Annotated in this window: 49 protein-coding genes and 1 pseudogene (1 of these 50 only partly in view); 30 read left to right on the forward strand and 20 right to left on the reverse strand. The window is 72.3% G+C overall.

Annotation, left to right across the window (positions count from 1 at the left end):
* Positions 1–272: 272 nt before the first annotated feature.
* The 10 genes from DT019_RS29640 (at position 273) to DT019_RS29685 (ending at position 10506) form a co-directional block, all read left to right on the forward strand.
* Positions 273–1127 (forward strand): amino acid ABC transporter permease, encoded by an 855-nt coding sequence (locus DT019_RS29640; protein ID WP_114040027.1) that lies wholly within the window; start codon positions 273–275, stop codon positions 1125–1127.
* Positions 1124–2896 carry an FAD/NAD(P)-binding protein gene (locus tag DT019_RS29645; protein ID WP_114040028.1) on the forward strand — a complete coding sequence of 591 codons (1773 nt, stop codon included), beginning with the start codon at positions 1124–1126 and terminating at the stop codon, positions 2894–2896. The genes DT019_RS29640 and DT019_RS29645 overlap by 4 nt, the downstream gene beginning before the upstream one ends.
* 33 nt (positions 2897–2929) lie before the next feature.
* Entirely contained in the window at positions 2930–3814 is an 885-nt protein-coding gene (locus DT019_RS29650) for an amino acid ABC transporter permease (RefSeq protein ID WP_114040029.1), read from the forward strand.
* Positions 3811–4575 (forward strand): amino acid ABC transporter ATP-binding protein, encoded by a 765-nt coding sequence (locus DT019_RS29655; protein WP_114040030.1) that lies wholly within the window; start codon positions 3811–3813, stop codon positions 4573–4575. Before DT019_RS29650 ends, DT019_RS29655 begins: the two co-directional genes overlap by 4 nt.
* A 26-nt stretch (positions 4576–4601) precedes the next feature.
* Positions 4602–5573: an ABC transporter substrate-binding protein gene (locus DT019_RS29660; RefSeq protein WP_114040031.1), complete on the forward strand. Its 972-nt coding sequence runs from the start codon at positions 4602–4604 to the stop codon at positions 5571–5573.
* A gap of 66 nt (positions 5574–5639) precedes the next feature.
* Positions 5640–6662, forward strand: a complete 1023-nt coding sequence (locus tag DT019_RS29665) for an LLM class flavin-dependent oxidoreductase (protein WP_114040032.1) — start codon at positions 5640–5642, stop codon at positions 6660–6662.
* Positions 6649–7968: an NtaA/DmoA family FMN-dependent monooxygenase gene (locus tag DT019_RS29670; RefSeq protein ID WP_114040033.1), complete on the forward strand. Its 1320-nt coding sequence runs from the start codon at positions 6649–6651 to the stop codon at positions 7966–7968. The genes DT019_RS29665 and DT019_RS29670 overlap by 14 nt, the downstream gene beginning before the upstream one ends.
* On the forward strand, positions 7965–8762 hold the full coding sequence (locus tag DT019_RS29675; RefSeq protein ID WP_114040034.1) for a DUF1684 domain-containing protein: 798 nt from the start codon (positions 7965–7967) through the stop codon (positions 8760–8762). The genes DT019_RS29670 and DT019_RS29675 overlap by 4 nt, the downstream gene beginning before the upstream one ends.
* 193 nt (positions 8763–8955) lie before the next feature.
* Entirely contained in the window at positions 8956–9861 is a 906-nt protein-coding gene (locus tag DT019_RS29680; RefSeq protein WP_114040035.1) for a S1 family peptidase, read from the forward strand.
* 165 nt (positions 9862–10026) lie between these two features.
* Positions 10027–10506: a hypothetical protein gene (locus tag DT019_RS29685; protein ID WP_114040036.1), complete on the forward strand. Its 480-nt coding sequence runs from the start codon at positions 10027–10029 to the stop codon at positions 10504–10506.
* Positions 10507–10515: 9 nt separating this feature from the next.
* On the opposite strand, the gene DT019_RS29690 is transcribed toward DT019_RS29685, so the two are convergent.
* Positions 10516–11412 (reverse strand): DUF4231 domain-containing protein, encoded by an 897-nt coding sequence (locus tag DT019_RS29690; RefSeq protein ID WP_114040116.1) that lies wholly within the window; start codon positions 11410–11412, stop codon positions 10516–10518.
* Positions 11413–11679: 267 nt separating this feature from the next.
* Between DT019_RS29690 and DT019_RS40800 the strand changes: the two genes are divergently transcribed.
* The 4 genes from DT019_RS40800 to adhE all read left to right on the forward strand — a co-directional run bounded on the left by DT019_RS40800 (position 11680) and on the right by adhE (position 18006).
* Positions 11680–11805, forward strand: coding sequence for a hypothetical protein (locus DT019_RS40800; RefSeq protein WP_262985346.1), 126 nt, complete (start codon positions 11680–11682; stop codon positions 11803–11805).
* 139 nt (positions 11806–11944) lie between these two features.
* Positions 11945–14134 (forward strand): radical SAM/SPASM protein FxsBH, inactivated beta-hydroxylase extension form, encoded by a 2190-nt coding sequence (gene fxsBH, locus DT019_RS29695; protein ID WP_189390046.1) that lies wholly within the window; start codon positions 11945–11947, stop codon positions 14132–14134.
* 153 nt (positions 14135–14287) lie between these two features.
* Positions 14288–15166, forward strand: a complete 879-nt coding sequence (locus DT019_RS29700) for a slipin family protein (RefSeq protein WP_223279832.1) — start codon at positions 14288–14290, stop codon at positions 15164–15166.
* Positions 15167–15387: 221 nt separating this feature from the next.
* Positions 15388–18006 (forward strand): bifunctional acetaldehyde-CoA/alcohol dehydrogenase, encoded by a 2619-nt coding sequence (adhE, locus tag DT019_RS29705; RefSeq protein WP_114040037.1) that lies wholly within the window; start codon positions 15388–15390, stop codon positions 18004–18006.
* 69 nt (positions 18007–18075) lie between these two features.
* Here the strand turns inward: adhE and DT019_RS29710 are convergent, their stop codons facing one another.
* Positions 18076–18729, reverse strand: coding sequence for an acetate uptake transporter (locus tag DT019_RS29710; RefSeq protein WP_114040038.1), 654 nt, complete (start codon positions 18727–18729; stop codon positions 18076–18078).
* Complete coding sequence (locus tag DT019_RS29715; protein ID WP_114040039.1) at positions 18726–19742, reverse strand: ABC transporter permease; 1017 nt, start codon at positions 19740–19742, stop codon at positions 18726–18728. Before DT019_RS29715 ends, DT019_RS29710 begins: the two co-directional genes overlap by 4 nt.
* A 163-nt stretch (positions 19743–19905) precedes the next feature.
* Between DT019_RS29715 and DT019_RS29720 the strand changes: the two genes are divergently transcribed.
* The 3 genes from DT019_RS29720 (at position 19906) to DT019_RS29730 (ending at position 25240) form a co-directional block, all read left to right on the forward strand.
* On the forward strand, positions 19906–20694 hold the full coding sequence (locus tag DT019_RS29720; protein WP_114040040.1) for a VOC family protein: 789 nt from the start codon (positions 19906–19908) through the stop codon (positions 20692–20694).
* Positions 20695–20816: 122 nt separating this feature from the next.
* Complete coding sequence (locus tag DT019_RS29725) at positions 20817–24272, forward strand: DNA polymerase III subunit alpha (RefSeq protein WP_114040041.1); 3456 nt, start codon at positions 20817–20819, stop codon at positions 24270–24272.
* Entirely contained in the window at positions 24269–25240 is a 972-nt protein-coding gene (locus tag DT019_RS29730) for a hypothetical protein (protein ID WP_114040042.1), read from the forward strand. Before DT019_RS29725 ends, DT019_RS29730 begins: the two co-directional genes overlap by 4 nt.
* A 74-nt stretch (positions 25241–25314) precedes the next feature.
* Here DT019_RS29730 and DT019_RS40805 read toward each other — a convergent pair whose 3' ends face one another.
* Together DT019_RS40805 and DT019_RS29740 are read right to left on the reverse strand one after the other, a co-directional pair.
* Positions 25315–25995, reverse strand: a complete 681-nt coding sequence (locus tag DT019_RS40805; protein WP_114040043.1) for a hypothetical protein — start codon at positions 25993–25995, stop codon at positions 25315–25317.
* Positions 25996–26169: 174 nt separating this feature from the next.
* A complete protein-coding gene (locus DT019_RS29740; protein ID WP_114040044.1) occupies positions 26170–26907 on the reverse strand; it encodes an SDR family oxidoreductase in 738 nt (245 codons plus the stop codon).
* A 102-nt stretch (positions 26908–27009) separates the two neighbouring features.
* On the opposite strand from DT019_RS29740, the gene DT019_RS29745 reads away from it, so the two are divergent.
* On the forward strand, positions 27010–27657 hold the full coding sequence (locus tag DT019_RS29745; protein ID WP_114040045.1) for a TetR/AcrR family transcriptional regulator: 648 nt from the start codon (positions 27010–27012) through the stop codon (positions 27655–27657).
* A 282-nt stretch (positions 27658–27939) separates the two neighbouring features.
* Positions 27940–28800, forward strand: coding sequence for an esterase/lipase family protein (locus DT019_RS29750; protein ID WP_114040046.1), 861 nt, complete (start codon positions 27940–27942; stop codon positions 28798–28800).
* A gap of 73 nt (positions 28801–28873) precedes the next feature.
* Here the strand turns inward: DT019_RS29750 and DT019_RS29755 are convergent, their stop codons facing one another.
* Entirely contained in the window at positions 28874–29911 is a 1038-nt protein-coding gene (locus tag DT019_RS29755; RefSeq protein ID WP_114040047.1) for a lytic polysaccharide monooxygenase, read from the reverse strand.
* 195 nt (positions 29912–30106) lie between these two features.
* Between DT019_RS29755 and DT019_RS29760 the strand changes: the two genes are divergently transcribed.
* Positions 30107–30568: a GNAT family N-acetyltransferase gene (locus DT019_RS29760; protein ID WP_114040048.1), complete on the forward strand. Its 462-nt coding sequence runs from the start codon at positions 30107–30109 to the stop codon at positions 30566–30568.
* A 151-nt stretch (positions 30569–30719) separates the two neighbouring features.
* On the opposite strand, the gene DT019_RS29765 is transcribed toward DT019_RS29760, so the two are convergent.
* Positions 30720–31220 (reverse strand): DUF402 domain-containing protein, encoded by a 501-nt coding sequence (locus tag DT019_RS29765; RefSeq protein ID WP_114040049.1) that lies wholly within the window; start codon positions 31218–31220, stop codon positions 30720–30722.
* A gap of 267 nt (positions 31221–31487) precedes the next feature.
* Here DT019_RS29765 and DT019_RS29770 point away from each other — a divergent pair, with 267 nt between their 5' ends.
* A complete protein-coding gene (locus DT019_RS29770; RefSeq protein ID WP_189390048.1) occupies positions 31488–31862 on the forward strand; it encodes a GntR family transcriptional regulator in 375 nt (124 codons plus the stop codon).
* Between the two features lie 214 nt (positions 31863–32076).
* Here DT019_RS29770 and DT019_RS29775 read toward each other — a convergent pair whose 3' ends face one another.
* The gene (locus DT019_RS29775) at positions 32077–33177 is read right to left on the reverse strand and encodes a DUF5925 domain-containing protein (RefSeq protein ID WP_411292749.1); all 1101 of its coding nucleotides are present in this window, start codon (positions 33175–33177) and stop codon (positions 32077–32079) included.
* Between the two features lie 119 nt (positions 33178–33296).
* On the opposite strand from DT019_RS29775, the gene DT019_RS29780 reads away from it, so the two are divergent.
* Entirely contained in the window at positions 33297–34697 is a 1401-nt protein-coding gene (locus DT019_RS29780) for a xylan 1,4-beta-xylosidase (RefSeq protein ID WP_114040051.1), read from the forward strand.
* 5 nt (positions 34698–34702) lie between these two features.
* Here the strand turns inward: DT019_RS29780 and DT019_RS29785 are convergent.
* From DT019_RS29785 to DT019_RS29805, 5 genes and pseudogenes are all read right to left on the reverse strand, one after another.
* Positions 34703–35983 (reverse strand): annotated as a pseudogene (locus tag DT019_RS29785) (lipopolysaccharide biosynthesis protein); the annotation flags it as partial.
* A 36-nt stretch (positions 35984–36019) separates the two neighbouring features.
* Entirely contained in the window at positions 36020–36829 is an 810-nt protein-coding gene (locus DT019_RS29790; protein ID WP_114040052.1) for a polysaccharide deacetylase family protein, read from the reverse strand.
* A complete protein-coding gene (locus DT019_RS29795) occupies positions 36826–37887 on the reverse strand; it encodes a glycosyltransferase family 2 protein (protein ID WP_114040053.1) in 1062 nt (353 codons plus the stop codon). Before DT019_RS29795 ends, DT019_RS29790 begins: the two co-directional genes overlap by 4 nt.
* Positions 37884–38747 carry a glycosyltransferase family 2 protein gene (locus DT019_RS29800; RefSeq protein WP_114040054.1) on the reverse strand — a complete coding sequence of 288 codons (864 nt, stop codon included), beginning with the start codon at positions 38745–38747 and terminating at the stop codon, positions 37884–37886. Before DT019_RS29800 ends, DT019_RS29795 begins: the two co-directional genes overlap by 4 nt.
* A gap of 329 nt (positions 38748–39076) precedes the next feature.
* Positions 39077–39490, reverse strand: a complete 414-nt coding sequence (locus tag DT019_RS29805) for a hypothetical protein (protein ID WP_189390050.1) — start codon at positions 39488–39490, stop codon at positions 39077–39079.
* Between the two features lie 269 nt (positions 39491–39759).
* Here DT019_RS29805 and DT019_RS29810 point away from each other — a divergent pair, with 269 nt between their 5' ends.
* Complete coding sequence (locus DT019_RS29810; RefSeq protein WP_114040055.1) at positions 39760–40569, forward strand: SGNH/GDSL hydrolase family protein; 810 nt, start codon at positions 39760–39762, stop codon at positions 40567–40569.
* On the opposite strand, the gene DT019_RS29815 is transcribed toward DT019_RS29810, so the two are convergent.
* Positions 40539–42218: a serine/threonine-protein kinase gene (locus DT019_RS29815; protein WP_114040056.1), complete on the reverse strand. Its 1680-nt coding sequence runs from the start codon at positions 42216–42218 to the stop codon at positions 40539–40541. The genes DT019_RS29810 and DT019_RS29815 overlap by 31 nt on opposite strands.
* Positions 42219–42494: 276 nt before the next feature.
* On the opposite strand from DT019_RS29815, the gene DT019_RS29820 reads away from it, so the two are divergent.
* Positions 42495–42758 (forward strand): hypothetical protein, encoded by a 264-nt coding sequence (locus DT019_RS29820; RefSeq protein ID WP_189390052.1) that lies wholly within the window; start codon positions 42495–42497, stop codon positions 42756–42758.
* Positions 42759–42787: 29 nt separating this feature from the next.
* Here the strand turns inward: DT019_RS29820 and DT019_RS29825 are convergent, their stop codons facing one another.
* From DT019_RS29825 to DT019_RS29835, 3 genes are read right to left on the reverse strand one after another with little or no spacing between them, the layout of a single operon-like run.
* On the reverse strand, positions 42788–43984 hold the full coding sequence (locus tag DT019_RS29825) for a CaiB/BaiF CoA transferase family protein (RefSeq protein WP_114040058.1): 1197 nt from the start codon (positions 43982–43984) through the stop codon (positions 42788–42790).
* A gap of 48 nt (positions 43985–44032) precedes the next feature.
* The gene (locus tag DT019_RS29830) at positions 44033–44815 is read right to left on the reverse strand and encodes an ABC transporter permease (protein ID WP_114040059.1); all 783 of its coding nucleotides are present in this window, start codon (positions 44813–44815) and stop codon (positions 44033–44035) included.
* The gene (locus tag DT019_RS29835) at positions 44812–45774 is read right to left on the reverse strand and encodes an ATP-binding cassette domain-containing protein (protein ID WP_114040060.1); all 963 of its coding nucleotides are present in this window, start codon (positions 45772–45774) and stop codon (positions 44812–44814) included. Before DT019_RS29835 ends, DT019_RS29830 begins: the two co-directional genes overlap by 4 nt.
* 64 nt (positions 45775–45838) lie before the next feature.
* On the opposite strand from DT019_RS29835, the gene DT019_RS29840 reads away from it, so the two are divergent.
* Together DT019_RS29840 and DT019_RS29845 are read left to right on the forward strand one after the other, a co-directional pair.
* Positions 45839–46546, forward strand: coding sequence for a TetR/AcrR family transcriptional regulator (locus tag DT019_RS29840; RefSeq protein ID WP_114040061.1), 708 nt, complete (start codon positions 45839–45841; stop codon positions 46544–46546).
* A 55-nt stretch (positions 46547–46601) separates the two neighbouring features.
* Positions 46602–47135, forward strand: a complete 534-nt coding sequence (locus tag DT019_RS29845; RefSeq protein ID WP_114040062.1) for a GNAT family N-acetyltransferase — start codon at positions 46602–46604, stop codon at positions 47133–47135.
* Positions 47136–47148: 13 nt separating this feature from the next.
* Here the strand turns inward: DT019_RS29845 and DT019_RS29850 are convergent, their stop codons facing one another.
* Genes DT019_RS29850 through hmgA form a run of 3 tightly spaced genes read right to left on the reverse strand, consistent with a single transcriptional unit; the run spans position 47149 to position 50518 of the window.
* Positions 47149–48393: a type ISP restriction/modification enzyme gene (locus tag DT019_RS29850; RefSeq protein ID WP_114040063.1), complete on the reverse strand. Its 1245-nt coding sequence runs from the start codon at positions 48391–48393 to the stop codon at positions 47149–47151.
* A 14-nt stretch (positions 48394–48407) separates the two neighbouring features.
* On the reverse strand, positions 48408–49160 hold the full coding sequence (locus DT019_RS29855; RefSeq protein ID WP_114040064.1) for a GntR family transcriptional regulator: 753 nt from the start codon (positions 49158–49160) through the stop codon (positions 48408–48410).
* A 23-nt stretch (positions 49161–49183) separates the two neighbouring features.
* The gene (gene hmgA, locus DT019_RS29860; protein WP_114040065.1) at positions 49184–50518 is read right to left on the reverse strand and encodes a homogentisate 1,2-dioxygenase; all 1335 of its coding nucleotides are present in this window, start codon (positions 50516–50518) and stop codon (positions 49184–49186) included.
* Between the two features lie 147 nt (positions 50519–50665).
* Between hmgA and DT019_RS29865 the strand changes: the two genes are divergently transcribed.
* From DT019_RS29865 to DT019_RS29880, 4 genes are all read left to right on the forward strand, one after another.
* Complete coding sequence (locus tag DT019_RS29865) at positions 50666–51241, forward strand: TetR family transcriptional regulator (protein ID WP_411292750.1); 576 nt, start codon at positions 50666–50668, stop codon at positions 51239–51241.
* 78 nt (positions 51242–51319) lie between these two features.
* Positions 51320–53545 (forward strand): molybdopterin oxidoreductase family protein, encoded by a 2226-nt coding sequence (locus tag DT019_RS29870; protein ID WP_114040067.1) that lies wholly within the window; start codon positions 51320–51322, stop codon positions 53543–53545.
* A 122-nt stretch (positions 53546–53667) separates the two neighbouring features.
* Positions 53668–55059 (forward strand): CitMHS family transporter, encoded by a 1392-nt coding sequence (locus tag DT019_RS29875; protein WP_114040068.1) that lies wholly within the window; start codon positions 53668–53670, stop codon positions 55057–55059.
* A gap of 204 nt (positions 55060–55263) precedes the next feature.
* On the forward strand, positions 55264–56565 hold the 5' portion of the coding sequence (locus DT019_RS29880) for an aldehyde dehydrogenase family protein (protein ID WP_114040069.1). Its footprint extends 93 nt past the window's final position; the window shows 1302 of its 1395 coding nt (coding positions 1–1302); its start codon is at positions 55264–55266; its stop codon lies beyond the right edge, outside the window.

Here is a 56565-nt window from a genome sequence, read left to right on the forward strand (position 1 = left end):
CAGGAAGAGGACCACACTCGACCGAAGTCGATGTGGGAGCGCGTGACCAGCCACTGCTGCGGATGCATGGCCCAAGTGGAACAGGCATCCGTTTCCGCGTCAACCGTGCTGAGACGTAACGCCCACAGTGCGGACAAGCTTGACAACCTCCAGCATGCAGCGCATAGCCTCGGCGGCGGAACCCGTGCTGAGGGGCTCGGTTCCGCACCGCCGCGCCACGTGTTCGTGAAGGCCTTTCCCGTGTTCGATCTCTGCATCCACGGAGCCTTCGCATGTCCCTCACCCTGTCCAAACGCCCGTCCGCAGCAACCGAGGACGGCTCTCCAGGAACCCTGCGCGTCGTTCCCCTGCGCCGAACGGGCCAGCGGGCCACGGCAATTGTCGTCCTCGTGCTGCTCGGCCTCGCGCTCGCCTCCGTGGTGCGCAACCCGGCCTTCCAGTGGGGCGTGGTCGCCGACTACTTCGCCACCGCCGCCGTACTGCGCGGGCTCTGGCTCACCGTCTGGCTCACCGCCGTCGTGATGGCGCTCGGCTTCGCGCTGGGCACCCTGCTCGCCGTCATGCGGCTGTCCGCCAACCCCGTTCTGAAAACGGTGAGTTGGGGCTATGTGTGGCTGTTCAGGTCGACGCCGATCCTGGTGCAGCTGCTGTTCTGGTTCAACATCGGGGCGCTGTACCCGAAGATCCTCGGGGTACGCACGGTCGACCTGATGGGCCCGGTCACCGTGGCGGTCGTCGGGCTCACCCTGCACGAGGCCGCCTACGCCGCCGAGGTCGTGCGCGGCGGCATCCTCTCCGTGGAGCGGGGCCAGGTGGAGGCCGCCCAGTCGCTGGGCCTCGGCCGGTGGCGCAGGCTCCGCCGGATCGTCCTGCCGCAGGCCATGCGCTCCATCGTGCCGCCCGCCGGGAACATGCTGATCGGCACCCTCAAGGGCACCTCGATCGTCTCCGTCATCGCCGTCAACGACCTGCTGTACTCAACCCAGTTGATCTACCACCGCACCTACCAGGTGGTCCCGCTGCTCCTCGTCGCCACCCTCTGGTACGCCGTGGTGACCTCGCTCCTGTCGGTGGGCCAGCACTACGTCGAGCGGTACTACGCACGCGGCTCGGCGGGTGCCCGGTGAACGCGTCCGTCGTCGTGGTCGGGGCCGGTCCGCGGGGAACCGGTCTCCTGGAACGGCTCGCCGCCAACCTCCCCCTCCTGTACGGCGACCGGCCCCTGGACATCCATCTGGTGGACCCGCACCCCGCGGGCGGCGGGCGGATCTGGCGGGCCGACCAGTCGCCGCTGCTGTGGATGAACTCCATGGCCGAGGACGTCACCATGTTCACCGACGACACCGTCCCGCAGGACGGCCCGGTGCGCCCCGGCCCCACCCTCGCCGAGTGGTCCGGCCTCGACGGCCGCGTCTTCCCCAGCCGGCGGGCGCAGGGCGCGTATCTGCGCTGGGTGTACGAGGGCGCGGTGGCCGCGCTGCCGCCCACCGTCACCGTGCACGAGCACCGCGCCCGCGCCACCCGGCTCAGCGGGCCGCGCGAGGGACGCCAGCGGGTGTGGCTGGAAGGCCGCACCGAACCGCTCGTCGCCGACCTGGTCGTCCTCGCCCTCGGCCACCTGGACGCCGAACCCGACGCGGAACAGAGGGAGTTGGCGGACTTCGCCGACCGGCACGGCCTGGTGCACCTGCCGCCCGCCTTCACCGCCGACAGCGACCTGACCCCCCTGCGCCCGGGCGCGCCCGTCATCGTCCGGGGCTTCGGACTCGCCTTCGTCGACCTCATGGCCCTGCTCACCGAGGGCCGCGGCGGACGCTACGACGCGGACGGCACCTACCACCCCTCCGGCCGGGAACCCGTGCTGTACGTCGGGTCCCGGCGCGGCGTGCCCTACCACTCCAAGATCGGCTACACCTGGACCGGCGAACGCCCGCCCCTGCCGCGGTTCTTCGGCCCGGCCGAGGTGGACGCCCTCCTGAGCCGCCCGGCCCGGCCCGACTTCCGGCGCGACCTGTGGCCCTTGATCGACAAGGAGCTGGGCTTCGCCCACTACCACCGCCTGTTCACCGCCCACCCCGAGCGCACCCGGGGCGCCTGGGCCGACTTCGAGGAGAAGTACGCCGCCGCCGACCCCGGCAGCCCGGCGCTCGGGGCCCTGATCGCCGCCGCCGTCCCCGATCCCGCCGACCGCCTCGACCTCGAAGCCCTCGACCACCCGCTCGACGGCCTCCGCTTCACCTCGTACGAGAGCCTCCAGGACGGCCTGCGCGCCCACATCCGGTCCGACCTGACGCGCCGTCATGACCCCGGCCACAGCGCGGACCTGGCGGTGTTCCTCGGCCTGCTCTCCGTCTACGGGCAACTGCTGCGGGTGGGCGACGTGGGCGGCTGGTGGCACGGCTTCTTCAGCTTCCTCGCCTCCGGTCCGCCCGGGCCCCGGCTGCGTCAGCTGCTCGCGCTGTCCGACGCGGGCGTCGTGCGCTTCCTCGGCGCGGGCGTCACCGTGGAGGCCGACGAGGCGCGGGGCGTCTTCAGGGCGGGCAGCGCCAGTGTGCCCGGCCGGTGGATCGAGGCGACGGCCCTGGTGGAGGCCCGGCTGCCCGAGCCCAGCGCGGAGCGCCCCGGCAGCCCACTGCTCCGCTCGCTGTACGAGGAGGGGGCGGGCGCGGCCGACACCGGCCTGCTCCAGGTCGACCCCGCCGACGGCCGGATCCTCGGCAGGGACGGCCGGGCGCACCCGCGCCGGTTCGCGCTCGGCCCCTTCACCGTCGCGCGTGCGGCGGGGGCCTTCACCAGGCCGCGCACCGGGGGCGCCGCGTTCCGGCAGAACGACGCCACGGCCCGCGCCGCGCTGAGCTTCCTGCGCGACCTCGCGTGTCGCCGCCTCAGCGCCTGACCGCCGCCCCCGCCCCCTCCCCGAAGGACACCCATGTCGCTCACCAGCGATCCGCCCCTCGACACGGCCGCCCCCGGACTGCGGCCCGACCCCGCCTCGCTCAAGGTGGTGCCCGTGCGCAGGCCCTGGCGCTGGGCCGCGGTCGCCGTCACCGCGGTGCTCGTCGCCCAGTTCGGCCACGGGCTCCTCACCAACCCGGCCTGGGAGTGGGGCGTCTTCGCCCGCTTCTTCACCACCCAGACCATCCTCAAGGCCGTCGGGGTCACCCTCCAACTCACCGTCTACGGAACGGCACTCGGCTTCGCGCTCGGCGTCGTCCTCGCCTTCATGCGCCTGTCGGGCAGCCCGTTCCTGAAGGCCGTGGCCTTCGGCTACATCTGGGCCTTCCGCTCGATCCCGCTCATCGTGCAACTGCTCTTCTGGTTCAACCTGGCCTACCTGTACAAGCGGCTGACGTTCGGCATCCCCTTCGGGCCCGGCTTCTTCGCCTTCGACACGGTGGGGCTCGTCGGCGCGATGAGCGCGGCCGTCCTCGGCCTCGCCCTGCACCAGGCGGCGTACGCGGCCGAGATCGTCCGCGGCGGCGTACTGGCCGTCGACGCCGGCCAGTCGGAGGCGGCGGCCGCCCTCGGTATCCCCCGGCTCCGGCAGATCCGGCGGATCGTGCTGCCCCAGGCGATGCGCTCCATCCTGCCCAACGCCGCCAACGAGATCATCTCGCTCTTCAAGGGCACCTCGATCGTCTCCGTCATGGCGATCGGCGAGCTCTTCTACCAGGTGCAGGTCGTCTACGGCCGCAACGGCAGGGTCGTGCCGCTGCTCATGGTCGCCACCGTCTGGTACGTGCTGCTCACCACCGTGCTCTCCGTCCTCCAGCACTACGTCGAACGCCACTACGCGAAGGGGGCCGTGCGATGAGCACCGCCATGGTCGAAGTCCGGTCCGTGCACAAGAGCTTCGGCTCCCTCGACGTCCTGCGGGGCATCGACCTCGACGTCCGGGCCGGTGAGGTCACCGTCGTCCTCGGCCCGTCGGGCTCCGGCAAGTCGACGCTGCTGCGCACCATCAACCACCTGGAGAAGGTGGACAGCGGCTGGATCACCGTCGACGGCACGCTCGTCGGCTACCGGCGCTCCGGCGACAAGCTGTACGAGCTGCGCGAACGCGACGTCCTCAAGCAGCGGACCCGGATCGGCTTCGTCTTCCAGAACTTCAACCTCTTCCCGCATCTCACCGTCCTGGACAACATCGTCGAGGCGCCGGTCTCGGCGCTGAAGCGGCCACGCAAGGACGCGGTGGCCGCCGCGCGGAAGCTGCTCGCCCGGGTCGGTCTGGCCGACAAGGCGGACGCGTATCCGCGGCAGCTCTCCGGCGGACAGCAGCAGCGCGTCGCCATCGCCCGCGCGCTCGCCCTCGAACCGAGGCTGCTGCTCTTCGACGAGCCGACGTCGGCGCTCGACCCGGAGCTGGTGGGCGAGGTCCTCGACGTCATCAAGGACCTGGCGGCGGCCGGCACCACGATGATCGTCGTCACGCACGAGATCGGCTTCGCCCGCGAGGTGGCCGACACCGTCGTCTTCATGGACGGCGGAGTGATCGTCGAGCAGGGCCCGCCCGCCGCCGTGCTCGACGCCCCCCAGCACGAGCGCACCCGCGCCTTCCTCTCCAAGGTCCTGTGATGCCCCGATCCTCCCGGAGTACGTCCATGTCCGCGCGCCGCACTCTCGCCGCCGTCCTCGCCACCCTCGCCGCGTCCGGTCTCCTCACCGCCTGCGGCACCGGCGACGCCGCCACCGAAGCGGTCGCGCCCGGCGCCAGGTCCACCGGCATCAACCTCGGCCCGGACCAGAACCGGATCAGGGAGCGGAAGGTCGACGCGATTGCCGCGCAACTCCCGGCGGCGGTGCGCGCCCGGGGCACCCTCGCCGTGGGCGTCGCCACCGGCTCGGTGCCGCCGCTCAGCTTCTACGCCACCGACGACAAGACCCCCATCGGCGTGGAGCTCGACATCGCCACGCTCGTCGCGGACACCCTCGGTGTGCGGCCGAGCTTCCAGCCCGTCTCCTGGGAGAACCTCTTCGTAGGGCTCGACAGCGGCAAGTTCGACGCGGTGTTCTCCAACGTCACCGTCACCGAGGAGCGCAAGGAGAAGTACGACTTCGCGACCTACCGCAAGGACCAGCTCGCCTTCGAGGCGAAGAAGGGCGCCGGCTGGAAGGTGCGGGGGCCGCGCGACGTGGCGGGCCGGACCATCGCGGTCTCCTCCGGGACCAACCAGGAGAAGATCCTGCTCGACTGGAGCGAGCAGGACGTGAAGGCCGGGCTGAGGCCCGTGTCCGTCAAGTACTTCCAGAAGGCGACCGACTACTACCTCGCCCTCCAGTCCGGCCGCATCGACGCCTACCTCGGACCCAACCCGTCCGCCGCCTACCATGCGGCCACGGCGGGACAGACCGAGATCGTCGGCACGTACTCCGGTGGCGGCGCCGGACTCCAGGGCGAGATCGCCGCCACGACGAAGAAGGGGAGCGGGCTGGTCGCGGCCTACGCGGCGGCCCTCGACCACGTGATCCAGGACGGCTCCTACGCGAAGGTGCTCGCGCGGTGGGGGCTGTCCGGCGAAGCGGTGACGCACTCCGAGATCAACCCGCCGGGACTGCCCAGGCCCAGGCCGTGACCGGGCCGAGCCGCTCGGGCCCACCCGGCCGCCCGACCACGACAGACCACGACAGAAAGGCCCACCATGTCCGCACCACCCGTGCGCGGCCCCCTGCATCTCGCCGCCTCCCTCGACGGGGCCGGGCACTACGACGCCGCGCACTTCGTCTCGCTCGCGCGCCTCGCCGAGCAGGGCACCCTCGACTTCGTCACGCTCGGGGACTCCTTCGCGCGGCCGGGGCTCGACGCGCTCGCCGTGCTCGCCCGGGTCGCGCCCGCCACCGAACACGTCGGCCTCGTCCCGGTCGTGAACACCACCCACACCGAGCCCTTCCACGTCTCCTCGGCCGTGGCCACCCTGGACTGGGTGAGCCGGGGCCGGGCCGGGTGGAGCCCGGAGGTGTCCACCACCGAGGCCGAGGCCCGGCTCTTCGGGCGACGGCCCGCCGTCCGCACGGCCGAGGCGTGGCACGAGGCACGCGAAGTCGCCGACGTGGCGGCCAGGTTGTGGGACTCCTGGGAGGACGACGCCGAGATACGCGACGAGTCCACCGGCCGCTTCATCGACCGGGACAAGCTCCACTACGTCGACTTCGAGGGCCGCTCCTTCTCCGTACGCGGACCCGCCATCGTGCCCCGGCCGCCGCAGGGCCATCCGGTCACCGTCATCGACGCGACCGCCGCCGAGCCGAGGGCCGCCGCCGTGCGCCACGGCGATGTCGCCCTCGTACGCACCCAGGATCCGCTCGCGGCGCGCACGGCCCGCGAGGAGCTGCGCGACCGGGCCCGCGCGCACGGCCGGGACCCCGAACGGCTGCGGGTGCTCGGCTCGGTCCCGGTGGCGCTGCACACCACCGCGGACGCCGTGGAACTGGCCGGGCTGATCGGGGCCTGGCACGAGGAGGGCGCCGTCGACGGCTTCCATCTGCGCCTGGCGGACGCCGGGCGCGACCTCGCGCTCGTCGTGCGGGCCACCGTGCCGGTCCTCCAGCACCGCGGCCTGCTGCGCCACTTCTATCCGGGCGCCACCCTGCGCGAACACCTGGGCCTGGCACGGCCCGTCAACCAGTACGCCACCGCCGGCGGAGGCCGCCATGACCACGGGTAAGAAGCAGATCCATCTCGCCGCCCACTTCCCCGGCGTCAACAACACCACCGTCTGGGCCGACCCGCGCTCCAAGTCGCAGATCGAGTTCTCGTCCTTCGAGCACCTCGCGCGGACCGCCGAACGCGGCCTGTTCGACTTCTTCTTCCTCGCCGAAGGCCTGCGGCTTCGCGAGCACAAGGGCCGCGTCCACGACCTCGACGTGGTGGGGCGCCCCGAGTCGATCACCCTGCTCAACGCGCTCGCGGCCGTCACCGAGCGGCTGGGCCTCGCCGCCACGGTGAACGCGACCTTCAACGAGCCGTACGAGATCGCCCGCCGGTTCGCCTCGCTCGACCACCTCAGCGGCGGCCGGGCCGCCTGGAACGTGGTCACCTCTCCCGACGCCTTCACCGGCGAGAACTTCCGCCGCGGCGGCTTCCTCGACCGCGCCGACCGCTACACCCGGGCCGCCGAATTCGTCGCCACGGCGCGGGAGTTGTGGGACTCCTGGGAGCCGGGGGGAGCGTCGGGTCCGGCGGGTTCCTTCGCGCACCACGGACGGCACTTCCGTGTCGAGGGGAAGTTCGGCGTGCCGCGCTCCCCGCAGGGCCACCCCGTCGTGATCCAGGCCGGCGACTCCGGCGAGGGCCGCGAGTTCGCCGCCTCGGCCGCCGACGTCATCTTCACCCGGCACGGCACCCTGGAGGCGGGCCGCGCCTTCTACGCCGACGTCAAGGGCCGCCTCGCCCAGTACGGCCGCGAGCCCGACGACCTCAAGATCATGCCCGGGGTCACCTTCGTGCTCGGCGACACCGCGGCCGAGGCCCAGGAGAAGGCCGCCGAGATCCGCCACCAGCAGGTCTCGCCGCAGAACGCGATCCTGGCCCTCGAACAGATCTGGGGCCGCGACCTGTCCGGCTACGACCCGGACGGCCCGCTGCCCGAGATCGACCCCGACCCGGACTCCGGGCTCGTACAGGGCCGGGTGAAGATCACCAACGCCTTCGAGATCGCCGCCAAGTGGCGCGCCCTGTCCGAGGCCAAGGGGCTCTCCATCCGGCAGACGGTGATCGAGACCACCGGCCGCCAGTCCTTCATCGGCACCCCCGACACGGTCGCCGCCGAACTCGACGCGTTCGTGCAGGGCGACGCCGCCGACGGCTTCATCCTCGTCCCCCACCTCACCCCCGGCGGCCTGGACGACTTCGTCGACCAGGTGGTGCCCCGGCTCCAGGAGCGCGGCGCGTTCCGCACGGAATACACCGGCTCCACGCTGCGCTCACACCTCGGGCTGCGTACCCCCGGTGTGGAAAGGTTGACCGCATGAGCACGCAAGCACAGCGCGATCCCCGGCCCGACCCGGCGCTCGACTGGAAGAAGTGGCACGAGCACCGCGTCGAGTCGGTCTCCGCGCCGTACGGACCGCTCGCCCTGACCGGCACCCACTGGCTCGCGGACGGCGTGCCCGAGGAACTCGGCCGGTGGCGCGAGGACGGCGACGAGCTGGTGCTCGCCGCCGCCCCGGAGCACCAACTCACCCTGGACGGTGCTCCATTGGACGGCGAGGTGCGCCTCGGCGCCGACGACGGACCGGCCGCGAAGGCCCGGCTCGCCCAGGGGGACCGCAGGCTCGTGGTGCTGCGCCGGGAGGGCCTGTGGGGGGTCCGGGTGTGGGACCCGGCCTCCGCGGCGCGCCAGGCCTTCGCGGGCATCGACGCCACCCCGTACGAGGAACGGTTCCGGCTGCCCGGCACCTTCCGCCCGTACGGGCCGACGCGGGTGCGGGTGGCGAACGCCGACGGGGTCGAGCGGGGGCTCGAACTCGCCGGGGAGATCGCCTTCACGCTCGGCGGCCAGGAGCACACCCTCCAGGTCTCGGTCGAGGCCGACGGTTCGCTGTGGGCGGTGTTCGCCGACGGGACCAGCGGCAGGTCCACCTTCCGGTTCCGCTTCCTGCGGCCCGAGGCCCCGGCCGCCGACGGATCGGTGACCGTCGACTTCAACCGCGCGGTGCTGCCGCCCTGTGCCTTCGCCGACCACTTCATCTGCCCCTTCCCGCCCCCGGGCAACACCCTTCCCCTCGACATCCCGGCGGGGGAGCGGAACATCCGCACCCGCTGACCCCCGGCGCGCGCCTCCTCGCGGGGTCCGGCCAAAAGGCGCCCTTGCGCGCCCCGGCCGGGCCCCCGAATACTCCTCCGCAGCGCTTGTCAGGAGCACGGCTTGCGCCTTGTTGTGCTGCCGTCATCCTTGGCTGCGCCTCACGGGGTCCCCCCAGCCACGGGCCCCTCGATTCCCCTCGGGAGGAACAGAAGTGAGGATCAAGCGCACCACCCCCACACCCCCCTCCGGTCTCGCGAGACGCACCAAGTTCGCGGCCGTCGCCACCGGACTGCTCGCCGCCGTGGCGATAGCCGTCCCGCACGCGAGCGCCACCCCCACCCACACCTTCGGGGCCGCTGCCCTGACCGCCGCGAGCGACGCCGTGCGCGGCGCGGACGTGGCCGGCACCGCATGGAGCGTGGACAGCGCCACCGGCAAGGTCGTCGTCACGGCCGACTCCACCGTCTCGGCGGCCGACCTGGCGAAGATCAAGCGCGAGGCCGGCGCCAACGCGGGCGCCCTGCGCATCGAGCGGACGCCGGGGAAGTTCACCAAGCTGCTCTCCGGCGGCGACGCGATCTACACCAGCAGCTGGCGCTGCTCGCTGGGCTTCAACGTCAAGCGGGGCTCCACGTACTACTTCCTGACGGCCGGTCACTGCACCCAGGGCTACCCGAACTACTACACCAGCACGTCGCACGCGACGAGCATCGGCCCGACCGTGGGCACCAGCTTCCCGGGCCACGACTACGGCCTCGTGCAGTACACCAACACCTCGCTCGCGCACCCGAGCGCCGTCGGCAGCCAGCGCATCACCAGTGCGGCCAATCCGACGGTCGGCCAGACGGTCACCCGGCGCGGCTCGACCACCGGCATCCACAGCGGGCGGGTCACCGCGCTCAACCAGACGGTCAACTACGGCAACGGCGACATCGTGTCCGGTCTCATCAGGACCACCGTGTGCGCCGAGCCGGGTGACTCCGGCGGCCCGCTCTACGCCGGCTCCACCGCACTCGGACTCACCTCCGGCGGCAGCGGCAACTGCACCTCCGGCGGAACGACGTTCTTCCAGCCGGTGGTCCAGGCCATGAACGCCTATGGCGTGACCCTCTTCTGACGGTACGTCACTGAACGCCGGCCGGACCGGCGGCCGAGCCCCCGCCCGGGAGAACCGGACGGGGGCTTCCGGCTGGACGCGATGCGCTGATTTGAGAGGATGTGGAGGGGCAGCAGCAGAACGGGTCCGAGAGTGACCGGCGCCGGACACACGGGGTGAGACGCATTGAAGCGCATCGGAGTGACCGGCCACCGGGACATCCCGTCCGACGCCTTCGAGGAGATCCGCGACCGCCTGCGCGCCCTGCTCTGCGGCCACGACGGCTCTCTTGAGGCGCTCTCCAGCCTGGCCACCGGCGCCGACCAGCTCTTCGCCGACATCGCCCTGGACTGCGGCGCCGCCCTGATCGTGGTGATCCCGAGCGGCGACTACGAGACGGGCTTCGCGGACGCCGCCGAACTGGCCCGCTACCGGGGCCTCAAGCGGCGCGCCAGCCAGGAGGTCGCGCTCGGCTTCCCGCACTCCACGGACGAGGCCTACTACGCGGCCGGGGCCTACATCGCGGACAACTGCGACCGGCTCGTGGCCGTGTGGGACGGTCTGCCGGCCCGCGGCCTCGGCGGCACCGGCGACATCGTGCAGTACGCCCGCAGCCTCGGCCGGCCGGTCACGGTCGTCTGGTGCGACGGCGTCAGCAGGATCTGACCGGGCGGGTCAACTCCGCAGCCGCGCGAGCCAGTCCGTGTGCTGGGGCGAGACCACGCGCTCGGTCTCGTACACGGCCTGCGGCCACTGCCGTTCGGTGACCATGTTCTCCATCGCCACGTGCATCTCCATCAGGTCCTGCTCCACCAGCGCGTGGGCCGAGATCAGCGGCTGGTGGCGGCGGATCTCGCTCCAGGCGAGACAGGCCGCGGCCGAGGACGACAGCACGCCCGCCGCGTTCACCCCCTGCGCCACCGAGAAGGTCTGGAGCGTGGCGAAGAGGAGGGCGAGGAGCGTCAGCAGGGTGATCGCGGTCGACCACAGCCGGGTGGCGCGCCGCGAGGTCTCCTGGCGGCGCCGGTACCAGTTGCGCTGCTCGATGAGCCGGTCCCGTACGTAGGTCTCCTTGCGCACGTTGAACGACTTGCCCCGTAACTCCCGCATGCTCGGCGTGACGAGACCCCCGGAGGGGAGTTCGCCGTCCTCGCGCGGGTCGCGCCAGCCGACCTTCCGCAGCTCCCGCAGGCCCTCCTCGACGCGGGCGACGAACAGGCCCTCCGGATCGGGGGCGTTGAGGTCGAAGGGAGCGCCGTGCACGGCGTAGCGCCAGCACATCGACTTGATGAACTCGGCGGCGGAGCGGTTGAGCTGCCAGTGCGAGGCGGCGTGCCTGCGGGCCGCCCCGAAACTCGCGAGCAGTACCCCGGCGTAGGCCAGCGCACTCAGCGCGCTGAGCAGCTGGAAGTCCGCGCCGACCCGTACCCGCGGCAGCGCCGTGGCGAGCGCGCCGACGACGAGGAGCGAGAGCTGGGTGCGGGTCAGCTTGACCGCCGACTGCTGCCGGCCGATCGCCAGCGCGTCCGCGTGGTGGAAGAGGCCCGGCAGATCCGCGTTCCGGAAGACCATGCTCTGCAGTGGGCCGGGAATCGCCGTCACATGCACCCCCGTCTGCGGTTTTTTCTTCATTCTTTCGCAGGGGCGGCTCTTGTGCGCCCCGTTTGCGTACTCCATCCGCTGGTGGGGATGAGAGTAAAGTCGTCCCGCCGACACTGCAACGGTGCATGTGCCGGTGCCACTGTCCACGTGCGGTTGTCACTCACCCCAGGGACGAACGTGAAACCCTTCGTAGATTCAGTAAATTCAGCCTCATTCGCCGCAGCGAAGAAGGACCGGGTGCCCTTGGCCGAACTGGCCGAGAAGGGCACGGACCGGGCCGTCGACAAGATGCTCAGCAGGATCCTGGACGCCCCGGACGGCCACCGCTCCACAGACGTGTCCTCCTTCAACTCCGCCCTGTGATCCGGTAGTTGGAGTCCGGTCTCCGCCGGGTCGGCCCGGCGGGGACCGGTGGGACGGGCGAGCCGGGCGGGGCCCCGGAGAATTCCCGGTGAACTCCCGGCCGGTGCAGTCGAATTCCCGATCTCGCTAAACTGGCACAATGACAGGACCGCTGGTCCCATTCCGCGAGATCGTCCTGAAGGTGCACAGCAGGTGCGATCTGGCCTGCGACCATTGTTATGTGTACGAAGCCGCAGACCAGAGCTGGCGCGGCCGGCCCCGGGCGGTATCCGACGACGTCATTCGCCGCACCGCGGGGCGGCTGGCCGAGCACGCCGAAAAGCACCGGCTGACTTCCGTTTCGGTGATTCTGCACGGCGGCGAACCCCTGCTCGCCGGACCGGAGCGGCTGCGCCGGGTCTGCGCAGAGCTGACCGCCGCCGTCACGCCGGTCGCGGGGCTCGACCTGCGCATCCACACCAACGGCGTGCTGCTGAGCCCGCGCCACCTCGATCTGTTCGCCGAGTTCGGCGTGAAGGTCGGCCTCTCCCTCGACGGCGACCGCGCCGCCAACGACCGCCACCGGCGCTTCGCCGACGGCCGCACCAGCCACCCGCAGGTCCTCGCCGCCGTCGCGCTGCTCCAACAGCCGCGCTACCGGAGGCTGTTCGCCGGATTGCTGTGCACCATCGACCTCGCCAACGACCCGGTCGCCGTGCACGACGCGCTCGTCGCGCTCGACCCGCCCCGCATCGACTACCTGCTGCCGCACGCCACCTGGGAGACCCCGCCCGCCCGGCCCGGCGCGTCGGCGGCCCCGTACGCCGACTGGCTGCTCGCCGTCTTCGACCGCTGGGACGCGCAGGGCAGGACCGTCCCGGTGCGGCTCTTCGACTCGGTGCTCTCCACCCTGCACGGCGGCCCCAGCCTCACCGAGTCCCTGGGCCTGGCCCCCGCCGACATCGTCGTGGTGGAGACCGACGGCTCCCTGGAACAGGTCGACTCGCTCAAGTCCGCCTACGAGGGCGCGGCCGCCACCGGATTCTCCGTGTTCCGGGACGACTTCGACGCGGTCGCCGCCCACCCCGGGGTGCGCGCCCGCAGGCGCGGCCTCGCCGGTGTGAGCGCCGAGTGCCGCCGCTGCCCGGTCGTGCGCTCCTGCGGAGGCGGCCACTACACCCACCGCTACCGCGCGGAGGCGGGCTTCGACAACCCGTCGGTGTACTGCCCGGACCTTCTGGCCCTGGTGCGCGGCATCGAGGACCGCACCCCGCCTCCGCGGTTCCCCGGCGGCCCGCAACTCGCCCTGTCCGCACTGGAGTTGAACCGCGCCCTGCTCGCCCGCCTGCACACCGGGCTCGGCGGCCGGGGTGGCACCGAGTGGGCCCGGATCTGGGAACTCACCACGGCCGTCGACGGGCCGGGGCTCGACACCGTCCTGGCCCACCCCTACGCGCGCGGCTGGCTCCTGGCCGCCCTGGAGGCACTCCGGGCCGGGCATCCCTCAGCCGTGGCGCGGGCATGCCGGCTTGCCGCGTACACGGCGGCCGCCGCGGTGCGCGACGGCGCCGAACTGACCATCCCCGTCCGCTGGTCCGACGGCCGGCTGCATCTGCCCACGCTCGGGGAACTGTGCCTGTCCGGCCCCGGAACCGGGGGCGTGGCCGAGGTCGCCGTCGCGCGGCACGGGTTCCGGGTGCGGTACGCGGACGGCGAGCGGCACATCGCCCGCCCGGCCGCACCGGCGCCCGGCTGGCGGGTGCCGGGCCGGGCCGGGGGACTGGTTCTGGACGATCTCGACCCGTACCGCGACTGCTTCGGCAGCCCCGTACTGCCCCCGCTCGGCGCGCGCGAGGCGGGTGCGTGGGGGCGCCGGGTGGCGCGGGCGCGCGCCCATCTCGCGCAGACCCTCGCGCCCCCCGCGGGCGCCGACGTGCTCACCACCCTCACCCCGCTCGCCGGGGGTACGGGCCCGGTGGTGGGGCGGCACGGCTGCGGTGCGCTCGGCCTGCCGGTCGGCCTGCGGGAGGACTCCCTCGCCCGGGCGCTGCTGCGAGGCGCCCGCCGCGCGGCCCTGCGCGCCCTGCTCGACGTCGAGGACCTGTACGACATGGACGGGCAGTGGCGGCATCCGACGCCCTGGGGGAGGCTCCCGGTCTCCCGGCTGCTGGCCGGGGCGTACGAAGGGGTGGCGGTCGCCGTGTACGACGGCGACGGGCGGGGTCTGGCCGCGGTCGGGTCCGCGCTGCACGTGCTGGAGGGGGCGCCCGAGCTCACCGTCGCCGGAAAGCAGCTGGTCCACACCGTGCGCGAGGAATGGCGGCAGGCGTCGCGCGGCCGTGCCCGCTGACCAGGTCGCCGGGGTCGCGGGACGCGGGGGAGGGTCCGGCGGGCGCGAAGCGTTCGGGCCCGTGACGGTCCGCGTCCGCCGCGGGCTCCCCTTCGGGGGAGATGCGGAGTTACCGTCGAAGTACACGTCCGGTTCGGACCCTTGGGGGCCGTGATGGTCGAAGCACTGGTGGCTGCCGGCATCGCCGTCGGATCCGCCGGCGCCGTCTATGTGCTGGCGGCGGCGCGGGTGGTCAAGCAGTACGAACGCGGGGTGGTCTTCCGGCTCGGCAGGCTGAAGGACTCGGTGCGCGGCCCCGGCTTCACGATGATCGTCCCCTTCGCCGACCGGCTGCGGAAGGTGAACATGCAGATCGTGACGATGCCGGTGCCCGCGCAGGACGGCATCACGCGCGACAACGTCACGGTCCGGGTGGACGCGGTGATCTACTTCAAGGTGATCGACCCGGCGGACGCGGTGATCCAGGTCGAGGACTACCAGTTCGCGGTCTCCCAGATGGCGCAGACCTCGCTGCGTTCGATCATCGGCAAGAGCGACCTCGACGACCTCCTGTCGAACCGGGAGAAGCTCAACCAGGGCCTGGAGTTGATGATCGACAGCCCGGCCATGGGGTGGGGCGTGCAGATCGACCGGGTCGAGATCAAGGACGTGTCGCTGCCCGAGACGATGAAGCGCTCGATGGCGCGGCAGGCGGAGGCCGACCGGGAGCGGCGGGCGCGGGTCATCAACGCGGACGCCGAGCTCCAGGCCTCCAAGAAGCTGGCCGAGGCGGCGGGCGTGATGTCGGAGCAGCCGGCCGCCCTCCAGTTGAGGCTGTTGCAGACCGTGGTGGCGGTGGCCGCCGAGAAGAACTCGACGCTGGTCCTGCCGTTCCCGGTGGAACTGCTCCGGTTCCTGGAGCGGGCCCAGCAGGCGACTCCCGCGACGTCCGACGCCGCCCCCACCGCCGGGCCACAGGTGCCTGCGGCGCAGGCGCATTCGGAGGTCTTGGGCGAGGGCCGGGGCACAGCCGAGAGCACACAAAACTTGTGAAAATTTTCACAAGCGCGCATGGGGCCAAAGTCTCTCTCCATTCATGCAGCTCAGGGCGGGTTTTCGGGTGACGTACGGTCAAGTGAAAGGGCTTTCGGCCTCCGGGTGAAGGGCTTTGTCGGGCCCGCGGGCGACGCGCACAGGTGTCGAATGGAGACATCGGAAAGGCATCGCGGAAACGCTCGCGAAGCCGTAGCGCCCGACCAGAAGGAGTCCTTGCCATGGAGGCCAAGAAGCCCGGGAACGACACCGCCGAGACCATGGTCGACACGCTGGTGCGCGGCGCCCTGGAGGCGCTCGGCCGGTTCGAGACGTTCACCCAGGAGCAGGTCGACCACATCGTCCAGAAGGCCTCGCTGGCCGCCCTGAGCGAGCACGGCGAGCTGGCCCGGCTGGCCGTCGAGGAGACCGGCCGCGGCCTCTTCGAGGACAAGGCCGTCAAGAACCTCTTCGCCTGCGAGCACGTCGTCAACTCGATGCGCGGCCTCAGGACCGCCGGGGTGATCAGCCGCGACGAGCTGAACGGCATCACCGAGATCGCCGAACCGGTCGGCGTCGTCTGCGCGATGACCCCGGTCACCAACCCCACCTCGACCACCGTCTTCAAGGCGCTGATCGCCCTGAAGACGCGCAACCCGATCGTCTTCGCCTTCCACCCCTCCGCGCAGAACTGCTCGGCGGCCGCGGCCCGCGTGGTGCGGGACGCCGCGGTCGCGGCCGGGGCGCCCGAGAACTGCGTGCAGTGGATCGAGGCCCCCTCGATGGAGGCCACCGCCCTGCTGATGAACCACCCGGGCGTCTCCACCATCCTCGCCACCGGCGGCAACGCCATGGTCAAGGCCGCCTACTCGTGCGGCAAGCCCGCCCTCGGCGTCGGCGCGGGCAACGTCCCCGCCTACGTCACCCGCAGCGCCAGGCTCGCCCGGGCCGTGCACGACATCGTGCTGTCGAAGTCCTTCGACCACGGCATGATCTGCGCCTCCGAGCAGGCCGTCATCCTCGACCAGGAGGTGTACGAGCGGGGCCTCGCCGAGTTCCAGCGGCTCGGCGCGTACGTCCTGAACGCGGCCGAGAAGACCAAGCTGGAGGAGTTCGTCTTCGGCACCACGGCCTTCGCCGCCAACTGCGGGGGCGCCAGGCTCAACGCCGCGGTCGTCGGCCGCTCCCCGCGGTGGATCGCCGAGCAGGCGGGCTTCGAGGTGCCCGCGACGACCTCGGTCCTGGTCGCCGAGTGCGCGGAGGTCGGGGAGGGCGAGCCGCTCACCCGCGAGAAGCTGTCCCCGATCCTGGCCGCCCTGAAGGCCGACTCCACCGAACACGGCCTCCAACTCGCCGCGCGGATGGTCGAGTTCAACGGCCTGGGGCACAGCGCCGCCATCCACACCGAGGACGACGGGCTCGCCGAGGAGTTCGGCCGGCGGGTCAAGGCGGTCCGCGTCATCGTCAACGCCCCGTCCACCTTCGGCGGCATCGGCGACGTCTACAACGCCTTCCTGCCCTCCCTCACCCTGGGCTGCGGCTCGTACGGGCACAACTCGGTGTCCAACAACGTCACGGCGGTCAACCTGGTCAACATCAAGCGGATCGGACGGCGCAACAACAACATGCAGTGGTTCAAGGTCCCGCCGAAGATCTACTTCGAGCGCAACTCCCTGCGCTACCTGGGCGAGATGGAGGGCCTGAAGCGGGTCACCATCGTGACCGACAAGACGATGGGCGAACTCGGCTTCGTCCAGAAGGTCACCGACATCCTCCAGGCCCGCGCGGACTCGGTCGTGCTCCAGGTCATCGACAACGTCGAGCCCAACCCGGAGCTGGCCACCGTCCGGACCGGCGCCCGGCTGATGCGCGACTTCCGGCCGGACACCATCGTCGCGCTCGGCGGCGGCTCGGCCATGGACGCCGCCAAGATCATGTGGCTGATGTACGAGCACCCGGAGGTCGAGTTCGCGGACACCAAGGAGAAGTTCTTCGACATCCGCAAGCGCGCCTACAAGTTCCCCGCGCTCGGCGAGAAGGCCCAGCTGGTCGCCGTCCCGACCACCTCGGGAACGGGCAGCGAGGTCACGCCGTTCGCGGTCATCTCCGACCCGGCGGCCGCCCAGAAGTACCCGCTGGCCGACTACGCGCTGACCCCGAACGTCGCGATCGTCGACCCGGTGCTCCCGATGGGACTGCCGGCCACCGTCACCGCCGACTCCGGCTTCGACGCGCTGACCCACGCCACCGAGGCGTACGTCTCGGTCTACTCCAACGACTACACCGACGGCCTCTGCCTCCAGGCCATCAAGCTGATCTTCGAGAACCTGGAGAGCTGCGTGGTGAACGGGGCCGGGGACCCCGAGGCGCGCGAGAAGATGCACAACGCCTCGACCGTGGCGGGCATGGCCTTCGCCAACGCCTTCCTGGGCCTGGTGCACGCCATGGCGCACACCCTCGGCAACACCTTCCACGTCGCCCACGGCCGCACCAACGCGCTGCTCCTGCCGCACGTCATCCGGCACAACGGCCAGGTCTGCGGCAAGGCGACCCCGTGGCCGAAGGCGGAGGTCTACCGGGCCCCCGAGCGCTTCCAGGAGATCGCGAAGATGCTCGGTCTGCCGGCCGCGACCCCCGAGGAGGGCGTCGAGTCCTACGCCCGCGCCGTCGAGGAACTGCGCACCAAGTGCGGCATTCCCGCCTCGTTCCAGGAGGAGGGTGTCGACGAGACCGCCTTCATCGAGGCCCTGCCGGCCCAGGCGATGAACGCCTACGCCGACCAGTGCGCCCCGGCCAACCCCCGGATGCCGATGATCGACGACATGATGGAGCTCATGACCCGGGCGTACTACGGCAAGTAGGCCCCCCGCACGCCCAGGGCCGCCCCGCGCCGTTCTCGCGCGGGGCGGCCCCGTCCACCGTCCTGCGTCTCACGTCTCCGGATGGTCTGGCGGCGCCAGGAAGCGGCCCATCGGCAGCACCGGACGGCCCCAGGTCGAGGCCAGGATCTGGCCCGCCAGCAGATAGGTGGCGCCCAGCGCCGCGCACAGCCCCGCCCAGCCCGCGATCCGGTTCCAGATCACGTCTCCGGTGAACCCGTTGCACACGAGCCCGACGAACACCACCAGGACGCAGGTGAAGGTGGACAGCAGCGCCAGATGGATCCGGAAGCTGCCCAGCCACAGGACGAACACCACGAACACCCAGGGCAGCGTGAACACTCCCATCGCGTCGCCGCGCAGCGACGGGTCGAGCCCCGGCAGCACCCACTGGAGCATCAGCGCCTTCGCCATCCAGAACACCCCGAATCCGCCGAAGACCGTGGCGTGCCAGGTGTCGCCGCGCTGGGCCTGGAAGAGCCCGGCGAGCAGCTGGGCCAGGCCACCGATGAAGAAGCCGACCAGCGGCACCACGGACGCCACGAGCTTCTCGGGGAAGACACCGGCGTCGATGCCGGTGGCGATGGTGGTGACCACGATGAACCCGGTCAGGCCGAGCGGACCGAGCTGCGCCTGCGCGCTCGGCTCCATCCGTCTTACGGAGAAGGCCTGTTCGGCCGGGCCCGAGCGGCGGGGGATGTTCATCCGCCCACCGGTCTCTCGGCGCGGTCCCGCCGCAGCCCGGCCAGGACCACGGTGACGACGGCGCCGAGCACGGCCCAGATCGAGAGCACCTGGAGCGGACCGCTGATCGACTCGCCCCGGAAGTACGCGATGGAGCGGGCCGCCCAGGTGCCCGCGCCCGGCGGCAGCCCCGGCCCGATCGTCCGCCAGAACGGCGGCAGCAGCGGATACGGATAGGCGCCGCCCGCACTCGGGTTGCCGAGCACGACGACGACCAGGATCGCCAGACCGATGCCGACCACCCCGGCGAGCCCCTGCAGGGCGAGGGTGGTGGCGCCCACCGCGAACACGACGAGCGCGCCCAGCCCGGCGAGCCCGAGGTAGCTGCCGGGCAGCGCGCCGAGCACCGGGCCGATGATGAGCGAGCCGAGCAGCCCGGCGGCGATCGAGTACACCGCGAGCACCGCGAGCCGGATCAGCGCCCGATGGGTGTTGGCGGGCCGGGCGCCCGCGCTGATCGCGAGGATCGCGGCGCACAGATAGCCGCCCACGCACCAGCCGACGACGAGGTAGAACGAGGACAGGGTGCGGGAGTCGCCCGCCGCGGCGGGGGCGATGTCCTCCACCTTCACGGTGCGCTGCTGCGCCTTCTCGGCGCCCGTCACGATCGCCTCCACCGCCTGTGCGAGCGACGCCCCGCCGCCGCTGGCCACCAGCGCCCTGTCGGTGGTGCCCCGGGGGTCGACGATCAGGGCCCCGTCGATCCGGCGGTCGCGCACCTGCCGGGCGGCGTCGGCCTCGTCCTTGGCCGTCCGTACGTCCAGCGGATCGCCGGGCAGCGCGCCCAGCTTCTGCGTGAGCTGCCCGCTGACCTGCGGGGGAGCGACCACGGCGAACGGGATGTCCTGGGGCTTCGGGCTGTGGAAGGCGCCCGCGTAGGACGCGATGAAGGCGACCATCAGCCCCAGTACGCCGATGACCAGAAGGGCGGCCCGCACGGTGACGGCGTTCTTCACCTCGTCGACGAAAGTCATGCCCCTACGCTCTGCCGCACGGTGCGTTCACGCAGTCGGTGCGGGGCCGAATGGCTGAGCCGGGGCGTCCGGCTGTCGGGGGCGGGTGCCCGCTGCCACGCTGGGTTCAAGGCTTCCGGGGCCCACGTCCCGGAGCGGCCGACCCACGCGACAGGAGCACCTCATGCTGACCTCCACGCAGGTACCGGGCGGGCTGAACTGGCTCGACCTGGGGACCCCCGACATCGACGCCGCCGTCTCCTTCTACACCAGCCTGTTCGGCTGGCGGTTCCAGTCCGCGGGGCCGGAGGCCGGGGGCTACGGCTTCCTGCAGCAGGGCGGCAGGACACTGGCCGCCATCGGCCCGCTGACCGACGAGGGTGCGAGGTCCGCCTGGACGGTGTACTTCCGCACGGTGGACGCCGACGCCACCGCCAAGGCGGTCGAGCAGGCGGGCGGCACCGTCCGCGTCCCGCCGTCGCAGGTCTTCACGGCCGGGCGGATGGCCGGCTTCACCGACCCGACGGGTGCCGAGTTCGCCGTGTGGGAGCCGGGGGACACCGATGGCCTGGAGCTGGTCAACGAGCCCGGCAGCGTCAGCTGGATCGAGCTGTACACCACCGACGCCGCGACGGCGAAGGCCTTCTATGGCAGCGTCCTGTCGTGGGAGAGCCGGGACATGCCCATGGGCGAGGACGTCGTCTACACCATCACCGGACCGGCCGGCGGCGGCGAGCAGACCATGCACGGCGGCCTCATGCAGCTGCCCCAGCAGAACCTGGACGCCGGGTCGACCTCCGAATGGCACCCGTACTTCGAGGTCGAGGACTGCGACGCCACGGTGGCCAGTGCCGCCGGGCTCGGCGCGACCGTCATCATCCCGGCCGTCGACATCGAGCGGGTGGGGCGGATCGCGATGCTGCTCGACCCGTTCGGCGCCCCGTTCGCGGTGATCACGAGCGCCACGGCCTGACCCCGCGACCGCCTGCCGGACCCGCCCGGCAGGCGGCTGCTCGCCTGTTATCGCACACGCGTTCGAAATTGGTCTATGGTGGAAGGAGGGGGAGGTGAGAACGGACTGGTCAGGAGGTGCGGGTGCCCGGCTTCACGCATCTGCACACCGCTTCGGGGTTCTCCCTGCGGTACGGGGCTTCCCACCCGGAGCGGCTGGCCGAACGTGCCGCCGAACGCGGCATGGACGCCCTCGCACTGACCGACCGGGACACCCTCGCGGGCGCGGTCCGCTTTGCCAAGGCCTGCGCCGAGGCGGGCATCAGGCCGCTGTTCGGGGCCGACCTGGCCGTGCCGGAACTCCTCGGGGAAACGGGGCCCGCCCGGGGGCGGACCCGACGGCGCACGCCCGTACGGGGCGGGGCGTTCGTCGACGAGTCCGCCCCCCGGGCCACCTTCCTCGCCCGTGACGGCGCGGACGGCTGGGCCGAGCTCTGCCGCCTGGTCAGCGCCGCGCACACCGCCGAGGGCCGCCCGCTCCTGCCCCGCTCCGAACTGCCCGCCCACGGGCTCACCGTGCTGCTCGGCCCGGCCTCCGAGATCGGCCGCGCGCTCGGCGCGGGCCGCCCCGACCGTGCCGCGACCCTGCTCGCCCCCTGGCGGGAGCTCTTCGGCGACGCGCTCCGCCTCGAAGCCGTCCACCACGGGCTCCGCGGCACGGGCCCCGGCTCGCTGCGGCTCGCCGCGCGGACCGTCGGCTTCGCCGCCGAACAGGGCGTACGCGCCGTGCTGACCAACGCCGTGCGGTACGCCGACCCCGGGCAGGGCCCGGTCGCCGACGTGCTCGACGCCGCGCGGCGGCTGGTGCCGGTGCGGGCGCCGTTCGACAGCGGCGAGCGCTGGCTCAAGGACCCGGGCGGCATGTTCAAGATCGCCGAGCGGGTCGCGGAGGCGGCCGGTTGGCGGCGCGACGTGGCCCACCGGCTGCTCGCCATGACCGAACAGACCGCCGCCGAGTGCCTCGTCGACCCCGAGGGCAACCTCGGCATGGGCACCGTCAGCTATCCCGAGCCCCACCTCGTCGGCGCTGCCCACCGCACCCCGCAGCGGGTCCTCGCCTCCCGGGCCGCCGCCGGGATGGTGCTGCGCGGCCATGCGGGCCGGCGCGCGTACTGGGAGCGGATGCATCACGAGCTGGACATCATCGCGCACTGGGGGTACGCCTCGTACTTCCTCACCGTGGCCCAAGTCGTCGACGACGTACGGGAGATGGGCATCCGGGTGGCCGCGCGCGGCTCCGGCGCGGGCTCGCTCGTCAACCACCTCCTCGGCATCGCGCACGCCGACCCCGTCGAGAACGGGCTCCTGATGGAGCGCTTCCTGTCCAAGCGGCGGCCGGTGCTGCCCGACATCGACATCGACGTGGAGTCCGCCCGCAGGCTCGACGTCTACCGCGCGATCATCGACCGCTTCGGCACCGAGCGGGTCGCCACGGTCGCCATGCCCGAGACCTACCGGGTGCGGCACGCCATCCGCGACGTGGGCGCCGCGCTGTCCATGGACCCGGCGGTGCTCGACAAGATCGCCAAGTCCTTCCCGCACATCCGGGCCCGCGACGCCCGCACCGCGCTGCGGGAACTTCCCGAACTCCGGTCCCTGGCCGGGGAGATGGACCAGTACGGCAGGCTCTGGGAGCTCGTCGAGGCCCTGGACGCCCTGCCGCGCGGCGTGGCCATGCACCCGTGCGGCGTGCTGCTCTCGGACGCCTCCCTGCTGCGCCGCACCCCCGTGGTGCCCACCAGCGGCGACGGGTTTCCGATGTCCCAGTTCGACAAGGAGGACGTGGAGGAGCTCGGGCTGCTCAAGCTGGACGTCCTGGGCGTGCGGATGCAGTCCGCGATGGCCCACGCGGTCGCCGAGATCGGCCGGGCGACGGGCGAGCGGCTGGACCTCGACGACCCGGCGCAGGTGCCGCCGGGCGATGCGGAGACGTACCGGCTCATCCGGTCCGCCGAGACGCTCGGCTGTTTCCAGATCGAGTCGCCGGGCCAGCGCGACCTGGTCGGGCGGCTCCAGCCGTCCACCTTCCACGACCTCGTGGTCGACATCTCGCTGTTCCGTCCCGGGCCGGTCGCGGCCGACATGGTGCGGCCCTTCATCGAGGCCCGGCACGGGCGGGCACCGGTCCGCCTCCCGCACCCCGACCTGGCGGACGCGCTGCGCGACACCTACGGCGTGGTCGTCTTCCACGAGCAGATCATCGAGATCGTGGACGTCATGACCGGCTGCGGCCGGGGCGAGGCCGACCGGGTGCGGCGCGGGCTGTCCGACCCCGGGTCCCAGGCGCGCGTCAAGGTCTGGTTCGCCCAACGCGCCCAGGAACGGGGCTACTCGCCCGAGGTGATCGCCCACACCTGGGAGATCGTCGAGGCGTTCGGCTCGTACGGCTTCTGCAAGGCGCACGCCGTGGCCTTCGCCGTACCCACCTACCAGTCGGCCTGGCTCAAGGCCCACCACCCGGCCGCCTTCTACGCCGGGCTGCTCACCCACGACCCCGGGATGTACCCGAAGCGCCTGCTGCTCGCGGACGCGCGCAGGCGCGGGGTGCCGATCCTGCCGGTGGACGTGAACCGGTCCTCCGTCACCCACAGAATCGAACTGGTGTCCAGTAAATGGGGGGTGCGGCTCGCCCTCCGCGACGTCCACGGAATCAGCGAGGCCGAGAGCGACCGGATCGAGGCGGGCCGGCCCTACGCCTCGCTGCCCGACTTCTGGCAGCGGGCCAGGCCCGGCCGGCCGGTCGCCGAACGGCTCGCCCGGATCGGCGCGCTCGACGCGTTCGGCGCCAACCGGCGCGACCTCCTGCTCCACCTGTCCGAACTCCACGGCGCCCCTCGCGCCGCAGGAGGCCAACTCCCGCTGGACGGCGGACTGTTGACGGCCGGTACGGGGCTGCCCGACCTGGACGGCGCGGAACGGCTCAGCGCCGAACTCGGCGTCCTCGGCATGGACGCCTCCCGCCACCTCATGGACGACCACCGGGCGTTCCTGAACGAACTCGGCGTCCTCTCCGCCAAGCAACTGCGCGCGGCCGAGGACGGCCAGACCGTCCTGGTCGCGGGCGCCAAGGCCGCCACCCAGACCCCGCCGGTCCGCTCCGGCAGGCGGGTCGTCTTCAGCACCCTGGACGACGGCACGGGCCTGGTGGACCTGGCCTTCTTCGACGACAGCCACGACGCCTGCGCCTACACCGTCTTCCACTCCTGGCTGCTCCTGGTGCGAGGCGTGGTGCAGCGACGCGGCCCGCGCAGCCTCGGCGTGGTGGGCGCCCGCGCCTGGAACCTCGCCGACCTCGTCGAACTGCGCCGCGCGGGCGGCCTGGACGCGGTCTCGGACCGCCTGGCGAGCCCGCCCGAGCCCACCACGGACACCGAGCCCGCCCCGGCGAGCGGGGCCGCCGCCGCACCGGCCGGCCACGACCGCCGCATCCACCTGTCCACCGGCTACGAACTGCATCCCTGGGCCGACCTGCGACCGGCCGGTGAACAGGCCGCCACGGGGCGCAAGTTGTGGCACTCCAGCCCCGGGAGCGCGGGATGATCCTCTGTGCACGGTTCCACCTCCTTCCGATGGACGAAACGGCGCTTCCCCCTCTGGTCGCGCTGGCCGAGGGCCTCACGCCGGTGGTCCAGGCGCTCCCGCCCGACGCACTGCTCGCCGACCTGGGCGGCGCCGAGAAGTACTTCGGCCGGGACTCCGGACAGCTGGCCGCGGTCCTGCGGGTCCGCGCGCTCGCCCACTTCGGCCTGGACTGCGCCATCGGGCTCGCGCCCAACCCGATGCTGGCCAGGATGGCGGCCAGGGGCACCCGACCCGGCACCACCCGGACCGTGCGCCCGGACGAGGTGGACCGCTACCTCGCCGCACAGCCGGTCCGCGCGCTGGACGGCATCGGACGCGCCACCGCCGGCACCCTCTGCGCGTACGGACTCGACACCGCGGGCCGCCTCGCCCAGGCACCGCCGGGCACCGTCCAGCGGATCCTCGGCGCCAGGGCCGGGCGCGAACTCCAGGAGCGTGCCCGCGGCATCGACCGCACCCCCGTGACGCCGCACGCCTCCGCGCCCTCGCTGGCCGCCGAACGCTCCTTCCCCCGCGACGAGGTGGACCCCGTACGCCACCGCCGCGCGCTGCTCTGCCTCGCGGAGGAACTCGGCGTCCGGCTGCGCGGCACCGGCCAGGTGTGTCGCTCCCTCAGCCTCACCGTGCGCTACGCCGACCGGTCCCGCACCACCCGGACCCGCAACCTGCGCGAGCCCTCGGCCCACTCGCCCGCGCTGGCCGAGCCGGCGTACGCCCTCCACGCGGCCCTCGGCCTGCAGCGTGCCAGGGTGCGCGGCATCTCACTACGGGCGGAGGGGCTGGTGGCGGCCGAACTCGCCGCGCATCAGCTCACGTTCGACCCCCAGGACGAGCGGTCGCGCCGCATCGAGGCGGTGGCCGACCGGGCCCGCGCCAAGTTCGGCCCCCGGGCCATCGTTCCCGGAACGCTCGCGGCCGCCGCCTGAACCTTGAGGGCCGGGCTAACCCGGACGCCCGTCATACCCCTCGGTCCGCGAGGGACGCACCGGTCGGCGCGCGTTCAGGAAGCCAGCCGCTTCTTGACGTCGGCCGCCTGCGGCCCGGAGTCGACCGCCGGGATCCTCCAGCGGTTCTCGGACCTGGTGGCGTCCGTGTAGACCAGCGTGCCGCCCGCCCTGGCCTGCTCCGGTGTCAGGTCGAACACCTCGGAGCGCAGCTGGGAGGTGCCCGGCTCGATCTTGCCGACCCCGTGGTACCCGGTCACGAGGACCTTGTACGCGGCGCCATTGCCCTCGGGTACGCTCTGCCCGTTGGCGGCCACCCAACGCCAGCCTCCCTTCGTCCCGTTGGCGCTCGCGGGCTCCTCGTCCGCGGCGTTCGCGGTCAGCGAGGCGTCCTTGGTCGTGATGACGGCGAAGGTGCCGAATCGTGAGGTCGTTCCATTCCCCTCCTTGGTGTAGACGACGGTCGTGGGTGTGATCTCCAGGATGCCGACGAGCTTGGTCCCCACAGTGCGGGACGGCTCGCCGAGCGGCAGAGCGGCCTGGCCGGAGCCGGGGTCCGGACTCGGTGTGGTGGAGTCGCCTCCAGGGGTGCCGCCGGGCGCGGGCGTCGAGGCGGACGGTGGCCCACCCGTGGGCTGGGAGGCGGACGGTTTGCCGGTCGAGCCGCCCCCTCCGGGACCGCACGCGGTCAGGGCGAGACAGGCGGTGGCAGCGGTCGCGAGCAGGATCTTGCGCATGGTTCCCCCCAAGGCAGTGGCACTCGCCGTGAACGTACCGCGAGGGGGCTGATACCCATCGTGAAGTCACCGGACCGGGACGCCCGGGGGCGCGTCGTTGCGAACTCCCGACAAATGAACCGGAGTTGAGAGGAACGGGCGCGGCGGACGGCGCCGCCCCACGGCCCCCCCGGTTCACGCCCCCGAGGCCAGGCGGGCACCTCCGTCCACCGTCAGAACGACGCCTGTCGTGAAGCTGTTGCCCACCAGGAAGGAGATCGCGTCCGCGATGTCCTCCGGGCGACCGGTGCGGCCGGCCGGGGTGGACTTGGCGTACGCCGCGAACGTCTCCGCCTTGGCTTCGGCGTCCATCCAGTCCCACCACGGGGTGTCCACGACCCCCGGGGACACCGCGTTGAAGCGGACCGGGGCCAGCTCCACCGCCAGCACCGGGACCATGGCCGCCACCGAGGCGTTGACCGCGGCCAGACCGGCCGTGCCGGGCATCGCCGCGCCCGCCGAGGCCGCCGTCACGAAGGTGATCGACCCGGTGGGGGACAGGACGTCGAGCGCGGACCGCGCGGTGAGACTGTGCGCGATCAGCTTGCCTTCGGCCGCCGCGCGCAGCGCGTCCGTCGACACCGAGCGGAACGGCCCGGCGGCCGTGGAGCCGGTCGCGGCCACGACCACATGGTCCACCCGGCCGAGCCCCGCGAAGAACTCCCTGGTGGCCGCCTCGTCCCGCGCGTCCACCACCGCACCGCTCGCCGTTCCCGAAGTGCCGTCGAGCGCGGTCAGTTCGTCCACGGCGGCCTGCAGCCGTTCGGGGTCGCGGCCGGTGACGACCACATCCCTGCCTTCGCCCAGGAGGCGGCGCGCGGTCGCCAGGCCGATGCCGGAGGTGCCGCCGACGATCACCACTCGCTCGTTCATGGTGCAGTCCTTCCAGGCCCTGTCGTACGGGCTGTTGTGCTTTTCGAGGCTCACTGTCTCGTAAAGAGTATTCCGAGGCAGCGTGTCTTGTAAACTGCTCGCATGAGGAAAATCGAGAACGGATCGGCGGACGGGCTCGCGGACGGCGCCCCACCTCGCGGGCGCCCCCGCAGCGAGGCGGCCAGGCGCTCCGTCCTCGACGCCGCGCTGGAGCTCTGCCGCCGGGACGGCTACCAAGAGTTGACGATCAAGGGCATCGCGGACGAGGCCCAGGTCGGCCGGCAGACCGTCTACCGCTGGTGGCCCACCAAGCAGGACGTCCTGCTCGAAGTGCTGACCGAGCTGCCGCACCGCAGTCCAGCCCAGCTCTTCCCGGACACCGGCGACGTGTACCGCGATGTCGAGGAACTGCTCGGCCACACCTTCCGGCTCACGCGCGGCGCCGTCGGCCGGGCGGTGGTCGGGCTGATGGCGGACGCGCAGGCGGACGCCTCGCTCGCCCGTCGCCTCCAGGAAGAGGTGATCGCACCGCGCCGTGCGGCCCTGCGCGACATCCTCGAACGGGGCGTGACGAGCGGCCAGTTGAGGCCGGGCGGCGCCGCGTCGCTCGACCTGGCCGTCGACTTCGCCTTCGGCGTGATGTGGTACCGCCTGCTCAGCGGCCACGCACCGGTGAACGAGTCCCTCGCCTCGGAGATCGCCACCGCTCTGGGCCCCCTGCTCGGGAGCGGGGCCGCGGACCGGGGCTGAGCCGGGGGCGGTGCGGGGCCATCCGGCAGTGGGCGGCGGGGCCCTGGGCGGCGCCCCGGGGTCGTACGGGCAAAGCGGCGTCAGGGCGCCCCGAGCCGCCGCGAGAGGGGTGAACCAGCGACGCGACAGTTTTTTACTGACGCGTAACTTCACTCCTGGGCTACCCGTACGTAATTTGGCGTGAGCACGCCCGTACGCACCCAGTACGGCACCTCACTTGTGGTCCGGGCCGCAGGGCACCCCCTCCGTCGCAACTCCCTTGAGCCGCAAGGAGATCACCCGATGCTGCCCTGGAAACGTGTGCTCAGACCGCTCTCGGCGCTGCTGCTGGCCGCCGCGGCCTCGCTCGCCCCCGCCACCGCCGCCCACGCCCAGTCCGCGCCGAGCAGTGGCTGGAACGACTACTCCTGCAAACCGTCCGCCGCCCACCCCCGGCCCGTCGTCCTCGTGCACGGCACCTTCGGCAACGGCACCGACAACTGGCTGGCCCTCGCCCCGTACCTGGTCGACCGCGGGTACTGCGTCTTCTCCCTCGACTACGGTCAGCTTCCCGGTGTGCCGCTGTTCGACGGCCTCGGTCCCATCGACAAGTCGGCGGCACAGCTCTCGGGTTACGTCGACAAGGTGCTCGCCGCGACCGGTGCCCCCAAGGCCGACCTGGTCGGCCACTCCCAGGGCGGCATGATGCCGCGCTGGTACCTGAAGTTCCTCGGCGGTGCCTCCAAGGTCAACGCCCTCGTCGGGATCGCCCCCGACAACCACGGCACCACCCTCGACGGTCTCACCAAGCTCCTGCCGTACTTCCCCGGTGCCCAGGATTTGCTGACGCTCGCCACCCCCGGCCTCGCCGATCAGATGGCGGGGTCGCCCTTCGTCACCCGGCTCAACCAGGGCGGCGACACCGTCCCCGGAGTCCACTACACGGTCATCGCCACGAAGTACGACGAGGTGGTCACCCCCTACCGGTCGGCGTTCCTGAACGGCCCGGACGTCAACAACGTCCTCATCCAGGACAAGTGCGCCGCCGACCTCTCCGAACACGTGGCGATCGGCCTCACCGACCGCGTGACCTACCACGAGGTCGGCAACGCGCTAGACCCGGCGCATGCGACCCCCACCACCTGCGCCTCCGCCATCGGCTGACTCCGCGTCGGAACCCGCTTCCCTGCGCGGCCGCCCCTCCCGGCATCCGGGAGGGGCGGCACGCGCGTGCGGTTCAGCGGCCGTGCCGGCCGCCCGCCACGGCCTTGCGGCGCAGCGTCGCGAAGAGCGCCGCGGCACCGATCGCGATCGCGCCCGCGCCCGCCAGGGCGAGGTACCGGGTGCTGCTGTCGCCCCCGGTCTCGGCGAGGTTCTGCGTGCCGGGGGTCCCGGTCGAGCCGACCGGGGTGGCCGCGGCCCCGTCCGCCTGCGGATTGTTGCCCGCGGCGTCGGCCCCCGCGACCGGGGCCGCGCTCGGCCGGGTGCCCGTGGTGGCGTCGCCGTGGTGGTGCTGGACGGTCGACTTGGCCGCGCCGTCGGCGATCTCCTGCTCGGTGGGCGCGGAGGCCGTCGGCGCCGGGGCGCCCGCCGTGCCGCTGTCCTTGCCGAACACCACGTCGGAGCAGGTGTAGAACGCCTCGGGGCTGTCCGAACGCTGCCAGATCGAATAGATGAGGTGGCGGCCGGAGCGGGCCGGGATCTTTCCCTCGAAGACGTAGTCGCCACCTCGCATGGGCGGGTCGGTGACCTCGGCGAACGGCGTCGCCTCCAGGTCCGACCACTTCAGCGGCTTCGACGGGTCGTAGCCGACCTTGGTGATGTACAGCGCGAACGAGCCCTTGTGGGGCGCCGTTCCCTTGTAGTGGAAGGTGTGGCTGCCCGCGGAGAGCTTGGTGGCGGGCCAATCGGCGCGGGCCAGGTCCAGGCCCTTGTACTTGTCGTTGCCGCCGCTGCACAGACGGCCGTCCGGGATGATCTCCTTGGACCTGCCGGCGGCGTTGGCCATGTTCACCGCGTTCCAGTCGTAGAAGGCCTGCGCGCCGCTGACCGCGACGGCGGCCTTGCACGCGGCCGACTTGGGGCTCTCCGGGCCCTCGGCGTAGCAGGCCGAGACCCGGCTGACCGGGTCCGTCATCGAGCCGTGCGCGGCGGCGGGCCCGGCCGCGAGCCCGGTGAGGGCGAGCGGCGTGAAGCCGAGCGCGGCGACGACGGCGGCCCTGCGCCGACGGGGTCCCCGCTGCTCGAACGCGGTGGAGAGCTGGGGGAAGGTCATCGTGACGTACTCCTTCGATGGTGCACGGGCGTGGGGTGTGGGGGTGCCGGATGTCCCGTCCGGCGATCAGCACGCTAGCCCCGCCCCACCGCGATATCCCCTGCTGGAAGCGGGGGATGGCGATCTTTATGGTCGAGTTAAGGACCCACTCAGAGGCGATTAAGAACGGGCCCGTCCGCCACGTACCGTGGCCCCATGAGCGATGAGATCCGCCTTGCGACCCCGGACGACGTGCCCCGCGTGAAGGAGGTCACCGATGCCGCCTACCGCCCGTATGTCGAACGGATCGGGGTCGTGCCCGTCCCCATGGAGGCCGACCACGCCGCGAACGTCGCCGCGGGGCGGGTGTTCGTGACCGGAGATCCGGTGGTCGGGGTCCTGGTCCTCGTCGCGGAGCCGGACCATCTCTTCCTCGACTCGATCTCCGTCCACCCGGACGTCAAGGGCACGGGCCTCGGACGCCGGTTGCTGCACTTCGTGGACGAGCACGCGCGGGCGCTCGGCCTGCCCGAAGTCCGGCTCTACACCAACGCGATGATGTGGGAGAACCAGAAGATCTATCCGCGCTACGGGTACGAGATGGTCGAGCGCCGGGTGGAAGGGCGCTACGACCGGCTCCACTACCGCAAGACGCTCGGCCCGCGCGAGGCGGGCTGAGGGGCAGGGGCCCGGCACGGTCGGGGCAACGTGTCGCGGTGGTGCGGGGCGGGGTGACAGGGGCCTGCGCGTCGAGCGCCTCACCTCGCCCAACGCCGAGCCGCGCTGTGAACGGCCCTCCCTGGAGCGGCGGTTGCGGGGCCCCGAGCCGTCAGTCGATCAGCGCCGTGAACTTGCCGAGTTTCGCCAGGAGTTCGAGCTCGTCCAGCGCTGCCACGGCGCGGGCCGCCGCCTCGGGGTCGCTCTCGGACAGGCCGCTCTCGGCGAACTCGTCCTCGTCCAGGCGCAGTATGCTCGCGCCGTCGGCCGAGACCCAGAGGTCGAGGTCGAGGTCCTCGGAGATCAGCTCGGCGTTCCGCAGCACCGCGGGCCGGGTGATGTCGCAGTACCAGCCCTTGAGCACCGAGTCGGCGTCGCGCACCTCCTTCACCGAGTACCAGCGGTCGCGCCAGTAGTGCTCGGTGAACACGTCGCCCGCTTCGAACCGGACGAAGCCGAAGTCACGGGTTCCCTCGGCCGCCCAGGGGGCGCGTACGGTCAGCCGGGTTCCGTCGTCGGACACCACCGACGCCGGGTACCGCAGCTTCGTACGTCCGGCCTTGACCAGGACGACATCGACAAGCGTGCCGGCCTCAGCCGAGCTGGGGGACATGACGTACCTCCGAGGCGCATATCGGGTAGCGGTCCAGGGGCGACCGCCGGAAGCGGGGCGTTCTCCGGGCGGGCCCGCTCGCACGGTATGCGGGGCCGCGCGGAGGGCGCCTCCCATTTTCGGTCGCCCGGACGGAGCCGCCACCGCCCGGGCGGGCCGACCGGAGCCGCGGGCGGGCACCGGCCTGACGCCGCCTTTCAGGTGTCGCCCCGCACTACGGCGGCGCCTGCGTTCTCGCCGGGGGCGGGCGCGGGGGAGAATCGGTCTGTGACCCTCAAGATCGTGATTGACCAGGGCGCGGCGACCGCGCCGTACGAGCAACTGCGCGCCCAGATCGCGGACCGGGCCCGGTCCGGGAGGCTGCCGGTCGGGTACAAACTGCCCACGGTGCGGGGCCTCGCCGAGGAACTCGGGCTCGCCGCGAACACCGTGGCCAAGGCGTACCGGGCCCTTGAGGCGGACGGGGTCATCGAGACCCGGGGGCGCAACGGGACGTTCGTCGCGGCGGCGGGAGAGGCGTCCGAGCGGCTCGCCGCGGCTGCGGCGGCCGCGTACGCGGGTGAGGTGCTGCGGCTCGGTCTCGGGCGGGACGCGGCGTGTGCGGTGGTCGAGGACGCGTTGCGGGCGGCGTACGGGAAGTAGGCGCGGGAAGCAGGCGCCTGCGGCGGGCTCGCCCCGCCCCGCCCCTTCCCGAAAGCCTCCGGCGGTGAGTCCGGTCGGGTGCGGGTCGCGTGTGGCCGGTCGCGCCGTTCCTCGCGCCCCTTGGGGGTTGGGTGTGGAGCGGGCTGGAGGTGCAGTTCCCTTCGGGTGCGGGTCGTGTGTGGTCGGTCGCGCCGTTCCTCGCGGCCCTTGGGGGCTAGAGGTACAAGCCCGCTTCCGGGGTGGGGCGTTGGTCCGGGAGGGAGGCCGGGGACGTGCCGCGGCGCAGGGCGTACAGCTCGGCCAGGGTGGTGCCGTCCCGGGGGATGCCCTCGTCCGTGCCCAGCCAGCCCACGGCCTCCGCCCTGGTCAGCGGGCCGACCTCGATGCGGGCGAGGCATCGGCCGGGGCGTACCACCGCGGGGTGCAGCCGCTCCAGGTCCTCGTTGGTGGTGACGCCCACCAGGACGTTGCGGCCCTGGCCCAGCAGGCCGTCGGTCAGGTTCAGCAGCCGGGAGAGGGCCTGGCCCGCCGTGTGCTTGGCCTCGCCGCGGATCAGCTCGTCGCAGTCCTCCAGGAGGAGCAGCCGCCAGCGCCCCTTCGCGTTGCCGTCGTCCTCGCCGATCGCGATGTCCATGAGATAGCCGACGTCGTTGAACAGGCGCTCCGGGTCGAGCACGCAGTCCACCTGGCACCAGTCGCGCCAGGACCGGGCCAGGGTGCGCAGCGCCGAGGTCTTGCCGGTGCCCGGCGGCCCGTGGAGCAGGAGCAGGCGGCCCGCGATGTCGTCCGGGGTCACCTTCATCAGGCGGTCCATCGCATCGGCCACCGGCGCCGTGTAGTTGGGCCGCACCTCGTCCCAGGTGCCGGCCGCGATCTGCCGCGTCGTGCGGTGCGGGCCGCGCCGCGGCGACACGTACCAGAAGCCCATCGTGACGTTCTCGGGCTGCGGCTCCGGCTCGTCCTCGGCGCCCTCGGTGGCCTGCTTCAGCACCTGCTCGGCCAGCTCCTCGCTGGTCGCGGTCACCGTCACGTCCGCGCCCCGGTTCCAGCGCGAGACGAGCAGCGTCCAGCCCGCACCCTCGGCGAGCGTCGCGCTGCGGTCGTCGTCGCGGGCGGTGCGCAGCACCTTCGCCGCGGGCGGCAGCAGGCTGACGCCCTTCTTGACCCGGTCGATGGAGGAGCTGTGCGAGAACGGCTGCTCGCCCGTGGCGAAGCGGCCGAGGAAGAGCGCGTCGACGACATCGGACGGAGAATCGCTGTCGTCCATGGTGAGCCGGATCGGCAGCGCGGCCTCTGGGGTAGACATGCCGCCCATGATCCGCCAACACGCCCGTGGGCGCACGTGTTTTGTCCCGTTGATGGATGGGGGTGGTTCTGTCCCCGTTCCGGCAAAACTGGCCGGAATGAGGACCACCGCCGATACGCTCCCTCGTGATGGAACGTCATCGGGGAACCACCATCCGCAGTCGCGGGTCCGCGGCGTCGCCCAGACGCGGGACCCGGGCGCTGCTGGCAACCGCTCTCTTCACGGTCCTCTGTCTCGTAGCGGCGACGGCCGGGTGTACGCACCGGGGCGGGGGCGAGGGAGGCCCCGGCCGGACCGGCGCGAGCAACACCGATCCCGCGCTCGGCTGGGGCTTCACGCACACCCAGTACAGCGCCGACACCGGCGACGACGACGCCGTGGCGCGCGCCCGGGACCTGCTCTCGGCACAGGGCCTGCCGCAGGCCCAGGCGATCATGGGCTGGGGCGCGGGCAACCCCGAGCCGTCGCCCGGCACGTACGACTTCTCGGACCTCGACCGGCGCGTGCGCTACATCCGTTCCACCGGCGCCACCCCCGTCATCACCCTGTGCTGCGCGCCCGACTGGATGAAGGGCGGCCGGTCCGGGGCGAGCAGGACGGACTGGAGCGTGCAGGCGCTGGAGTCGGCGCCGCTGCCCACCCACTACAAGGACTTCGCGGCGCTCGCCGCGAAGGTGGCCCAGCGCTATCCGGACGTGCGGCACTTCATCGTGTGGAACGAGCTCAAGGGCTTCTACGACGACACCGCCCAGCGCTGGAACTACGAGGGCTACACCCAGCTCTACAACCAGGTCTACGACGCGCTGAAGAAGGCCGACCAGCGGAACCTGGTCGGCGGCCCCTACCTCGTCATGGACAGCTTCGGGCCGCAGGACCAGTCGTACGCCTCCGCCCTGAAGGGCCCCTGGGGCTCGGTCGACCAGCGGGTGCTCGACGCCTTCACGTACTGGAACAAGCACAAGAAGGGCGCCGACTTCGCGGTGGTCGACGGCGCGGGCTTCACCCGCACCAACCAGATGCTCCCCGACGCCTTCGGCGCCACCGACAAGCTGACCGCCGTCAGCGAGTGGGTGCGCAAGCAGAGCGGCCTGCCGGTGTGGTGGGCCGAGTACTACGTCGAACCCGACAAGTCCGGCTGGAGCGAACAGCGGCGCGTCGCCACCCAGGCCGTTGCCATGATGGCCCTGGCACGCGGCGGTGTGAGCACCGCCTTCTACTGGAGCCCCGAGGAGCGGAGCGGTCCGTGCCCCGGCTGTCTGTGGACACCGACCCAACAGGGCGACGGGGGCAAGGAGTTGCCCATGTACGCGCTGATCTCCAGGTTCGCGAGGGCCTTCCCGCCGGGCACCCGCTTCGCCACCGTCGCCGTCGCCGTCGCCGTCGCCGACGACGACGTGCCGAACGTGCGGGTGCTGGCGAGCGGCAAGGACGTGCTCGTCGTGAACACCCTGAGCCGGTCCATCGACGCGAAGGTCGACGGAAAGTCGTTCCCGATGGCCGCCTACGAGGTGCGCTGGCTGACCCGCTGAGGTTCCGCCGAGCGCAGCACCCGGAACAGCTTCACCGCCGCGACCACCGCGATCACCGACAGGCTCGCCACCTCCGCGATGCCCACGCCGGTCAGGCCCAGCGGCCGCAGCAGCGCGAGGGTCGATCCCAGCACCAGGACGCACAACGCGCCCTGGAGCAGGGCGAGCCCCGAGGTACGGCTCTGTGCGCGGAGCACCGCGAAGTACAGCTCGATCACCACGCGCAGCAGCGCCCCGACCACCAGCCAGCGCAGCAGCGGCGTGGCATGCCGGGCGTAGCCCTCGCCGAACACGTGCAGGATGTGCGGCGCGAAGGCGAAGAGGAACCCGCAGATCGGCACCACGATCTTGATCATGCGCAGCAGCGCGGCCCGCGCGTTGCGGCCGAGCCGCTCGGGATCGTGCGCGCCCTCGACGGTCAGCGAGGCGCCCATGTTGATGGCGAGCAGTTCGACGGTGCCGCCCATGGTCGCCGTGATGTAGAAGTACGCGTTGTCCGCCGAGCTGATCTGGGAGGCCACGATCACGGGCACCAGATAGACCACCGCCAGCGCGAACAGCGAACCCGTGTAGTCGCCGGCCAGGAACCGGCCCAGCTCCCGGTGGCTCGGCGGCCGGGCGGTGCGTGCGGTGAGCTCCACATGGCGGGGGACCAGGCGCCGGAACACCAGCCAGCCCAGCGGCAGTACGGACACCGCGATCGCGGCCACCCACGACACGAAGACGCCGCTGGTCGGCAGCGAGGCCGCGATCACCACCAGGAGCAGCAGCTTGACCGCGGAGAACGCCGTGTTGCCGACCGGCACCCAGAACGCGCTGCGCAGCCCGGTGAGCACCCCGTCCTGGAGGGTGAGGACGGACCAGGCGATCACGGCCGCGACGAAGCCGAGCCCCTTGAACGGGCCGTGCAGGAACCGGTACGAGGGGCCCCAGAAGTCCAGCGTCTCCATGAAGACGAGCGCGGCCGCGCCGACCACGCACGCGCTCAGCGCATAGGTGCGCAGGACGAGACGGCCGGTGGCGGCGCCCGCCACCGGGATGAAGCGGGCCATCGCCCCGGTCAGGGTCAGCGCGGTGAGCCCGGCGAGGAACTTCATGGCGGCGATCGCCGCCGAACCCTGGCCGACCGCGTCGTCGGTGTAGTACCGGGCGGCCACCAGCCAGAAGCCGAGGCCGAGCACCGCGCTGATGCCCGTGTTCAGCATGAGCGCGTAGGCGTTGCGGAAGAGGGGGATGCCCCGGTGGTGGTTCCGGGTCGGTGTACTCCGGTCCTGGGCGGTGCTCATGTCGGCCACGGGTACCGCTCGCCTTCTGGTCGGTCGTCAGTCGCCGCCGAGCTTCCGCCCGGCCTGCCGGGCCCTGCGGGCCACGGCGTATCCCTTCGTCAGGACGCGGTCGACGACGAAGGCGCGCGCGATGTCGCGGCCGCTGCCCGCGACGAGCCGCTCGAACGCGTCGAGGTCCGTGCCGCGCCGGACCGTCACCCGCTCCAGGGCGTACGGGCCCTGGCGGCGCTCGGCCAGGGCGTTGCCCACCGCGAGCGCCTGGGTGAAGCCCGCCGACCGTACGGTGCGCCGCACCCGCCGGCTGGAGTAGCCGTAGGGGTAGGCGAACGAGACGGGGCGGCGGCCGAGCTCGTCGGCGAGGATCTCCTTGCAGCGCAGCGTCTCGAACCAGAGCCGCTCGTCGGGGAGTTGGTCCAGCTGGGGATGGGAGTGGCTGTGCCCGCCGATCTCGGTGCCGGCCGCGGCGAGCTCGCGCACCTGGTCCCAGTCCAGCATGGTGTCCAGGGCGCCGCCCTCGTCGTACGCGCCGCGCAGCCAGCCCGTGGAGACGAAGAGCGTCGAGGCGAAGCCGTGCTTGGCGAGGACCGGCAGGGCGTGGCGGTGCACGCCCTCGTAGCCGTCGTCGAAGGTGATCAGGACGGGACGGCGTGGAAGCGCTCCCGCCGTGCGCCAGGCGTGCGCCAGCTGGGCCGTGGTCACCGGGGTGCGGCCCAGCTCCGCGAGCAGCTCCATCTGGTCCGCGAAGGCGTCCGGCGAGACCGAGAGCCGGTACGCCGCCTTCGCGGGGCAGTGCGCCACCGAGTGGTACATGAGGATGGGCACGGGCCCCGTCCGCGCAGCTGTCATGCCGCCTCGCCTTCCTCGCTTGCTTCGTTCGCCCCGTTTGTTCCGTTCGCCTCGTGTGCCTCCGCGTGCCGCACGCGCTCGATGGGCGCCACGGTGAAAGCGGCCCCCTTCCGCAACGCCCGTACGGTGCCGAGCAGATAGCCGCCGGCCGCCACCGCGACGCCGGTCACGATGGCGCCCGCGCGGCCCGCGCCACCGGGCCGGCCGAGCACCGCGTCCCGCAAGCCGCGCGCCACACCGGCCGGAAGGACCCGGGTCGTGTAGCGCCGCTCCGACTCAAGTCCCTTGCCGGAGCCCACGCTTCGGGCCACCAGGGCCTTGGAGAGGCCTTCCGCGTACGCCCTCGTCCGGAAGTAGCCGAAGCGCTCGCGGGCCGCGGGCACCCGATGGTGGATCACCGAGCGGTCGTCGATGAGCAGGACGGCGCCAGGCAGCGCCTCGCTGAGCCGGATGCACAGCTCGGTCTCCTCGCACCCCAGCGGCCGCTTGTCGCCGTCGCGGCCGATGCCGGTGGCGAAGCCGCCCGCGGCGTCGAAGGCGCGGACGCGGAAGGAGGCGTTGCCGCCGAGGATGTTGCGCACCTCGACACGGCCCGGCGGCAGCCCCCGGTAGGTGCAGCCGACGATCCAGTCGAACTCCTCGGGGAACCAGGCGGGCCTGCGCCCCGACGCCCAGGCGGGCACCGTTCTCCCGCCGACCGCCATCACCCGCGGGTCGTCGTACCCCTCGGCGAAGTGCCGCAGCCAGTCGCGCTCGGCCACGGCGTCGTCGTCGAGGAAGGCCACGAACTCGCCCCGGGCGAGGGCGATCGCCGTGTTGCGCCCGGCCGAGAGGCCGCGGGGGCCCGCGTTGGCGAGCACCCGCACCTCCCCGGACGCCGTGGCCTGCTCGAACTCCTTGGTGAGCCGTTCCAGGAGCCGCTCGTTGTGGTCCACCACGAGCAGCGTCTCCAGGGCGGGCAGCGACTGCGTGCGCACCGAGGAGACCGCCGCCAGGATGTCCTCCCAGCGCTCCTCGGTGTACACGCAGATCACCACGGAGAAGTGACGCTCCGTCAAGACACCTCTCCCCGCCGTGTGTTCAGGAAGACTGCCTGGGTCCGCCGGCGGGACCGGGGCACGGCCTTCTCTCTGAGGATCACCTTCAGGACCCGGATGCCGTCACGCACCGCGCTGAGGTTGGAGACGCCGTGGATCCGGTTGTACTCGTAGCTCGGGACCTCCTGGACGCGCAGGCCCGCCTTGACGATCCGGACGTTGATCAGGGTCTCGATCTCGAACCCGGAGCAGTCGAGCACGATCTTGTCCAGGCAGTGCTTCCAGAAGGCGTTGTAGCCGTAGCAGAGGTCGGTGTAGCGGGCGCCGAACTTCCGGTTGACGATGGCGCACAGCACCGCGTTGCCGAGCTTGCGGATCGGGGTCATGTCGTCGGTGCCGCCGCCGTTGGCGAAGCGGGAGCCCTTGGCGAAGTCGGCGCCGCCGACCAGGGCCGAGACATAGCTGACGATCTCCTCGCCGTCCGCCGAGCCGTCCGCGTCGACCATGACGATGATGTCGCCGGTGCAGGCGGCGAAGCCGCTGATCAGGGCATCGCCCTTGCCCTTTCCGACCTGCTTGACGACCTTGACGTCGGGCCACAGTTCGCGGGCGACCTGCACGGTGTTGTCGGTGGAATTCCCGTCGACCAGGACGACTTCGTGGATCCAGTCCGGAAGCGTCTTGAACACATGCGGAAGGTTTTCCGCCTCATTCATCGCCGGGATCACGACACTTACCGGCGGCGCAATGGCGAGATTCGCCGAAACCGGTCGGTAGGCAGCGGATATTCGACTGGCGGCGCCGGACGCCGCGGTGTCTTCGGGCGATTCCGCAATTAATTGATCTTGGCCCGGGACGGCCGGGCGCACGGAAGGAGTCATGATTGAGTCTCTGTCCCTCTCGTCCGGTGGACCGCCCGCCCCCGGGCGGTCCGGATGTGTTTCCGGTTACGAAAGGGGGGTTCTCACCCGGTCATGACGGCATGGCGCACCGTACGCATTGGGTGAGCTGGCTTTGCTGGCCGCGCGGCCCGTGTTCCGGCCGCCGCATGGCGAAGACCGAGCACGGCACCCCCCTACCGCGCCCCGTTCCGGTATCCATCGCGGCGCTTGAGCCCTCCCCTAGTGCCGCTCTGCATGATGGACCGTTGCGGGTGGATGTAAGACGGTATTGATGATGGGGACTGTATGGCAAGACCTCAGCCGAGGCCTCACGTTTCTGTGTTTTTGACCGGACTTTCACGGTCACATCCGGAGCGATTCACCCCCGTTCCCAACAGGAAGAGGAGAAGGCTGATCACGCCCACGGCCGCGATGCCGTTCCGGGTCGACCAAAGGTGCAGACCTGCCATGCTTTCGGCGGTCAGCAGATTGATGAGTACTGCTCCTGATATCGACGCCATCATGCGGGCGAGCGGTTCCAGTCGGCGCAGGGTGAAGAGGGCCGCTTCCGCGGGCGCGGCCACCAGATAGAGGAGCGTGAGCGGGGCGCGCAGCGGGGAGTCGAGGTCGGCGAACGCCAGGACGGCACCCGCGGCCGAGGCGGCGAGCGCCGCTCCCGCCGTGACGGACAGCAGATCGGTGGCCGACATGCCACCTGTCGATCTGTCACTGATGGTCTGCATTGGCGACGGTTCCCCCCGATGCGCCGGATGCGAGGCTTCAATGTGGCGCAGTCCGGACTGTGCCGTCAAGACGCCGACGTGCTTGTGACATACGAGAATTGACGCTGCGTCAGCGGAGTGTGGCGCTCCGGTGAAGGATTACCCGCGAGTTGCTGACGGATCACCAGATAGGCGCAGATGTCCGCGCGTTGTTCTTGGCATGGACACTTCCCGCGGCCTGTGGGGGCTGGTACCACTGCCGTGGCGGAAAACCCGCTAGAGGAGGTTCCATGAAACTGTCCCGAATCGCGGCATATGCATGGGCGCTCGTGCTGGCTGTCGCGCTTTCCCTCACCGGGGCCGGCGTGGCCGCAGCGGCAACCCAGGCGGCCGGATCCCACTATGTGGCCCTCGGCGACTCGTACTCGTCCGGCGTCGGAGCCGGCAGCTACGACAGTTCGAGCGGCAGCTGTAAACGCTCCACGCGGGCTTACCCGGCCCTGTGGGCGGCGGCGCACTCGCCCGCCTCGTTCGACTTCACCGCGTGCTCCGGCGCCCGTACCGGAGATGTGACGGCGAACCAGCTCGGCCCGCTCAGCTCCACCACCGACCTCGTCTCTATCACCATCGGAGGCAACGACGCCGGGTTCTCGGACGTCATGACCAGCTGCGTCCTGTACTCGCAGGCCACCTGCCTCAGCAAGGTGGCGGCGGCCCGCGCCTACGTCGACTCGACGCTGCCCGGACTGCTCGACCCGGTGTACTCGGCGATCAGATCCAAGGCCCCCAACGCCCACGTCGTCGTCATCGGCTACCCGCACTTCTACAAGCTCGACGGAACCTGCATCGCGGGCCTCAGCGACACCTCCCGCTCGGCGATCAACGGCGCCGCCGACGAGCTCAACTCGGTGACCGCCAAGCGCGCCGTGGACCACGGCTTCAGCTTCGCGGACGTCGTCCCGGCCTTCACCGGGCACGAGATCTGCTCCGGCAGCCCGTGGCTCAACAGCGTCGTCTGGACCAACATCGGCGAGTCCTACCACCCCACCGCCGCCGGACAGTCGGGCGGCTACCTGCCCACCTTCACGAACGCGGCCTGATTCCGCTCCGCCGCGGGCGAGGACGTGCCCGGCGGCGAGTGGGAGGAGGAGGCCCCGCCCGTCGGGGTCTCCTCCGTGCACGTCACCGAGTAGCCGACCGGGCCGGACGAGGCCTTCACCGGCCCGCGCACCTCGACGTGCAGCTCGTTGGACCCGCTCCGCGCCGGCGACTCGGTGTGCACGACCTGGCGGGTGCGCGGGCCGCCCGAGGGGAACGACAGCGTCTTCCAGCCAGGATCCGACGACTCGCCGTCCCGGGTGACCCAGCGGTACTCCACGTCCGCCGGGGCGCGCCCCACGGTGAAGACGGCCACCATCGAGGGCGCCGAGGCGCTCGGCGCGGGACACGTGCCCCGATAACTCCCGCGCACCACCTGGAGGTTGACCTCCACCGACTGCGCGGGCGGCGACGAAGCGGAGGGCGAGGCCGAGGCGCTGCCGCCACTCGCGGACGAGGAGGAGGGCGGCGCGCTGCTCTCGCGGCCGGCGGAGCCGGAGGCCCCGGGGGTGGGGGAGGAGTGCGGTACGGAGGGGGCGGGCGCGGCGCTCGCCGAACTCCCGCCGCTGCCGCGGTTGTTGTCCTTCACCAGCGCGTACACGAGCCAGCCGAGCGCGAGCAGCAGTACCAGGACCGCCGTGAGCAGGACCGCCCCGGTGTGCCGGGAGCGACCGCCGTCCTGGGGGCCCGCGGTGTCGCTGCCGGCCGCGGCCGCGGCGGCGAGCGGCAGCACCGGAGTCGGCGGTCCGGGCGGGACGGCCGCCACCGTCGTCGCCTCGAACCCTCCCGGCGGGATCCGCACGGTGCCGCCCGCCGCGACCACCCGCAACTGGTGCTCCGCCTCCTCGGCCGCCCAGCGCTCCGCCGGGTCCTTGCGCAGCAGCCCCTCGATCACCGGCGCGAGCGGGCCCGCCCGGCGCGGCGGCGGCAGCGCGTCGTCGACCACGGCCCGCAGCGTGGACAGCGGGGTGTCCTGGCGGAACGGGGAGTTGCCCTCGACCGCCGCGTACAGCAGGACGCCCAGGGACCACAGGTCGCTGGCGGGCCCCGGAGTGCGGCCCAACGCCCGTTCGGGGGCCAGGAATTCGGGTGAGCCGACGACCTCGCCGGTGATGGTGAGCGTCTGCGTCCCCGCCACCGTCGCGATGCCGAAGTCGCTCAGCACCACCCGGCCGTCGTTGGCGAGCAGCACGTTCGCCGGCTTCACGTCACGGTGCAGCACCCCGGCCTCGTGCGCGGCCCGCAGCGCCGCGAGCACCTCGGCGCCGATGCGCGCGACGCGCTGCGGGGGCATCGGGCCCTCCGCGTCCAGCACGTCGGACAGCGCCAGGCCGCGCACCAGCTCCATCACGATCCACGGCCGGCCGTCCTCGGTGGCCACGTCGTACACGGTCACCACGTTGCGGTGCGAGATGCGGGCCGCCGCCCACGCCTCCCGCTCCAGACGCGCGTACAGCCGCCCGGTCTCGGGGGAGTCCGGGGAGGCCGGGGCCAAGACCTCCTTGACGGCGACCTCCCGCCCGAGCACCTCGTCCCGGCCGCGCCACACGACGCCCATGCCGCCCCGGCCCAGACGGGAGAGAAGCCGGTAGCGCCCCGCGATCAATCGCTGCTCACTGCCCGGCACTTCGCTCACTGGCGAGCCCCCCATCCGCGGCGGAGAAACCCTTCCAAGTTAGCTCAGGGGCGCCCCGCTGCCGCCTCCTTGAACGGCATTGAACAGCCCGTACGAACACGGGTCGCGACTCTGCGTGAGGGGCGGTCGGAGAACTGTCCAACTCGCCCTGGAATCAGCTGGATTCGGAGCGTAGTCGTCAACCTGCGGCCCCTCAAGGTGAATCCTGCCACCGGGATACACGAGTGTGACGCGGGGGCGATAGGGTTAACCTGCCCGGGGCCGGGTGCCCTCGTACGGGTGGGGAGTGACATGGAACAGATAACAATGCGCGGCAGGGCACGAGTGCCTGCCATCACCTGCGGGAGCAGCGCGACCAGCTCGCGGCTCGACCGCCACCTCTCGGTGCTGGGCGGTCCCGCCGTCCCGCAGCGCGAGGCGGCCGAGGCGACGTTGCTGATGCGCGAGCTGACCTCGCGTGATGTTGCGCACACCCGCAAGAGCAAGAGTGCTCGCGTCTCGCTCTTCGCGCCGCTGCGGCGGCTGCGCCGCTCGCTCTTCGGCAGCCGCGGCTGAACCGACCCCCGACACCACGCGCACCGCGTTCAGGCGATCACCCCGTCCCGGCGCAGCTCCGCCATCTGCTCGTCCGTCATTCCCAGGGCCCGCAGCGTCGCGCAGGTGTGCTGGCCGAGCGCGGGCACCGCACCCATCCGCGGTTCCTGACTGCCGCCCAGATTGATGGGCGGCAGCAGCGCCCGCAGCGGCCCCACCGGTGACTCCACCTCCCGCCACCGGCGCCGTGCCGCCAGCTGCGGATGCCCGGCCACATCCTCGACCGTGTTGAGCCGGGCGCAGGCGATTCCCGCCGACTCCAGTCGGCCCGCCGCCTCCTCGGCCGTCAGGCCGGCCAGCGCCCGCCCCACCGCCTCGTCGGTCCTCGCCCGGTGCGCGACTCTCGCCGCATTGGTGGCGAAGGCGGGATCGTCCGCCAACTCCCCCTGGTCAAGCACCAGTTCCGCCAGCCGTCGCCATTCGCGGTCGTTCTGGACCGACAGCAGCACCTGCCTGCCGTCGGCCGTGGGGTAGGCGTCGTACGGCGCGATCACGGCGTGCGCCACCCCGGTGCGCGCCGGTTCGGTGCCACCGTGCATCACGTGGTGCAGCGGATGCCCCAGCCACTCGGCGAGGGCCTCCAGCATGGAGATCTCCACCGGTCCGCCGCGTCCGGTCGTACCGCGGCGCACCAGGGCCGCCAGGACGCCCGAGAAGGCGTACATGGCGGCGGCGATGTCGGCGGCCGGGATTCCGGCCTTCACGGGCCGCTCGGGCGTCCCGGTGACCGACACCAGGCCCGCCTCGCACTGCACCAGCATGTCGTAGGCCCGCTTGTGCGCGTACGGGCCCTCGGCGCCGTAGCCCGATATGTCCACCGCGACGAGCCGCGGATGGGCCGCGCACAGGGTCGCCGCGTCGAGGCCGAGCCGGGCCGCGGCGCCGTGCGCGAGGTTCTGCACGAACACGTCCGCCTCCGCGATCAGCCGGTGCAGCACGTCGAGCCCGCGCGGGTCCTTCAGGTCGAGCGCGACCGACTCCTTGCCCCGGTTGCACCACACGAAGTGCGAGGCTAGTCCGCGGGCCGCGGTGTCGTAGGCGCGCGCGAAGTCGCCGCCGTCGGTGCGCTCGACCTTCACGACGCGGGCGCCCAGATCGGCGAGCTGGCGGGTCGCGAACGGTGCCGAGACGGCCTGTTCGACGGCGACGACGGTGATGCCTTCGAGGGGCAGCGGCTGAGTGCTCATAGCCGTACCTATCGCGTACGGCCCGCGCTTGTCACCTCGCGGTGCTGCTCAGCGCCCGGTGTTCGCGTAGCGGCGGACCGCGAGCGGCACGAAGACGAGCAGCAGGAAGGCGCACCAGGCGAGTGAGCCCGCCACCGGGTGGGCGACCGGCCAGGCGGCGCCGGCGGCGGGCGAGGCGTTGCCGCAGAGCTCGCGGACGGCCGAGGAGACCGCGCTGATCGGGTTCCACTCGGCGATGGCGCGCAGCCAGCCCGGGAGCCGGTCGGTGGGGATGTAGGCGTTGGAGAGCAGCGGCAGGACGAAGGTCGCCGACCCCAGCTGCCCGGCGGCCTCCTCGCTCCGTGTCAGCAGCCCGAGGAACAGCCCCGCCCAGGTGGTCGCCAGGCGGAACAGCAGCAGAAGTCCGAAGGCGCCGAGCGCGCCCGGCAGCCCGCGCTCGACCCGCCAGCCCACCGCGAGCCCCACGAGCATCAGCGGGATCATGCCGGCCGCGTGTGTGAGCAGGTCCGCCGCGCTCTGGCCGACCGGCACCGCGGCCCGGCTCATCGGCAGGGTGCGCAGCCGGTCCATGACGCCGCGGTGGGAGTCCTGGGCGGCCTGGAACATCCCGGTCATCAGGCCGTTGGCCGCGGTGGCCACCAGGAGGCCGGGCACCAGATAGGCCCGGTACTGCTCGCCCGGCGTCGCCAGGGCGCTGCCGAAGACGTAACCGAAGAACAGCAGCATCGTGATCGGCATGGTCTGGGTGAGGATCAGCACGCCGGGCGCGTGCCTGAGGCGCTGGAGCTGCCGGCCGAGCAGGGCGGTGCTGTCGTGGGCGATCGACGTCATGTCACGAGCTCCTTACGGGAGTTGGCGGCGCCGGTGAGGCGCAGGAACACCTCGTCGAGGGTGGGCGGACGCAGGCTCGCGTCCAGGATGGGGACTGCGGCCGCGTCCAGTTCGCGCACGACGCGGGGCAGGGTGAGCGTGGGATCGGGGCAGACGGCGCCCACCGTGCGCCGGGCGGCGTCGAGGTGGGGCTCGGAGCCGGTCAACCGGTCGAGTACGGCGGCGGCCTGGGGCAGCGCGGCCTCCGTCGCCACCACGACCTCGGCGTAGGAGCCGATGCGGGCCTTGAGCTCGGCCGGGGTCCCGGTGACGGCGGCCCGGCCCTGGTCGATCAGGACGATGCCGTCGGCGAGCTGGTCGGCCTCCTCCAGGTACTGCGTGGTGAGCAGGACGGTGGTGCCCTCGGCGGCGAGGTCCCGGACGGCGGACCAGATCTGGTTGCGGCTCTGCGGGTCGAGGCCGGTGGTGGGCTCGTCGAGGAAGAGGACCCGGGGCCGGGTGAGCAGGCTCGCCGCGAGGTCGAGGCGGCGCCGCATGCCGCCGGAGTACGTGCCGGCGGCGCGGTCGGCCGCGTCCGACAGGGCGAACCGGTCGAGGAGTTCGTCCGCGCGCCCGCGTCCCGTCGCGCCGCGCATGCCGTGCAGCCTGGCGAACAGCCGGAGGTTCTGGCGGCCGGTCAGCTCGACGTCGACGGAGGCCGACTGGCCGGTCACACCGATCCGGCGGCGCACCGCGTCCTGCTCGCGCACCACGTCGTGCCCGGCGACCCGGGCGGAGCCCGCGTCCGGCGCCAGCAGCGTCGTCAGCAGCCGGACGGCCGTCGTCTTGCCCGCCCCGTTCGGCCCGAGCATCCCGCAGACGGTTCCTTCGGCGACCGCGAGATCGAGGCCGCGCAGCGCGTGGACCTGCCCGAAGCGCTTCTCCAGGCCTTCACTAAGTACAGCGTACGTAGTCGTCATGCGGCTCACCATAGCGCACTACGTACGCCGTACGTAACTACGATGGGGGGCGAGGTGATGATCCATGGCAGGGCGACCTGCTGAACCAGAAGTGATCTGGGCGCGCCCCGAGCGCGCCGGACGGGGCCCGAGGCCCGCATTCAGCCGTGCCGACATCGCGGCCGCCGCCGTGCGGATCGCGGACGCCGACGGCATCGACGCGGTCTCCATGCGCCGCGTGGCGGCCGAGCTCGGCTGCGGAACGATGTCGCTCTACAACTACGTTCCGCGCAAGGAGGACCTGTACGAGCTGATGGTGGACGCGGTCAGCGCCGAGTACGAGCTGAGCCCGCCGACCGGGGACTGGCGGGCCGACATGCTCGGCCTCGCCCACCAGACCCGGGCCCTGATGCACCGCCACCCCTGGGTGCCCGGCCTCATGTCCCCGGTGTACGGCTTCAGCCCCAACGCGCTGCGCTACCTGGAGCACTGCATGACGTGCCTGGACCCGCTGGACGCCAGGTACGGCACCAAGATGGAGCTGATCGCCTCGGTGAACGGCGTGGTCACCACCTACGTCGCCAACGAGCTCGCCACCGCCGAGCGGACCCGCTCGCTGCCCTGGTCGCCCGAGCAGGAGCACGGCGTGCGCATCGCCTACCTGCTCAGCCAGGTCTCCACCGGCCGCTACCCGCGCCTGGCCGCGGCCTTCGCCGAGGACTCCGGGCCCATCGATCTGGACGCGGTGTTCGAGCGGGCGCTGACCAGGACGCTCGACGCGTTCGGCGGGTAGCGGGGCGCGGGCGGCGGATTTCCGGCCCGGGCCCCCGTCCGTGCAGGATGACCCCATGACCGAGATCCGCACCCCCCGCCTCCTGCTGCGCCGCTGGACCGACGACGACCTCGTCCCGATGTCCGAGATCCACGCCGACCCGGAGGTCATGCGCTGGATCGGCGACGGCTCGGTGCGCGATCTGGAGCGGACCGCCGAGGACATCGAGCGCTGGGAGGACGAGTGGGACGCCGAGGGTTTCGGGCTCTTCGCCGTCGAGCTCCTCGGCTCCGGCGAGCTGATCGGCTTCACCGGCCTGTCCGTGCCGTACTACCTCCCCGAGGCGGCGCACGAGGTGGAGATCGGCTGGCGGCTCGGCCGGCCGTTCTGGGGCCAGGGGTACGCGTCCGAAGCGGCTCATGCCGCGCTGGAGTTCGCCCTTCAGGACCGCGGGCTCGAACGGGTCATCAGCGTCTCGCGGGTGGGCAACGAGGCCTCCGAGAACGTGATGCGCAAGCTCGGGATGGAGCTGGAGCGCGAGACGGTCCACCCCGAGTTCGGGCACGCGCTCAACATCCACGCCATCGACCTGACCGAGTACCAGGCCTGAGCCCGGCCGCACCTCAGATGAGGGCGAACTGGCCGCCGGGGCCCTCCTCGGGGTGCTCCAGCACGGACGCGGGCCGCCGCGCCCCGTCCGGCACCGGCAGGACGCCCGCGGCGCGGAGCCGGTCCCGCGTCACCGGCTTGGTGACGGCGGCCCTCAACCCGGCCTGGGCCGAGCGCAGTTCACCGAGCAGGGCGAGCACCGTGATGAGCTCCAGCAGGTCCGAGGTCCACTCCTGGGGCCAGCCGGGCGGGCCGAGCGCGGCCGGCGTGCCCGGCTCCACCGGCCCGGTGCGCCGCCGGAACCAGAGCTCGATGATCCGCACCCCGCCGACCTGGAACTCCCAGGCCTGCGCCGGCACCGGTGAGATCCGGCCGCCGTCGCCCACGTGCAGGGTCTCCTCCCCGGCGTCGTACCGCAGCTCCAGCGGCCGGGCGGGCACGGCCGCCCGGACATAGGGCCGCCGCCCGCCGGGCAGCCGGGGCTTGTCGCCACCGCGCGCGCCCCGCACCATCAGCGTGCTCACGCGCCGCCCCAACTCCACGCCCCGGGACCAGAGTTGCGGATCCGTGGGCAGCGGCACCTCGCATCCCCCTGCGCCCGGGAACGCGGCCGCCACGGCCCAGGCGAGCACGTCCTGTGGGGTGACGTCGACGGCGTACAGCTCGCCGAGGAAGGCGAGCAGGCCGGGCGCGAGGTTCGGTTCGAGGCCGCCGGGGCGCCGGTACAGCGGGCGGACGCGGCCCGGGCGCCCGGCGGGGGAGTGCCCGTCGGGCAGCACGGCCGAGAGGGTCAGGGCGGGCCCCGAGTCCCCCGGGTCCTCGGCCTTCTTCCGGGAGGTGGCGGCGGCCGACGGCACATACCCCTGCTCCACCGCGAAGAGCTGGTGCTCGTCCGCCACCCGCCACAGCTCGGGCCGGGCGGCGTCGATCAGGCGCTGGTCCGGTATCAGCCACTGCTCGTCGAAGGGCCCGCACCGCAGGCGGACCGGGGCCGGGCACGCGCCGCGCTCCCGCTCGAACGGGCCGGTGCCGCCGTCATGGCCGGGCAGCGCGGCCACCGCCGAGCGGGGCGTACGCGACCGGCTCGGCTCGAACAGTCGCTCCCGCTCGGCCCCTTCGGACCGCACGAGCAGGTCCCAGCGCGAGCGCAGGGTCCGCTCGTCCGGCGCCACCACCCAGTCGCGCCCCAGCCGCAGCGGCGCCACCGACCAGGGCATCAGGTCGTCGAGGAGAGGCACGTCATCGCTCACAGCCAGCATGCTAGGGGGAAGGCTCAGCGCGCTTCGACCGTCACCGAGAACGAGAAGCGGTCACCCCGGTAGTGGATCCGGGCCACGTCGACGACCTGGCCCTTCCCGTCGTAGGTGACTCCCGTGTAGTGCAGGATCGGGGAGAGCAGCGGCACTTGCAGCAGTTCGGCCGTGACGGGGTCGGCGAGCCGGGCCTCCACCGTGTCCGTGATGCGCGCGATGTCCACCCCGACCGCGTCCCGCAGCACCTTCGTCATCGGCCAGCGCCCCAGGTCGGCGAGGTCGATCGCGGCGGCCACCTCCGGACGCACCGCGTTGTGCGCCCAGTTGGTGGGCTCGCCGCTCTCCTCCTCGCACCGCAGCCGCCGGTAGGTGACGATCTCGGGGCAGTGGGGGAAGTACTCCGCGAGCTCGCCGGGCACCGGCTCCGGGCCGTGGCCCAGGATCGTGGTGCGCTCACCCGACTGCTGGGCCACGATCGCGTCGATCGAGCCCAGCAGCCGGACCGGGGAGGCCCGCCGGGCGGCCGGCTCGATGAACGTGCCGCGCCGGCGGTGCCTGCTGATCAGGCCCTCCTCCTCCAGCTCCTTCAGCGCCTGACGCATCGTCAGCACACTCACCCCGTAGTGCGCGGCGAGCTGTTCCTCGGTGGGCAGGCGCAGCGAGGCGTCGGGGGAGCGGCCCAGTATCGAGGCGCGCAGCGACTGGGACACCTGGTACCAGAGCGGCAGCTTCCGGTTCAGGACCAGGGAGTCGGGTGCGAAGGAGGAGGTCACAGGGATTCCGTATCAGGTGGTGCTCAGGAGCGGAAGTGGCGCTGGAGACCCTGCCACACGTCGTCGTAGCCCCGCTGGAGGTGGTCGGCCGTCGCCGCCTGCTCGGTCGCGGTGACCGGCCAGCGCGTCTCGAACATGAAGGCAAGGCCGTCGTCGATCTTCTGCGGCTTCAGCTCGGCGGCGCTCGCCCGGTCGAAGGTCTCCCGGTCCGGGCCGTGCGCCGACATCATGTTGTGCAGCGAACCGCCGCCGGGTACGAACCCCCCTTCTCCGGCCGTCTTCGCGTCGTAGGCGCCCTCGATCAGGCCCATGTACTCGCTCATGACGTTGCGGTGGAAGTACGGCGGGCGGAAGGTGTCCTCGCCGACCAGCCAGCGCGGCGCGAACACCACGAAGTCGACGCCCGCCAGGCCCGGGGTGTCGGACGGCGAGGTGAGCACCGTGAAGATCGACGGGTCGGGGTGGTCGTAGCTGATGGTGCCCATCACGTTGAAGGTGCGCAGGTCGTAGACGTACGGCGTATGGGTGCCGTGCCAGGCCACGACGTCCAGGGGCGAGTGGTCGTACGTCGCGGTCCAGAGGTTGCCGCAGAACTTGTTGACGACCTCGACCGGGCCCTCGACGTCCTCGTACGCGGCCAGCGGGGCCCGGAAGTCCCGCGCGTTGGCGAGGCCGTTGGCGCCGATCGGGCCGAGCTCGGGCAGCTCGAAGGGGCGGCCGTAGTTCTCGCACACATAACCGCGCGCGCTCTCGTCGAGCAGCTCCACCCGGAAGCGGACGCCGCGCGGGATCAGGGCGACCTCACCGGGGCGGGCCGCGAGCAGCCCGAGCTCGGTGCGCAGGAGCAGCCCGCCGCGCTCGGGGACGATCAGGAGCTCGCCGTCGGCGTCGCTGAACACCCTGGATTCCATCGAGGAGTTGGCGTGGTAGAGGTGCACCGCCATGCCGCTGCGCTGGGTGGCGTCGCCGTTGCCGCCGAGCGTCCACAGGCCGGCCAGCCAGTCGGTGCCCGCCGGGGGCTCGGGCAGCGGGTTCCAGCGCAGCCGGTTCGGGTCGGGCACGGTCTCGGTGAAGGGGGCCGAGCGGAGGTGCCCGTTGTCGGCGCGGGTGAACGGCGGGTGGGCGGCCGATGGCCGGATCCGGTACAGCCAGGAGCGACGGTTGCTCGCGCGCGGCTCGGTGAAGGCGGACCCGCTCAGCTGCTCCGCGTACAGCCCGAGCGGGGCGCGCTGGGGCGCGTTGCGGCCGTGCGGAAGGGCGCCGGGGACGGCCTCCGAGCTGTGCTCGTTGCCGAAACCGCGGGAGTGGCCGAGGCCCTCCGCGATTTTCCTCGCCTGTTCGCCGGTGGTGGTCGTCATCGTCCGCTCTCCTGCTGCCGTGCCGGAATCCTATGCTCAACCGTAGGATTACGATGCGGTCGCGTCAACGGCAAAACCGGCCGGGCGGGGCATGATGGGCGCGTGCCTCCTGCTCCTGATCTCCACGCGAATCTCCGCCGGGCGCCCGTGCAGCAGCGCAGCGCCGAACGCCTGTCGCGGATACTCGACGCCTGTGCCGAACTCCTCGACGAAACCGGCTACGAAGACCTCTCCACCCGGGCGGTCGCCCAGCGCGCGGGCGTGCCCATCGGGTCCGTCTACCGCTTCTTCGGCAACAAGCGGGCCATGGCCGAGGCGCTCGCCGCCCGCAACCTCGACCGCTACGCCGGGATGATCAACGCGCGGCTCGAAACGATCGAGGCGGCCGACTGGCGGGGCGCCGTCGACGCGGTCCTGGACGAGTACCTCGTCCTGAAGCAGACGGTGCCCGGCTTCAACCTGGTCGACTTCGGCGGCCCCCAGCCCGTGCCCGACCCGGACTCCGATGCCAACCACTTGCTCGCCGACCGCCTGGCCGAGCTCCTGCCGACCCAGTTCGGCCGCACCCTGGACGCGGATCTGCGGCGGGTCATCCTGGTCGCGGTGGAGGCGGCCGACGCCACGCTCCGGCTCGCCTTCCGCGCGGATCCGCAGGGTGACCCGCACATCGTCGCGGAGACACGGCGGCTCCTGCACGCCTACCTCGCCCGCACCCTGGACTGACCCCCGCCGGGGCCTCCCCCACATGCCTACCGGTCGGTATGCTCAAAAGGCCCGCGCGCCGCCGCCCTGGGAGGACGAATGTCCCGCACCGCCCCGCGTATCTGCCCGCTCTGCGAAGCCACCTGCGGGCTGAGCCTCACCGTCGAGGGAGGGCGGGTCACCGGGGCCCGCGGCGACGCGGACGACGTGTTCAGCCGGGGCTTCATCTGCCCCAAGGGCGCCGCCTTCGCCGACGTGGACAACGACCCGGACCGGCTCACCGGCCCGCTCGTGCGGCGCGACGGCACGCTGGAGAAGGCCGGTTGGGACGAGGCCTTCGACCTGATCGCGGCCCGCCTGCGGCCCGTGATCGAGCAGTACGGGCCCAACGCGGTCGGTGTCGTGCTCGGCAACCCCAATGTCCACACCATGGCCGGCGCTCTCTATCCGCCTGTCCTGCTCGGGGCGCTGCGCACCCGCAACCTCTTCACCGCGAGCACCCTGGACCAGATGCCCAAGCACGTCTCCAGCGGGCTGCTGTTCGGCGACCCGTTCGCCATCCCGGTGCCCGACCTTGACCGCACCGGCCACCTGCTGCTGCTCGGCGCCAACCCGCTGGAATCCAACGGCAGTCTGTGCACCGCCCCCGACTTCCCCGGCAGGCTGAAGGCGCTGCGCAAGCGCGGCGGCACCCTCACCGTCGTCGACCCGCGCCGCACCCGTACCGCGAAACTCGCCGACCGGCACGTCGCCATCCGGCCCGGCACCGATGCCCTGCTGCTCGCCTCGGTCGCGCACGTGCTCTTCGAGGAGAAGCTCGTCGCTCCGGGCGAGCTGGAGACGCACCTCGAAGGACTGGCCGAAGTGGCCGACGCGACAAGGGAGTTCGTGCCCGAGGTGGTCGGCCCCGTGTGCGACGTGGCAGCGGACGAGATCCGGGCCATCGCCCGCGAGCTGGCCGCCGCCCCCACCGCCGCCGTCTACGGCCGGATCGGCAGCTGCACCGTCGAGCACGGCACCCTGGCCAACTGGCTCGTCGACGTGCTCAACGCCGTCACCGGCAACCTCGACCGGCCAGGCGGCGCGCTCTTCCCGCTCTCCGCCACCGACCGGACCCCCCGCCCGGCCGGCCCCGGCAAGGGCTTCGCGCTGGGGCGCTGGCGCAGCCGGGTCGGCGGGCACCCCGAGGTCAAGTCCGAACTGCCGCTCGCCGCCCTCGCCGAGGAGATCGAGACGCCGGGGGAGGGGCGGATCCGCGTGCTCATCGCCTCGGCCGCCAACCCGGTGCTCTCCGCACCCGACGGGGACCGGCTCGACCGGGCGCTGGCCGGGCTCGACTTCATGGTCAGCATCGACCCTTACCTGAACGAGACCTCCCGGCACGCCGACGTCGTGCTGCCCCCGCCGCCGCCCTCGCAGAGCGCGCACTTCGACTTCGCCTTCAACGGCTTCGCGGTCCGCAACCAGGTCCGCTACACCCGGCCCGCCGTCCCGCTCGCCGACGGGCGCATGGACGAGTGCGAGATCCACGCCCGGCTCGTGCTCGCCGCGACCGGCATGCACGGCGCGGCGCCCGACGCGGTGGACGCCCTGGTCATCGACGGAGCGCTCGCCAAGGCCGTGGCCGACCCGCACTCGCCCGTGCACGGGCGGGACGCCAAGGACCTCGCCGCCCGGCTCACCGGCGTGAGCGGCCCCGAGCGGCGCCTGGACCTCATGCTCCGGCTCGGCCCCTACGGCGACGGGTTCGGCGCCCGCCCCGACGGACTCACCCTGGACCGGGTGCTCGCGCGTCCCCACGGCATCGACCTCGGGCCCCTCGAACCCCGCCTCCCGCAGGTGCTCAGGACCCGCAGCGGGCGGATCGAGCTGCTGCCCGCGCCGATCGCCGCCGACCTGCCCCGGCTGCGCGCCGCCCTGAGCCGGCGGCCCGACTCGCTGGTGCTCGTCGGCCGGCGCCATCTGCGCTCCAACAACAGCTGGCTGCACAACATCCCCGCCCTGAACGGCGGTTCCAACCGCTGCACCCTCCAGATCCACCCCGAGGACGCGACCCGGCTCGGCCTCGCCGACGGGGCCGACGTGCGGATCACGGCGGAGGGCGGAGCCGTCACGGCCCCGGTGGAGATCACCGACAGCGTGCGCAGGGGCGTCGTCAGCCTGCCGCACGGCTGGGGACACAGCAGGCCCGGCAGCCGCCTCGCCGTGGCCTCCGACCGCCCCGGCGTGAACGTCAACCAGCTCCTGGACGGATCGCGGATCGACCCCCTGTCGGGGACCGCGGTGCTCAACGGCTTTCCCGTCGCACTCGCACCCGTGTCGTGACCTGGAGTTTTGCTCGTATTGCTCAGGTGTCAACGTCTTGTTGAGGATGGAAACGGCGATTTAACGTCATCCGCACCGCCAGCCCCCTGGTGGAGTTCAAGGGTGAACGTTAGGTGTCCTCCATGCTGACCCTCCTCGGCTTCGGCATGATCGCGACCTTCCTGGTCCTGATCATGCTGAAGAAGATGTCGCCGATCGCGGCGCTGGTTCTGATCCCCGCTCTCTTCTGTGTCTTCGTCGGCAAGGGAGCCCATCTCGGCGACTACGTCATCAAGGGCGTCGGCTCGCTCGCGCCGACCGCCGCGATGCTCATGTTCGCGATCATCTACTTCGGCGTGATGATCGACGTCGGCCTCTTCGACCCGATCGTCCGGGGCATCCTGCGCTTCTGCAAGGCCGACCCGATGCGGGTGGTGGTGGGCACCGCGCTGCTCGCCGCGGTCGTCTCGCTCGACGGCGACGGCTCCACCACCTTCATGATCACCGTCTCGGCGATGTACCCGCTGTACAAGCGGCTCGGCATGAGCCTCGTCGTGATGACGGGCGTCGCCGCCACCGCCAACGGCGTGATGAACACGCTTCCCTGGGGCGGCCCCACCGCCCGCGCCGCGACCGCGCTCAAGCTGGACGCCTCCGACATCTTCGTGCCGATGATCCCGGCGTTGGCCGTCGGCCTGGTCGCGGTCCTCGTCCTCTCGTACGTGCTCGGCCTGCGCGAGCGCAAGCGCGTCGGTCACCTCTCCCTCGACGCGGTCCTGGCGCCGGAGCCGGAGACCGTCCTGGTCGGCGCCGGGGGCTCCGGCGAGGCTCCACGCGCGGCGAGCGGCGGCGCGGGGGCGGCTGCCGGTGCGGGCGCACCGGAGGACGACGACTTCCAGGGGCTCGACGCCGCGCGCGAGACCCTGCGGCCCGGCCTCTACTGGTTCAACGCGCTGCTCACCGTCGCGCTGCTCACCTCCATGATCATGGAGTGGCTGCCGATCCCGGTGCTCTTCCTGATCGGCGCGGCCCTCGCGCTGACCGTGAACTTCCCGCGCGTCGCGGACCAGAAGGCCCGGATCGCCGCCCACGCCGACAACGTCGTCAACGTCTCCGGCATGGTCTTCGCCGCCGCCGTCTTCACGGGCGTCCTCAACGGCACCGGCATGGTCAGGCACATGGCGGACTGGCTCGTCGGCGTGGTGCCGGACAGCATGGGCTCGCAGATGGGTCTGGTCACCGGTCTGCTCAGCCTGCCGCTCACCTACTTCATGTCGAACGACGGCTTCTACTTCGGCGTGCTGCCCGTCCTCGCCGAGGCCGGTGCCGCGCACGGCGTCTCCCCGCTGGAGATCGCCCGCGCCTCGCTGGCCGGGCAGGCGCTGCACATGTCCAGCCCGCTGGTCCCCGCGGTGTACGTGCTGGTGGGCATGGCCAAGGTGGAGTTCGGCGACCATACCCGGTTCACCGTGAAGTGGGCGGCGCTCACCTGCCTGGTGGTCCTGGCCTCGGGCATCCTGTTCGGCATCGTCTGACCCCGCCCCACTCCGCCCCGCCCCTCCGCTCCCGGCCGGTGGCCGAAGGGGGTGCCTGGCGGGGCGGGGCGGTGACCAGGAGGATGGCGCCGGTACGGAACCGGGGGCTGGTGTCCCCGGCTCCACGGGCCGCCCCTGGCGCCCAAAAACTAACGGCGCTAGTTTAGGCGGCGGACGACACTGGCTCCGCTCGGGAGGATTGCGATGAAGGCCCACGACGGCATGTACATCGGCGGCGCTTGGCGGGCCGCCGCGGGCGGCGACACCATCGCGGTGGTGAACCCGGCCGACGAACAGGTCATCGGGCACGTCCCGGCGGGCACGGCCGAGGACGTCGACGCCGCGGTACGCGCCGCCCGCGCGGCCCTCCCGGCCTGGGCGGCGACCGCGCCCGCCGAGCGCGCGGCCCGGCTCGCGGCGCTGCGGGATTACCTGGTCGCGCGCAAGGACGAGATCGCCGAGACCATCAGCGCCGAGCTGGGCGCGCCGCCGTCCTTCGCGCAGGCCGTGCACACGGGCCTGCCGATCGCGGTCGCCGGTTCGTACGCCGAGCTGGCCGCCTCGTACGCCTTCGAGGAGCGGATCGGGAACTCCACCGTCTACCAGGAGCCGGTCGGGGTCGTCGGCGCGATCACGCCCTGGAACTATCCGCTGCACCAGATCGTCAACAAGGTGGCACCTGCCCTGGCGGCGGGCTGCACGGTCGTCCTGAAGCCCGCGGAGGACACGCCCCTGACCGCGCAGCTCTTCGCCGAGGCGGTGCACGAAACCGGCCTGCCCGCCGGGGTGTTCAACCTGGTCACGGGCCTTGGCCCGGTCGCCGGCCAGGCGCTCGCCGGGCACGAGGGGGTCGACCTGGTCTCGTTCACCGGCTCGACCGCCGTCGGCCGGCAGATCGGCGCGACGGCGGGCGGCGCCGTCAAGCGCGTCGCCCTGGAGCTCGGCGGCAAGTCCGCCAATGTCATCCTGCCCTCCGCCGACCTCGCGAAGGCCGTCAACGTGGGCGTCGCCAACGTGATGGGCAACTCCGGCCAGACGTGCAGCGCGTGGACGCGGATGCTGGTGCACGCCGACCAGTACGACGAGGCCGTCGAGCTGGCCTCGGCCGCCGCCGCCAAGTACACCGTCGGCGACCGGATCGGCCCGCTGGTCAACGCCAAGCAACTGGCGCGCGTGCGCGGCTACATCGAGAAGGGCGTCCAGGAAGGCGCGCGCATCGTCGCGGGCGGCGCCGAAGCGCCTCTGGAGCAGGGCTACTACGTCTCGCCGACCGTCTTCGCGGACGTCACCCCCGAGATGACCATCGCCCAGGAGGAGATCTTCGGCCCGGTCGTCTCGATCATCAAGTACGTGGACGAGGACGACGCGCTGCGGATCGCCAACGGCACCGTGTACGGCCTGGCGGGCGGGGTCTGGGCGGGCGACGAGGCGGAGGCCGTGGCCTTCGCGCGCCGCATGGACACCGGCCAGGTCGACATCAACGGCGGACGCTTCAACCCCCTCGCC

The organism is Streptomyces sp. SDr-06 (genome assembly GCF_003324565.1).
Classification (GTDB): Bacteria; Actinomycetota; Actinomycetes; order Streptomycetales; family Streptomycetaceae; genus Streptomyces.

Excerpts from the sequence above, each read along its gene's own strand:
- DT019_RS29640 (WP_114040027.1), top strand. The coding sequence starts at position 273 with ATGTCCCTCACCCTGTCCAAACGCCCGTCCGCAGCAACCGAGGACGGC.
- DT019_RS29650 (WP_114040029.1), top strand. The coding sequence starts at position 2,930 with ATGTCGCTCACCAGCGATCCGCCCCTCGACACGGCCGCCCCCGGACTG.
- DT019_RS29655 (WP_114040030.1), top strand. The coding sequence starts at position 3,811 with ATGAGCACCGCCATGGTCGAAGTCCGGTCCGTGCACAAGAGCTTCGGC.
- DT019_RS29660 (WP_114040031.1), top strand. The coding sequence starts at position 4,602 with ATGTCCGCGCGCCGCACTCTCGCCGCCGTCCTCGCCACCCTCGCCGCG.
- DT019_RS29665 (WP_114040032.1), top strand. The coding sequence starts at position 5,640 with ATGTCCGCACCACCCGTGCGCGGCCCCCTGCATCTCGCCGCCTCCCTC.
- DT019_RS29670 (WP_114040033.1), top strand. The coding sequence starts at position 6,649 with ATGACCACGGGTAAGAAGCAGATCCATCTCGCCGCCCACTTCCCCGGC.
- DT019_RS29675 (WP_114040034.1), top strand. The coding sequence starts at position 7,965 with ATGAGCACGCAAGCACAGCGCGATCCCCGGCCCGACCCGGCGCTCGAC.
- DT019_RS29690 (WP_114040116.1), bottom strand. The coding sequence starts at position 11,412 with ATGGTCTTCCGGAACGCGGATCTGCCGGGCCTCTTCCACCACGCGGAC.
- fxsBH (WP_189390046.1), top strand. The coding sequence starts at position 11,945 with ATGACAGGACCGCTGGTCCCATTCCGCGAGATCGTCCTGAAGGTGCAC.
- DT019_RS29700 (WP_223279832.1), top strand. The coding sequence starts at position 14,288 with ATGGTCGAAGCACTGGTGGCTGCCGGCATCGCCGTCGGATCCGCCGGC.
- adhE (WP_114040037.1), top strand. The coding sequence starts at position 15,388 with ATGGAGGCCAAGAAGCCCGGGAACGACACCGCCGAGACCATGGTCGAC.
- DT019_RS29710 (WP_114040038.1), bottom strand. The coding sequence starts at position 18,729 with ATGAACATCCCCCGCCGCTCGGGCCCGGCCGAACAGGCCTTCTCCGTA.
- DT019_RS29715 (WP_114040039.1), bottom strand. The coding sequence starts at position 19,742 with ATGACTTTCGTCGACGAGGTGAAGAACGCCGTCACCGTGCGGGCCGCC.
- DT019_RS29720 (WP_114040040.1), top strand. The coding sequence starts at position 19,906 with ATGCTGACCTCCACGCAGGTACCGGGCGGGCTGAACTGGCTCGACCTG.
- DT019_RS29730 (WP_114040042.1), top strand. The coding sequence starts at position 24,269 with ATGATCCTCTGTGCACGGTTCCACCTCCTTCCGATGGACGAAACGGCG.
- DT019_RS40805 (WP_114040043.1), bottom strand. The coding sequence starts at position 25,995 with ATGCGCAAGATCCTGCTCGCGACCGCTGCCACCGCCTGTCTCGCCCTG.
- DT019_RS29740 (WP_114040044.1), bottom strand. The coding sequence starts at position 26,907 with ATGAACGAGCGAGTGGTGATCGTCGGCGGCACCTCCGGCATCGGCCTG.
- DT019_RS29745 (WP_114040045.1), top strand. The coding sequence starts at position 27,010 with ATGAGGAAAATCGAGAACGGATCGGCGGACGGGCTCGCGGACGGCGCC.
- DT019_RS29750 (WP_114040046.1), top strand. The coding sequence starts at position 27,940 with ATGCTGCCCTGGAAACGTGTGCTCAGACCGCTCTCGGCGCTGCTGCTG.
- DT019_RS29755 (WP_114040047.1), bottom strand. The coding sequence starts at position 29,911 with ATGACCTTCCCCCAGCTCTCCACCGCGTTCGAGCAGCGGGGACCCCGT.
- DT019_RS29760 (WP_114040048.1), top strand. The coding sequence starts at position 30,107 with ATGAGCGATGAGATCCGCCTTGCGACCCCGGACGACGTGCCCCGCGTG.
- DT019_RS29765 (WP_114040049.1), bottom strand. The coding sequence starts at position 31,220 with ATGTCCCCCAGCTCGGCTGAGGCCGGCACGCTTGTCGATGTCGTCCTG.
- DT019_RS29775 (WP_411292749.1), bottom strand. The coding sequence starts at position 33,177 with ATGGGCGGCATGTCTACCCCAGAGGCCGCGCTGCCGATCCGGCTCACC.
- DT019_RS29780 (WP_114040051.1), top strand. The coding sequence starts at position 33,297 with ATGGAACGTCATCGGGGAACCACCATCCGCAGTCGCGGGTCCGCGGCG.
- DT019_RS29790 (WP_114040052.1), bottom strand. The coding sequence starts at position 36,829 with ATGACAGCTGCGCGGACGGGGCCCGTGCCCATCCTCATGTACCACTCG.
- DT019_RS29800 (WP_114040054.1), bottom strand. The coding sequence starts at position 38,747 with ATGACTCCTTCCGTGCGCCCGGCCGTCCCGGGCCAAGATCAATTAATT.
- DT019_RS29805 (WP_189390050.1), bottom strand. The coding sequence starts at position 39,490 with ATGCAGACCATCAGTGACAGATCGACAGGTGGCATGTCGGCCACCGAT.
- DT019_RS29810 (WP_114040055.1), top strand. The coding sequence starts at position 39,760 with ATGAAACTGTCCCGAATCGCGGCATATGCATGGGCGCTCGTGCTGGCT.
- DT019_RS29815 (WP_114040056.1), bottom strand. The coding sequence starts at position 42,218 with ATGGGGGGCTCGCCAGTGAGCGAAGTGCCGGGCAGTGAGCAGCGATTG.
- DT019_RS29820 (WP_189390052.1), top strand. The coding sequence starts at position 42,495 with ATGGAACAGATAACAATGCGCGGCAGGGCACGAGTGCCTGCCATCACC.
- DT019_RS29825 (WP_114040058.1), bottom strand. The coding sequence starts at position 43,984 with ATGAGCACTCAGCCGCTGCCCCTCGAAGGCATCACCGTCGTCGCCGTC.
- DT019_RS29830 (WP_114040059.1), bottom strand. The coding sequence starts at position 44,815 with ATGACGTCGATCGCCCACGACAGCACCGCCCTGCTCGGCCGGCAGCTC.
- DT019_RS29835 (WP_114040060.1), bottom strand. The coding sequence starts at position 45,774 with ATGACGACTACGTACGCTGTACTTAGTGAAGGCCTGGAGAAGCGCTTC.
- DT019_RS29840 (WP_114040061.1), top strand. The coding sequence starts at position 45,839 with ATGGCAGGGCGACCTGCTGAACCAGAAGTGATCTGGGCGCGCCCCGAG.
- DT019_RS29845 (WP_114040062.1), top strand. The coding sequence starts at position 46,602 with ATGACCGAGATCCGCACCCCCCGCCTCCTGCTGCGCCGCTGGACCGAC.
- DT019_RS29850 (WP_114040063.1), bottom strand. The coding sequence starts at position 48,393 with ATGCTGGCTGTGAGCGATGACGTGCCTCTCCTCGACGACCTGATGCCC.
- hmgA (WP_114040065.1), bottom strand. The coding sequence starts at position 50,518 with ATGACGACCACCACCGGCGAACAGGCGAGGAAAATCGCGGAGGGCCTC.
- DT019_RS29870 (WP_114040067.1), top strand. The coding sequence starts at position 51,320 with ATGTCCCGCACCGCCCCGCGTATCTGCCCGCTCTGCGAAGCCACCTGC.
- DT019_RS29875 (WP_114040068.1), top strand. The coding sequence starts at position 53,668 with ATGCTGACCCTCCTCGGCTTCGGCATGATCGCGACCTTCCTGGTCCTG.